This is a genomic window from Burkholderia sp. BE17 (assembly GCF_009362305.1).
GTDB lineage: Bacteria > Pseudomonadota > Gammaproteobacteria > Burkholderiales > Burkholderiaceae > Burkholderia > Burkholderia pyrrocinia_C.
In genome coordinates this window covers 1-48,676 of sequence record NZ_WHNU01000061.1, presented here as the reverse complement: position 1 = coordinate 48,676, position 48,676 = coordinate 1, and the positions used below count along the sequence as shown (strand labels likewise).

50 protein-coding genes, 1 tRNA gene and 2 pseudogenes are annotated in these 48,676 nt (G+C 67.1%); 23 read left to right on the top strand and 30 right to left on the bottom strand.

Annotated elements, in window-relative coordinates; translation table 11 throughout:
- Positions 1-122: 122 nt before the first annotated feature.
- From urtE to hemN, 9 genes are all read right to left on the bottom strand, one after another.
- On the bottom strand, positions 123-815 hold the full coding sequence (urtE, locus tag GD429_RS36920) for an urea ABC transporter ATP-binding subunit UrtE (protein WP_047900002.1): 693 nt from the start codon (positions 813-815) through the stop codon (positions 123-125).
- Between the two features lie 4 nt (positions 816-819).
- Entirely contained in the window at positions 820-1,677 is an 858-nt protein-coding gene (gene urtD / locus GD429_RS36915) for an urea ABC transporter ATP-binding protein UrtD (protein ID WP_034182914.1), read from the bottom strand.
- Entirely contained in the window at positions 1,674-2,861 is a 1,188-nt protein-coding gene (gene urtC / locus GD429_RS36910) for an urea ABC transporter permease subunit UrtC (RefSeq protein WP_321575113.1), read from the bottom strand. Before urtC ends, urtD begins: the two co-directional genes overlap by 4 nt.
- 1 nt (position 2,862) lies before the next feature.
- Complete coding sequence (gene urtB, locus GD429_RS36905; protein ID WP_152864737.1) at positions 2,863-4,482, bottom strand: urea ABC transporter permease subunit UrtB; 1,620 nt, start codon at positions 4,480-4,482, stop codon at positions 2,863-2,865.
- A 142-nt stretch (positions 4,483-4,624) separates the two neighbouring features.
- The gene (gene urtA / locus GD429_RS36900; protein ID WP_152864735.1) at positions 4,625-5,932 is read right to left on the bottom strand and encodes an urea ABC transporter substrate-binding protein; all 1,308 of its coding nucleotides are present in this window, start codon (positions 5,930-5,932) and stop codon (positions 4,625-4,627) included.
- Positions 5,933-6,402: 470 nt separating this feature from the next.
- Positions 6,403-6,726, bottom strand: coding sequence for a rhodanese-like domain-containing protein (locus GD429_RS36885; protein ID WP_006488544.1), 324 nt, complete (start codon positions 6,724-6,726; stop codon positions 6,403-6,405).
- A gap of 14 nt (positions 6,727-6,740) precedes the next feature.
- Positions 6,741-7,397 carry a protein-L-isoaspartate O-methyltransferase family protein gene (locus GD429_RS36880; protein ID WP_105393051.1) on the bottom strand — a complete coding sequence of 219 codons (657 nt, stop codon included), beginning with the start codon at positions 7,395-7,397 and terminating at the stop codon, positions 6,741-6,743.
- Between the two features lie 104 nt (positions 7,398-7,501).
- The gene (locus GD429_RS36875) at positions 7,502-7,759 is read right to left on the bottom strand and encodes a hypothetical protein (RefSeq protein WP_152864731.1); all 258 of its coding nucleotides are present in this window, start codon (positions 7,757-7,759) and stop codon (positions 7,502-7,504) included.
- 119 nt (positions 7,760-7,878) lie between these two features.
- Positions 7,879-9,270 (bottom strand): oxygen-independent coproporphyrinogen III oxidase, encoded by a 1,392-nt coding sequence (gene hemN, locus GD429_RS36870; protein ID WP_152864729.1) that lies wholly within the window; start codon positions 9,268-9,270, stop codon positions 7,879-7,881.
- A gap of 179 nt (positions 9,271-9,449) precedes the next feature.
- Between hemN and GD429_RS36865 the strand changes: the two genes are divergently transcribed.
- The 3 genes from GD429_RS36865 (at position 9,450) to GD429_RS36855 (ending at position 11,399) form a co-directional block, all read left to right on the top strand.
- Positions 9,450-9,767 carry a YkgJ family cysteine cluster protein gene (locus tag GD429_RS36865; protein WP_065500557.1) on the top strand — a complete coding sequence of 106 codons (318 nt, stop codon included), beginning with the start codon at positions 9,450-9,452 and terminating at the stop codon, positions 9,765-9,767.
- A 144-nt stretch (positions 9,768-9,911) separates the two neighbouring features.
- On the top strand, positions 9,912-10,493 hold the full coding sequence (locus GD429_RS36860) for a DUF1439 domain-containing protein (protein ID WP_152864727.1): 582 nt from the start codon (positions 9,912-9,914) through the stop codon (positions 10,491-10,493).
- Between the two features lie 75 nt (positions 10,494-10,568).
- Complete coding sequence (locus GD429_RS36855; protein ID WP_152864725.1) at positions 10,569-11,399, top strand: undecaprenyl-diphosphate phosphatase; 831 nt, start codon at positions 10,569-10,571, stop codon at positions 11,397-11,399.
- A gap of 107 nt (positions 11,400-11,506) precedes the next feature.
- On the opposite strand, the gene trmB is transcribed toward GD429_RS36855, so the two are convergent.
- Together trmB and GD429_RS36845 are read right to left on the bottom strand one after the other, a co-directional pair.
- The gene (gene trmB, locus GD429_RS36850; protein ID WP_152864723.1) at positions 11,507-12,274 is read right to left on the bottom strand and encodes a tRNA (guanosine(46)-N7)-methyltransferase TrmB; all 768 of its coding nucleotides are present in this window, start codon (positions 12,272-12,274) and stop codon (positions 11,507-11,509) included.
- 132 nt (positions 12,275-12,406) lie between these two features.
- Positions 12,407-12,481: transfer RNA gene (locus GD429_RS36845), tRNA-Gly, on the bottom strand.
- A gap of 397 nt (positions 12,482-12,878) precedes the next feature.
- Here GD429_RS36845 and GD429_RS36840 point away from each other — a divergent pair.
- The 6 genes from GD429_RS36840 to GD429_RS36815 all read left to right on the top strand — a co-directional run bounded on the left by GD429_RS36840 (position 12,879) and on the right by GD429_RS36815 (position 20,550).
- Positions 12,879-15,650, top strand: coding sequence for a type VI secretion system Vgr family protein (locus GD429_RS36840; RefSeq protein ID WP_152864721.1), 2,772 nt, complete (start codon positions 12,879-12,881; stop codon positions 15,648-15,650).
- Positions 15,647-17,104 carry a hypothetical protein gene (locus GD429_RS36835; RefSeq protein WP_152864719.1) on the top strand — a complete coding sequence of 486 codons (1,458 nt, stop codon included), beginning with the start codon at positions 15,647-15,649 and terminating at the stop codon, positions 17,102-17,104. The genes GD429_RS36840 and GD429_RS36835 overlap by 4 nt, the downstream gene beginning before the upstream one ends.
- On the top strand, positions 17,101-18,177 hold the full coding sequence (locus GD429_RS36830) for an Imm71 family immunity protein (RefSeq protein WP_152864717.1): 1,077 nt from the start codon (positions 17,101-17,103) through the stop codon (positions 18,175-18,177). Before GD429_RS36835 ends, GD429_RS36830 begins: the two co-directional genes overlap by 4 nt.
- A gap of 30 nt (positions 18,178-18,207) precedes the next feature.
- On the top strand, positions 18,208-18,459 hold the full coding sequence (locus tag GD429_RS36825; protein ID WP_152864715.1) for a hypothetical protein: 252 nt from the start codon (positions 18,208-18,210) through the stop codon (positions 18,457-18,459).
- A 182-nt stretch (positions 18,460-18,641) separates the two neighbouring features.
- On the top strand, positions 18,642-18,986 hold the full coding sequence (locus GD429_RS36820; protein ID WP_152864713.1) for a cupin domain-containing protein: 345 nt from the start codon (positions 18,642-18,644) through the stop codon (positions 18,984-18,986).
- 403 nt (positions 18,987-19,389) lie between these two features.
- Complete coding sequence (locus tag GD429_RS36815; protein WP_152864711.1) at positions 19,390-20,550, top strand: enolase C-terminal domain-like protein; 1,161 nt, start codon at positions 19,390-19,392, stop codon at positions 20,548-20,550.
- Here GD429_RS36815 and GD429_RS36810 read toward each other — a convergent pair.
- On the bottom strand, positions 20,536-20,739 hold the full coding sequence (locus GD429_RS36810) for a hypothetical protein (protein WP_227792069.1): 204 nt from the start codon (positions 20,737-20,739) through the stop codon (positions 20,536-20,538). The two genes, GD429_RS36815 and GD429_RS36810, sit on opposite strands and share 15 nt — an antisense overlap.
- A gap of 101 nt (positions 20,740-20,840) precedes the next feature.
- Positions 20,841-21,770, bottom strand: a complete 930-nt coding sequence (locus tag GD429_RS36805; RefSeq protein ID WP_152864709.1) for a LysR substrate-binding domain-containing protein — start codon at positions 21,768-21,770, stop codon at positions 20,841-20,843.
- A gap of 170 nt (positions 21,771-21,940) precedes the next feature.
- Here GD429_RS36805 and GD429_RS36800 point away from each other — a divergent pair, with 170 nt between their 5' ends.
- The 3 genes from GD429_RS36800 (at position 21,941) to scpB (ending at position 25,354) form a co-directional block, all read left to right on the top strand.
- Positions 21,941-23,263 (top strand): MFS transporter, encoded by a 1,323-nt coding sequence (locus tag GD429_RS36800; protein WP_152864707.1) that lies wholly within the window; start codon positions 21,941-21,943, stop codon positions 23,261-23,263.
- A 61-nt stretch (positions 23,264-23,324) separates the two neighbouring features.
- On the top strand, positions 23,325-24,548 hold the full coding sequence (locus GD429_RS36795; protein WP_152864705.1) for a CaiB/BaiF CoA transferase family protein: 1,224 nt from the start codon (positions 23,325-23,327) through the stop codon (positions 24,546-24,548).
- Positions 24,545-25,354 carry a methylmalonyl-CoA decarboxylase gene (gene scpB, locus GD429_RS36790; RefSeq protein WP_152864703.1) on the top strand — a complete coding sequence of 270 codons (810 nt, stop codon included), beginning with the start codon at positions 24,545-24,547 and terminating at the stop codon, positions 25,352-25,354. Before GD429_RS36795 ends, scpB begins: the two co-directional genes overlap by 4 nt.
- Before the next feature lie 52 nt (positions 25,355-25,406).
- Here scpB and GD429_RS36785 read toward each other — a convergent pair whose 3' ends face one another.
- From GD429_RS36785 to GD429_RS36775, 3 genes are all read right to left on the bottom strand, one after another.
- Positions 25,407-25,949 carry a chromate transporter gene (locus GD429_RS36785; protein ID WP_152864701.1) on the bottom strand — a complete coding sequence of 181 codons (543 nt, stop codon included), beginning with the start codon at positions 25,947-25,949 and terminating at the stop codon, positions 25,407-25,409.
- Positions 25,946-26,557 (bottom strand): chromate transporter, encoded by a 612-nt coding sequence (locus GD429_RS36780; RefSeq protein WP_152864699.1) that lies wholly within the window; start codon positions 26,555-26,557, stop codon positions 25,946-25,948. The genes GD429_RS36785 and GD429_RS36780 overlap by 4 nt, the downstream gene beginning before the upstream one ends.
- A 167-nt stretch (positions 26,558-26,724) precedes the next feature.
- On the bottom strand, positions 26,725-27,480 hold the full coding sequence (locus tag GD429_RS36775; protein WP_152864697.1) for a DeoR/GlpR family DNA-binding transcription regulator: 756 nt from the start codon (positions 27,478-27,480) through the stop codon (positions 26,725-26,727).
- An 81-nt stretch (positions 27,481-27,561) separates the two neighbouring features.
- Between GD429_RS36775 and GD429_RS41495 the strand changes: the two are divergent.
- From GD429_RS41495 to GD429_RS36755, 5 genes and pseudogenes are all read left to right on the top strand, one after another.
- A pseudogene (locus tag GD429_RS41495) lies at positions 27,562-28,152 on the top strand (NUDIX domain-containing protein); the annotation flags it as partial.
- Positions 28,153-28,155: 3 nt separating this feature from the next.
- A complete protein-coding gene (locus GD429_RS41490; protein WP_227792071.1) occupies positions 28,156-28,536 on the top strand; it encodes a DUF4406 domain-containing protein in 381 nt (126 codons plus the stop codon).
- 216 nt (positions 28,537-28,752) lie between these two features.
- Entirely contained in the window at positions 28,753-29,619 is an 867-nt protein-coding gene (locus GD429_RS36765) for an SIR2 family NAD-dependent protein deacylase (RefSeq protein WP_152864693.1), read from the top strand.
- A gap of 179 nt (positions 29,620-29,798) precedes the next feature.
- Positions 29,799-30,185: a fluoride efflux transporter CrcB gene (gene crcB / locus GD429_RS36760; RefSeq protein WP_034182940.1), complete on the top strand. Its 387-nt coding sequence runs from the start codon at positions 29,799-29,801 to the stop codon at positions 30,183-30,185.
- Positions 30,186-30,208: 23 nt separating this feature from the next.
- Complete coding sequence (locus GD429_RS36755; RefSeq protein ID WP_047900029.1) at positions 30,209-30,559, top strand: DUF190 domain-containing protein; 351 nt, start codon at positions 30,209-30,211, stop codon at positions 30,557-30,559.
- 40 nt (positions 30,560-30,599) lie between these two features.
- Here GD429_RS36755 and GD429_RS36750 read toward each other — a convergent pair whose 3' ends face one another.
- Together GD429_RS36750 and GD429_RS36745 are read right to left on the bottom strand one after the other, a co-directional pair.
- Complete coding sequence (locus GD429_RS36750; protein ID WP_152864691.1) at positions 30,600-31,163, bottom strand: YggT family protein; 564 nt, start codon at positions 31,161-31,163, stop codon at positions 30,600-30,602.
- A gap of 76 nt (positions 31,164-31,239) precedes the next feature.
- Positions 31,240-32,169, bottom strand: coding sequence for a Rossmann-like and DUF2520 domain-containing protein (locus GD429_RS36745; protein ID WP_152864689.1), 930 nt, complete (start codon positions 32,167-32,169; stop codon positions 31,240-31,242).
- Positions 32,170-32,684: 515 nt separating this feature from the next.
- Here GD429_RS36745 and GD429_RS36735 point away from each other — a divergent pair.
- Entirely contained in the window at positions 32,685-32,990 is a 306-nt protein-coding gene (locus GD429_RS36735; RefSeq protein WP_027783774.1) for a hypothetical protein, read from the top strand.
- 118 nt (positions 32,991-33,108) lie between these two features.
- On the opposite strand, the gene GD429_RS36730 is transcribed toward GD429_RS36735, so the two are convergent.
- Positions 33,109-33,777 (bottom strand): LysE family translocator, encoded by a 669-nt coding sequence (locus GD429_RS36730; protein ID WP_152864684.1) that lies wholly within the window; start codon positions 33,775-33,777, stop codon positions 33,109-33,111.
- Positions 33,778-33,835: 58 nt separating this feature from the next.
- Positions 33,836-35,392, bottom strand: a complete 1,557-nt coding sequence (locus GD429_RS36725) for a UbiD family decarboxylase (protein ID WP_152864682.1) — start codon at positions 35,390-35,392, stop codon at positions 33,836-33,838.
- A 595-nt stretch (positions 35,393-35,987) separates the two neighbouring features.
- Between GD429_RS36725 and GD429_RS36720 the strand changes: the two genes are divergently transcribed.
- A complete protein-coding gene (locus tag GD429_RS36720) occupies positions 35,988-37,100 on the top strand; it encodes a lytic transglycosylase domain-containing protein (RefSeq protein ID WP_152864680.1) in 1,113 nt (370 codons plus the stop codon).
- Positions 37,101-37,208: 108 nt separating this feature from the next.
- Here GD429_RS36720 and GD429_RS36715 read toward each other — a convergent pair whose 3' ends face one another.
- The 5 genes from GD429_RS36715 to GD429_RS36695 form a co-directional block, all read right to left on the bottom strand.
- The gene (locus GD429_RS36715; RefSeq protein WP_152864678.1) at positions 37,209-38,405 is read right to left on the bottom strand and encodes a pyridoxal phosphate-dependent aminotransferase; all 1,197 of its coding nucleotides are present in this window, start codon (positions 38,403-38,405) and stop codon (positions 37,209-37,211) included.
- Positions 38,406-38,471: 66 nt separating this feature from the next.
- Complete coding sequence (gene nusB, locus GD429_RS36710) at positions 38,472-38,909, bottom strand: transcription antitermination factor NusB (protein WP_152864676.1); 438 nt, start codon at positions 38,907-38,909, stop codon at positions 38,472-38,474.
- A complete protein-coding gene (gene ribH, locus GD429_RS36705; RefSeq protein WP_152864674.1) occupies positions 38,906-39,427 on the bottom strand; it encodes a 6,7-dimethyl-8-ribityllumazine synthase in 522 nt (173 codons plus the stop codon). The genes nusB and ribH overlap by 4 nt, the downstream gene beginning before the upstream one ends.
- Positions 39,428-39,480: 53 nt before the next feature.
- On the bottom strand, positions 39,481-40,623 hold the full coding sequence (gene ribBA, locus GD429_RS36700) for a bifunctional 3,4-dihydroxy-2-butanone-4-phosphate synthase/GTP cyclohydrolase II (RefSeq protein WP_152864672.1): 1,143 nt from the start codon (positions 40,621-40,623) through the stop codon (positions 39,481-39,483).
- A gap of 193 nt (positions 40,624-40,816) precedes the next feature.
- The gene (locus GD429_RS36695; protein ID WP_105393453.1) at positions 40,817-41,335 is read right to left on the bottom strand and encodes a DUF1993 family protein; all 519 of its coding nucleotides are present in this window, start codon (positions 41,333-41,335) and stop codon (positions 40,817-40,819) included.
- A 271-nt stretch (positions 41,336-41,606) separates the two neighbouring features.
- Here GD429_RS36695 and GD429_RS36690 point away from each other — a divergent pair, with 271 nt between their 5' ends.
- The gene (locus GD429_RS36690) at positions 41,607-42,209 is read left to right on the top strand and encodes an O-methyltransferase (RefSeq protein ID WP_152864670.1); all 603 of its coding nucleotides are present in this window, start codon (positions 41,607-41,609) and stop codon (positions 42,207-42,209) included.
- Positions 42,206-42,889, top strand: coding sequence for a GntR family transcriptional regulator (locus tag GD429_RS36685; protein WP_152864668.1), 684 nt, complete (start codon positions 42,206-42,208; stop codon positions 42,887-42,889). The genes GD429_RS36690 and GD429_RS36685 overlap by 4 nt, the downstream gene beginning before the upstream one ends.
- A 102-nt stretch (positions 42,890-42,991) precedes the next feature.
- Here the strand turns inward: GD429_RS36685 and GD429_RS36680 are convergent, their stop codons facing one another.
- The 4 genes from GD429_RS36680 to GD429_RS36665 all read right to left on the bottom strand — a co-directional run bounded on the left by GD429_RS36680 (position 42,992) and on the right by GD429_RS36665 (position 46,709).
- Complete coding sequence (locus GD429_RS36680) at positions 42,992-43,621, bottom strand: riboflavin synthase (protein ID WP_152864666.1); 630 nt, start codon at positions 43,619-43,621, stop codon at positions 42,992-42,994.
- A 14-nt stretch (positions 43,622-43,635) separates the two neighbouring features.
- Positions 43,636-44,757 (bottom strand): bifunctional diaminohydroxyphosphoribosylaminopyrimidine deaminase/5-amino-6-(5-phosphoribosylamino)uracil reductase RibD, encoded by a 1,122-nt coding sequence (gene ribD, locus GD429_RS36675; RefSeq protein ID WP_152864664.1) that lies wholly within the window; start codon positions 44,755-44,757, stop codon positions 43,636-43,638.
- Positions 44,758-44,772: 15 nt separating this feature from the next.
- Positions 44,773-46,056, bottom strand: coding sequence for a glutamate-1-semialdehyde 2,1-aminomutase (hemL, locus tag GD429_RS36670; RefSeq protein WP_014897811.1), 1,284 nt, complete (start codon positions 46,054-46,056; stop codon positions 44,773-44,775).
- A gap of 200 nt (positions 46,057-46,256) precedes the next feature.
- Positions 46,257-46,709, bottom strand: coding sequence for a hypothetical protein (locus GD429_RS36665; RefSeq protein ID WP_034182952.1), 453 nt, complete (start codon positions 46,707-46,709; stop codon positions 46,257-46,259).
- Positions 46,710-46,971: 262 nt separating this feature from the next.
- On the opposite strand from GD429_RS36665, the gene GD429_RS36660 reads away from it, so the two are divergent.
- On the top strand, positions 46,972-48,189 hold the full coding sequence (locus tag GD429_RS36660; protein ID WP_152864662.1) for a Bcr/CflA family multidrug efflux MFS transporter: 1,218 nt from the start codon (positions 46,972-46,974) through the stop codon (positions 48,187-48,189).
- 38 nt (positions 48,190-48,227) lie between these two features.
- Here GD429_RS36660 and GD429_RS36655 read toward each other — a convergent pair whose 3' ends face one another.
- Entirely contained in the window at positions 48,228-48,497 is a 270-nt protein-coding gene (locus GD429_RS36655; protein ID WP_227792067.1) for a T6SS amidase immunity protein Tai4 family protein, read from the bottom strand.
- Positions 48,498-48,544: 47 nt separating this feature from the next.
- Here GD429_RS36655 and GD429_RS36650 point away from each other — a divergent pair.
- Positions 48,545-48,676: pseudogene (locus tag GD429_RS36650) on the top strand (IS256 family transposase); the annotation flags it as partial.

Below are 48,676 nucleotides of genomic sequence, written 5' to 3'. Positions count from 1 at the left end.
CGTGGATGCTATCGGAACAATAATGCAGATACCGCGTTCAGTGGAAGCGCGGTTTTCAACCGATGCTGAAATACGCCCTTTTACTGAAATCCGGCGCCGCCCCCGCGCTTCCGCGCGGCCCGCTACACCGCGATCAGTTCGCGCACGCCGTTCGTTTCCATGTCGCGCGCGTCGCCGCCCGCGACGATCTCGCCGCGGCTCATCACCCAGTAGCGGTCCGCGATCGAGCGCGCGAAATCGTAATACTGTTCGACGAGCAGCACCGTCATGTTCGATTCGTCGACGAGCTGGCGCAGCGTGCGGCCGATGTCCTGGATGATCGACGGCTGGATGCCCTCGGTCGGCTCGTCGAGGATCAGCAGCTGCGGCTCGCTCATCAGTGCGCGGCCGATCGCGAGCTGCTGCTGCTGGCCGCCCGACAGGTCGCCGCCGCGCCGCGCGCGCATGTCCTTCAGCACCGGAAACAGGTCGTAGATGCGGTCCGGCACTTTCGACGGTGCCTTGCGGCTCGCCGCGCCGACGAGCAGGTTCTCCTCGACGGTCAGCCGCGGGAAGATGTCGCGGCCCTGCGGCACGTACGCGAGCCCGGCCGCGACGCGCGCATACGGCGGCAGCGCGCCGAGCGCCGTGCCGCGCCACGACACGGTGCCGCTTTTTGCGGCGACCACGCCCATCAGGCAGCGCAGCAGCGTGCTTTTGCCGACGCCGTTGCGGCCGAGCAGCACGGTGAGCTTGCCGTCGTCGGCGGCGAGGTTCACGTTGCGCAGGATATGGCTGCCGCCGTAGTACTGGTTCAGTGCTTCGATCTTCAGCATCGCATCATCGTCCGAGGTAAGACTCGATCACCGCGTCGTCGCGCTTGACCTGGTCGAGCGTGCCTTGCGCGAGCACCGCACCTTCGGCCATCACCGTCACGCGGCCCGTGTCGCCGGCGAGCGCCGCGACGAATTCCATGTCGTGCTCGACGACCATCATCGAGCAGGTGCCGCGCAGCGTGTTCAGCAGCTCGGCGAGTTCCATCGTCTCGTGGTCGGTCATCCCGGCCGCCGGCTCGTCGAGCAGCAGCAGCGCGGGGCGCTGCATCAGCAGCATGCCGATCTCGAGCCGCTGCTTCTGCCCGTGCGACAGCTCGCCGGCCGCGCGAAACGCATGGCTTTCGAGGCCGATCAGCGCGAGCGTCTCCTCGATCTTCGCCTGCGCCGTGCGGTCGAGCCGCGCGCGCAGCGACGCGAGCCAGCCCTTGTCGGTCTGCATCGCGAGCTCGAGGTTTTCCCACACCGGGTGCTGCTCGAACACGGTGGGTTTCTGGAACTTGCGGCCGATCCCCGCGCGTGCGATTTCCGGCTCGCTCATCCGCGCGAGGTCGAGCGTCTGGCCGAGAAACACGTTGCCGGCGTCGGGGCGCGTCTTGCCGGTGATCACGTCCATCATCGTCGTCTTGCCGGCGCCGTTCGGGCCGATCACGCAGCGCAGCTCGCCCGCGTCGATCGCGAGCGACAGTTTCTTCAGCGCGCGGAAGCCGTCGAAGCTCACCTCGATGTCCTCGAGGTACAGGATCGTGCCGTGCGACGTGTCGATGCCGGGCGGCACGACGCGGCCCATCGAAGCGGTGCCGCTGACGGCCAGCAGCTCGTCTTCCGGCGGCGGCGTGAATTGGTAGAGGGCCGTTCCGTTCATGCACGTTTCCCCTTCGCGAGCACGGTTTCGACGAGGCCCATGATCCCGCGCGGCAGCAGCAGCGGCACGAGCACGAAGATCAGGCCGAGGAAGAACAGCCAGTATTCGGCGAAGTAAGCGGTAAACAGGCTCTTCGCGCCGTTCACCGCGAACGCGCCGACGATCGGCCCGATCAGCGTGCCGCGCCCGCCCACGGCGACCCAGATCGCCATCTCGATCGAGTTGCTGGGCGACATCTCGCCGGGGTTGATGATGCCGACCTGCGGCACGTACAACGCGCCCGCGATGCCGCACAGCACGGCCGACACGGTCCACACGAACAGCTTGTACGCGAGCGGGCTGTAGCCGAGGAACATCAGCCGCGTCTCGCCGTCGCGCACCGCGGTGACGACGCGCCCGAGCTTGCTCGTGACGATCGCGCGCGCGGCGATGAACGCGAGCACCAGCGTCGCGAACGTCAGCAGCAACAGCACCGTGCGCGTGCCGGGCGACGTGATCGCGAAACCCGCGATGCGCTTGAAGTCGGTGAAGCCGTTGTTGCCGCCGAAGCCCGTCTCGTTGCGATAGAACAGCAGCATCGCGGCGAACGTCAGCGCCTGCGTGATGATCGACAGGTACACGCCTTTCACGCGCGAGCGGAACGTGAAGAAGCCGAACACCCACGCGAGCACGGCCGGCACGAGCACGACGAGCGCGAGCGCCCACGCGAGGTGCTGCGTGCCGCTCCAGTACCACGGCAACTGGTGCCAGTCGAGGAACACCATGAAGTCGGGCAGGTCGCTGCCGTACTTGCCGTCGCGGCCGATCTCGCGCATCAGGTACATGCCGATCGCATAGCCGCCGAGCGCGAAGAAGAGGCCATGGCCGAGGCTAAGAATCCCGCAGTAGCCCCATACGAGATCGAGCGCGAGCGCGGCGATCGCGTAGCACATCAGCTTGCCGGCGAGCGTCATCGCGTAGGCGGACAGATGGAATGCGCTCGCTTCGGGCGCGACGAGCGCGGCGAGCGGCACGCCGATGCCGATCGCGATGCACAGCGCGACGAGCGCGAGCCATGCGCGGCGCGACAGCAGCGCAGGGCGCGGCGGCAGGCCGAGCGCGAAGCCGTCGGCCGCGCGTGCGGCGGCAGCGGGCGTCGGTGCTTCGGCGACCGGGTTCGACATCGAATCGGTAATGAAAGTCACGTCAAGCCTCCGCGCTGCGGCCCTTCGGGGCGAACATGCCCTGAGGGCGTTTCTGGATGAACAGCACGATCATCACGAGCACCGCGATCTTCGCGAGCACGGCGCCCCAGAACGGCTCGATCGCCTTGCTCGCGAGGCCGAGCCCGAAGCCGCCGAGCACGGTGCCGGCAATCTGTCCGACGCCGCCGAGCACCACTGCCATGAACGAATCGATGATGTAGTTCTGGCCGAGGTCGGGCCCCACGTTGCCGATCTGCGACAGCGCGCAGCCGCCGAGGCCGGCGATGCCCGCGCCGAATGCGAACGCATACGCGTCGACGCGCGCGGTCTTCACGCCGACGCACGCGGCCATCCGGCGGTTCTGCGTGACCGCGCGCACGAACAGGCCGAGCCGCGTCTTCGTCAGCACGGTCCACGCGACGAACACCACCGCAAGCGCGAACGCGAGGATCGCGAGCCGGTTGTACGGCAGGATCAGGTTCTGCATCACGGTCACGCCGCCGCTCATCCACGACGGGTTAACGACCTGCACGTTCTGCGCGCCGAACAGCATGCGCGTCGCCTGGATCAGGATCAGGCTCACGCCGAAGGTCGCGAGCAATGTCTCGAGCGGGCGGCCGTACAGGTGCCGCAGCACGAGCCGCTCGAGCACGATGCCGACGAGCGCGGCCGTTACGAACGACACGGGCACGGCGACGAGCGGATACCAGTCGAATGCGCCGGGCGCGTAGCGCTGGATCAGCGTCTGCACGACATAGGTTGCGTACGCACCGATCATCAGGAATTCGCCGTGCGCCATGTTGATCACGCCGATCAGCCCGTACGTGATCGCGAGGCCGAGCGCGGCGAGCAGCAACACGCTGCCGAGCGACAGGCCCGCGAACAGCGTGCCGACGATCTCGCCGCGGCGCTGCAGCGAGTGCAATGCGTCGAGCCCTTGCTGCGCGGCATCGCGCACGCGCGCGTCGGGCTCCGCGTAGCTGCCGTCCGCGTTCTTCGCGACGAGCGGGCGCAGTTGTTCGATCATGTCGAGGTTGCTGCGCGCGGCCACCACCTGCACGGCTTCGAGGCGCTTCGCCGGATCGGCGTCGTGCAGCGCGGCGATCGCCCACAGTGCGTCGAGCCGGCGCTTCAGTGCGGGATCGGTTTCCTTTGCGCGCGCGCGGTCGATCATCGGCTTGAGCGCCGGGTCGGGCGATTTCAGCAGCGCATCGATCGCGTCGCGTCGCGCGGCGACGTCGGGCGATGCGAGCGCGAGGCCCGACAGTGCGCCCGCGATCTTCGTGCGCAGCAGGTTGTTCAGCATCACGGGCTGCGCGTCGCCGGCCGGTGTCGCGGCCTGCGTGAGCGCGTCGTGCGCGGTGTCGCCGCTCTGGATCAGCAGGCGGCCGTCGCCGGTCGCGAGCGCGTCGCCGGTCGACAGCGCGTTGAGCACGGCAACGGCGCGCGGATCGGCATCGGCGGCGAGCCGGTCGATCGCGGCCGTCTTCGCATCGAAGTCGTCGCCGGCAAGCGCGGCGGTATCGGCGGCCGTCAGCGCGAACGCGGCGCGCGGCAGTGCACCCGCGAGGGCGGCGCACGCGACGATCGCGACGGCGGCTCGGCGAAAGCGGATAGGCATCGGGAGATCCTGTCTGGCGTGGGAAAGCGGATTCATGCGGCGAGGCGCCGGCGCGTGAGGTTCGTCACCGCAGGCGCGGCCGGCGCGTCGGCACCGGCATGCGAGCGGCACGTCACGCCGATGCGCGACGCGCCGCACCGCGTCAGGCCAGCGCCGCGCGCTGCCGGCGCAGGAATGCGGGGATCGACGAGACGATGTCCGGCTTGCCCTGGTTGCCCGCGATGAACGGGCTCCACGGCTGCGCGCGCACCGCGGTCTTCGTCTTCCACACGACGTTGAACTGCCCGTCGCCGCGGATCTCGCCGATCATCACCGGCTTGTGCAGGTGATGGTTGCCGTCCATCGCGAGTGTGAAGCCCGACGGCGCGGCGACGGTCTGGCCGATCATCGCGACGCGCACCTTGTCGACGTCGGTGCTCTTCGCCTTCTCGACGGCCTGCTTCCACATGTGGATGCCCACGTAGGTCGCTTCCATCGGGTCGTTGGTCACGCGCTTCGCGCCGCCCGGCAGGTTGTTCGCCTTCACCCATGCGGCGAACTGGTCCTTGAACTTCGTGTTGGTCGGATTCTTTACCGACATGAAGTAGTTCCACGCGGCGAGGTGGCCGACGAGCGGCTTCGTGTCGATCCCGCGCAGTTCCTCCTCGCCGACCGAGAACGCGACGACCGGCACGTCGGTCGCCTTGATGCCCTGGTTGCCGAGCTCCTTGTAGAACGGCACGTTCGAATCGCCGTTGATCGTCGAGATCACGGTCGTCTTGCCGCCCTGCGAGAAGGTCTTGATGTTCGCGACGATGGTCTGGTAATCGCTGTGGCCGAACGGCGTGTAGACCTCCTGAATGTCGGCGTCCTTCACACCCTTCGATTTCAGGAACGCGCGCAGGATCTTGTTGGTCGTGCGCGGATACACGTAGTCGGTGCCGAGCAGGAAGAAGCGCTTCGCGCCGCCGCCTTCCACGCTCATCAGGTACTCGACGGCCGGAATCGCCTGCTGGTTCGGCGCGGCGCCCGTGTAGAACACGTTGCGCGACATTTCCTCGCCTTCGTACTGCACCGGGTAGTACAGCAGCCCGTTCAGTTCCTCGAACACCGGCAGCACGGACTTGCGCGACACCGACGTCCAGCAGCCGAACACGCACGCGACCTTGTCCTGCGTGAGCAGCTGGCGCGCCTTCTCGGCGAACAGCGGCCAGTTCGACGCGGGATCGACCACCACGGGCTCGAGCTTGCGGCCCATCACGCCGCCGCTCTTGTTGATGTCGGCGATCGTCATCAGCGCGGTGTCCTTCAGCGACGTCTCCGAGATCGCCATCGTGCCCGACAGCGAGTGCAGGATGCCGATCTTGATCGGGCCGGTGCCCGCATCCGCCGCATGCGCGAACGGGCTCTTGCCCGCCAGCGCGAGCGCGCCGGCCATCGAACCGAACTTCAACAGACTGCGACGTTTCATCTGTTTCCCCTTGACGTGTTGGATGTGCGTGCGCCGTGGCGGCGCCGGCCATCGGGTAACGCAAGGCATGTGCCAGTCGCGCGGATGCACGCCCGGCGTGCCTGTGCGGCGCGGTGCAGGGCGTTGCTGCGGTGCGGATGACGCGTCGTGCAGCACGCGCGGTCCGTTGCGGTGCAGGTTCGCGGGCGCAAATGGTGCACGGTTGCGGTTCATCGTTCCGGTGCCTGCGTGCGCTTCCGGAAGGGCGCGATGATCCACTATGCGGGCGACATCCTCGCGTTTTCGCCGCTGCTCGTCATCGACGACGCTCGGATTGCCGGGGTGTTCGCGATCGTTGCCGACGCGTTGAAGGAAACGGAGTAGGGCGGGGAAAGCGAAACGGGCCCGCCATGCGCGCCCGTTCGACGGATCGTGTGGCCGGCGCGGTGCCGGTCACCGGTATGGCGGCGCGCGATGCGCCGCCGGAGAGATCAGTAACGCGGCACGGACGGATCGACGTCGCGCGACCACGCGTCGATTCCGCCCTGCAGGTTGTACAGCTTCGTGAAGCCGCGCGATTCGAGGAACATCGCGACCTGTGCGCTGCGCATCCCGTGATGGCACACGCAGACGATTTCCGCTTCGTCGTCGAGCTCTTCGCTGCGCGCGGGGATCTGCTGCATCGGGATCGATACGCTGCCGGCGATCTGCGCGGTCGCGATTTCCCACGGCTCGCGCACGTCGAGCACGACCGGCGCGGGGCGCGCCGTATCGCCGAGCCATTCCGCGAGCATCGCGGGCGTCAGGATCTGCATGGAGGCTCCGCCGCTCAGAACTTGAAACGCGACGGCTCGATCGCGTTGACGAGGTGGTCGATGTAGGTTTCGAACACGTCGGCGACGCGATACTGCTTGTCGTCGATGCGCGTGATGATCTGCGCCTTCATCACCGGACGGCCGCCGACGAATGCCGACAGGCGGCCGCCGACCTTCAGCTGTTCGAGCATTTCCTGCGGCACGACGGGCAGGCCGCCCGCGACGCAGATCACGTCATACGGCGCCTTGCCGGCCCAGCCGCGCGAACCGTCGCCGAGCACGACTTCCACGTTGGTCACGCCGTCGTTGCGGAGGTTGTCTTCCGCGAACTTCGCGATCGCCGGATCGATCTCGACGGCCGTCACGTGCTGCGCGCGGTGCGCGAACAGCGCGGCCAGGTAGCCCGAGCCCGCGCCGATCAGCAGCACGTTCTCGTGCTTCTTGACCGTCAGCTCCTGCAGCACGCGCGCTTCGACGCGCGGGAACAGCATCTTGCTGGTGCCGCCGGGCAGCGGCAGTTCGAGATCGGCGAACGCGAGATCGCGATATTCGGGCTGAACGTAGTTTTCACGCTTGACGATCGACAGCAGGCCCAGGACGTCCAGATCCAGCACGTCCCACGGCCGGATCTGCTGTTCGATCATGTTGAAACGCGCGTTTTCGATATTCATGGTGTGGTCATGCAGCCTGGTCGGCCATCAGCGGGGGTAGATAAACTCCGCGATTGTATCAAACAGGGCGGAGGTCAAGCCTTCAGGCGGCCTGCAACAGACCTTTATCCTTTGCTCTTCTTGATCTGCGCCTCGAATGCGAGGTCGAGCTTGCTCGCCTTGCGCGGCTTTTTGGGGCCGAATTCGTCGACGAACTTGACGAACTCGTCGAGCGGCAGCGGCTCGCAGCACTTCTCGGCGGTGCCGCCCGAGCGGTCGACGAGATAGAACAGGCCGCCCGCCATCGCGACGGCCGCGAATTGCGGGTTGCCGGAGCGGGTCTTCAGGCGTTCGACCGCGTAGGTCGCTTTGGTGGTGCGCATCGTGCGGGTTCTGGCGGAGCGGAAGCCCCACACTGTATCAAACCGGCCGGGCCGCGTGCGGCCGCCGGTTTGCCGGCGGCAACGCACGTTCGCAAGCCCGTTATCGGCGGGAACTGACCCTAGACCGTGCGCGAGTAGCGTTGCCGCGGCGCCTGCCCGAGATACGCGTCGAACGCCATCGCGATGTTGCGCACGACCATCCGGCCGGCCGGATGGATCGTCAGGCGGTCGCCCGCGATCGTCAGCAGCCCGTCGCGCTCGAACGGGCGCAGCGCGTCGAGCTCGCGCGCGAAATGATCGGCGAAGCGGATGCCGTGCGCGGCCTCGACGTGCGAGAACGGCAGTTCGAGGTTGCACATCAGTTGCGTGATCACGTCGCGGCGCAGCCGGTCGTCGGGCGTGAGCCGTACGCCGCGCGCGATCGGCAGCCGGCCCGCGTCGAGCGCGGCGCCGTACGCGGGCAGATCCTTCGCGTTCTGCGCGTAGACGTCGCCGACCTTGCCGATCGACGACACGCCGAAGCCGACGAGGTCGGTATCCGCGCGCGTGCTGTAGCCCTGGAAATTGCGCTGCAGCGTGCCGTTGCGCTGCGCGCGCACGAGCTCGTCGGACGGCCGCGCGAAGTGGTCCATCCCGATGTACACGTAGCCGGCCGACGTCAGCATGTCGATCGCGAGGCCGAGCAGCGCGATGCGCGTTTCGGGCGGCGGCAGCGTCGTATCGTCGATCTGCCGCTGCATCTTGAACAGGTGCGGCATGTGCGCGTAGCCGAACACCGACAGCCGGTCGGGCGCGAGTTCGATGATCGTCTCGAGCGTGCGCGCGAACACGGCGACCGTCTGGTGCGGCAGCCCGTAGATCAGGTCGACGCTGACCGAATGGAAGCCCGTCGCGCGCGCGGCAGCGAGCAGGTCGGCCGTCATCGCGAGCGGCTGGATGCGGTTGATCGCCTGCTGCACGACCGGATCGAAATCCTGCACGCCGAGGCTCAGCCGGTTGAAGCCGATCGTGCGCAGGTGCACGAGCGTCGCGGGCGTGACCGTGCGCGGGTCGATCTCGATCGAGAACTCGGCTTCGGCGTCCGGCGCGAGCGCGAAGTGCTCGCGGGTGGCCGCCATCAGCTCGGCCGTTTCGTCGTCGGAAAGAAAGGTCGGCGTGCCGCCGCCCCAGTGCAGTTGCGTGACGGGGCGTGACGGATCGAACAGCGTGGCCTGCAGCGCCATCTCGCGCTTGAGCTGGTCGAGATACGGGCGCGCGCGGCGGCGGTTGTTGGTCGCGATCTTGTTGCAGCCGCAGTAGAAGCACGCGGTGTTGCAGAACGGGATGTGGAAGTACAGCGACAGCTCGCTCGACGACGCGCCCGGGTCGCCGGCCGCGCGCACGTAGTCGGCCGGATCGAAATCGTCGCGGAACTGCAGCGCGGTGGGGTACGACGTATAGCGCGGCCCGTTCGCGCCGTATTTCGTGAGCAAATCGGGACGGAACATTATGTCGGCAGAACCGGAGCTCATGATGGTCTCGCGCTTTTCACTTTTCAGATGTTTTCGAGTATATAAACGCGCGATTCGGCTGCATTGCGTAATAACGTCGCAGCCGGCGATGGCACAATGCGGGGTGGGCTGCCGGACACCGCGTCCGGTTGTCGCACCGTTTTTTGTTGTTCGTTCGAGAGAGCCGAGTGTCCGTCGAAATGCCTGTCCGCCCGGCGCCCGCCGATGTCCCGCCGCCGCATGCGTGCCGCGAGGGCTGCGGCGCGTGCTGCATCGCGCCGTCGATTTCCAGCCCCATTCCGGGCATGCCCGACGGCAAGCCGGCCGGCGTGCGCTGCGTGCAGCTCGGCGACGACCTGCGCTGCCGGATCTTCGGCCGGCCCGAGCGCCCCGCGTGCTGCTCGGGGCTGCAACCGTCAGCCGACATGTGCGGCGCATCGCGCGACGACGCGCTCGCGTGGCTCACGCGCCTCGAGGCCGCGACGCAGCCGTCGCCGCGTGGCGGCATGGGGCGGTAGCGGGTTGCCGACCGCGTTCGGGACGAATGCGACGCATGGAACCCGCGGCGCGGGTTGAAGCACTAACTCCGGTCGTTTGCCCGGCATGGGCGCAGCGCCGATAGCCCGATCGCCGCTGCGCCGGATACAGGAGATTGTTCAAGCATGACCGCACCTCGCGCGCCCGGCCGGCGCCGTTTTCTCGCCGCAACCGTCGGCGCCATCGGCGTGTGTGTATCGCTCGCCGCCTGCGCATCGACGTTCCCGTTCATCCCCGATCACTACACGTTCTCGCGCGGCGACGTGCAGAAAGCCGTCGCGCGCAAGTTCCCGTACCAGAAGACGGTCGCGCAGGTCGTCGACGTGTCGCTCGCGAACCCGGCCGTCAACCTGCTGCCCGACCAGAACCGCGTCGCCGTGCAGCTCGACGCGAATTTCGCGAGCCCGTTCCTGCGCGCGCCCGTCAGCGGCAAGTTCACCGTGTCGGGCCAGCTCGCGTACGACGCGCCGAGCCGCTCGGTCGTGCTGAAGGCGCCGTCCGTCGACAGCCTCGTGCTCGACGGCGACGCGCAGATGTACGGGCAACAGGTCGGCGCTGCCGCCGGCCTGCTCGCGACGCAGTTGCTGACCAACTATCCGATCTACACGTTCAAGCCCGAGCAACTGCAATTTGCCGGGGTGAACTACGAACCCGGTACAATTACGATTCTTACAAACGGCATACGCGTGGCGATCGTCGAAAAATGACGACGGACCGCGCGGCCGAGCGGGCCGCGCGGCAACCTGGCCCTTCCTTTCGACCATTTCGGAGTTGGGCCACGGATGGACTGGATCCTGATCTGCAAGGCATTGATCCTCGGCGTCGTCGAGGGGCTGACGGAATTCCTGCCGGTGTCGAGCACCGGTCACCTGATCGTCGCGGGCAGCTTCCTGAATTTCAACGATTCGCACGCGAAAACCTTCGACGTCGTGATCCAGTTCGGCGCGATCCTCGCGGTCTGCTGGGAGTACCGGCAACGGATCGTGTCGATCGTGTCCGGGCTGCCGAGCCGGCCCGACGCGCGGCGCTTCACGCTGAACGTCGTGATCGCGACGATTCCCGCGATCGCGCTCGGCCTGCTGTTCGAGAAGAAGATCAAGGCCGTGCTGTTCTCGCCGGTGCCCGTCGCGTTCGCGCTCGTCGTCGGCGGCGCGATCATCCTGTGGGCCGAGGCGCGGCAGCGCGAGCGCGGCGAGCCGCCGCGCGTGATGTCGGTCGATGCGCTGACGCCGCTCGATGCGCTGAAGGTCGGCATTGCGCAGTGCTTCGCGTTGATTCCCGGCATGTCGCGGTCGGGCTCGACGATCATCGGCGGGATGCTGTTCGGCCTCGACCGGCGCGTCGCCACCGAATTCTCGTTCTTCCTCGCGATTCCGATCATCTTCGGCGCGACGCTCTACGAAACCGTCAAGGACTGGCAGGCGTTCACCGTCGATTCGCTCGGCCTGTTCGCACTCGGGCTCGTCGCCGCGTTCGTCAGCGCGTTCGTGTGCGTGCGCTGGCTGTTGCGCTACGTCGCGACGCACGATTTCACGGTGTTCGCGTGGTACCGGATTGCGTTCGGGCTGTTCGTGCTATTGGTGGGGTACAGCGGCTGGTTGAACTGGGCGTGATGCGGGAGCCGGTGCCCGGCGTGCTTTCATAAGCCAACGGCCCGATCGGCAGATGCCGGTCGGGCCGTTTTGTCGTCCGGGGCAGTGCTCCGCCTCAGCGCAATGGCTTAGCCTGCGCGCTTGCGGAACACCAGATCCCATACGCCGTGGCCGAGCCGCAGCCCGCGCCGTTCGAACTTCGTCACCGGGCGATAGTCGGGGCGCGGCGCGTAGTCGGCAGCTGTGTTTTCGAGCGTCGGTTCCGCGCCGAGCACTTCCAGCATCTGTTCCGCGTAGTTCTGCCAGTCGGTCGCGCAGTGAATGTACGCACCGGGCTTCAGGCGCGACGCGAGATGCGCGACGAGCGGCGGCTGGATCAGCCGGCGTTTGTGGTGGCGCGCCTTGTGCCACGGATCGGGGAAGAAGATATGCACGCCGTCGAGGCTTTCCGGCGCGAGCATGTGCTCGAGCACTTCGACCGCGTCGTGCTGGATGATGCGGATGTTCGACAGGTTCTGCTCGCCGATCAGCTTCAGCAGCGCGCCGACGCCCGGCTCGTGCACTTCGACGCCGAGGAAGTCGTCGCCGGGGCGGTTCGCGGCGATTTCCGCGGTCGATGCGCCCATTCCGAAGCCGATCTCGAGGATGCGCGGCGCGCTGCGGCCGAACACCGCATTCCAGTCGGGCATCTCCGGCGTATACGGGACGACGAAGCGCGGGCCGAGTTCGTCGAGCGCGCGGCGCTGGCCGGTCGACACGCGGCCGGCGCGCGTGACGAAGCTGCGGATGCGGCGGTGGTGCAGCGGATTGACTTCGTCGGCGCCGTCGGCGGCTTCGTCGGGAATGGCGTCGTCGTGCGGCGGCAGGCCGGCTTCGTTCGGATCGTCGTGCATCATCGGTACAAAGAAAGGCGTTGTTGCGGGCGAGGGCCCGTTGCGCGCAGCAGTGCGCCGGGGAACCGGCACATGGTACAAAAAAGCCGCCTTCGACGAGGCGGCTTTTGCGCAGGCTGCCGTGCAGCCGGAAAGTGGAGCGGGCGATGGGAATCGAACCCACGTCATCAGCTTGGGAAGCTGAGGTAATGGCCATTATACGACGCCCGCAGAACGCGCAATTCTACAGGGGTTCGGGTGGGGATGGCAAGCGTCGGATTCTGGCTGCTGGCATCGAAACTGGCATGGCTCGATGCTGGAGCGGTGGCGTCGCTGGCAGTGTCGGGTGAGCCCCCGCTATTCACGGGATCTACTGTCCATGCTGAAGGCACATCCCTTCGGCGCGCTGTAGCATCGGAGCCGAATTTCAGCGGCCCAACGGATGTGCAGCATACGCTCCTTGGGCGATTCGTGTTTAAGCTCCCCATTCGATATATTGCTGGCCTCAGCGGGCTACATTCTCATGACTTGTCGGCTCCGCTACAATTCCGGCGGCATAACCGGGGAGCCGTCCCCGTGAGAGCGCGAGCCACCGAGGGCTTGCAACAAATAAGAAGATGGATAACGCATGAACATGACTGAATTAGCTCAGGCAATTCGTGGTGGCCTGATCCAACAAGATCGCTTGCTCAAGACAGACATCCCGTCGTTGCCGGACAATGCGCTCATACCGTGCCGGGCCGTGACCTATTCCGAACTCGGTCGCGACTTCAGCGTCATGCTCGACATGGTATCCACGGCAGGCGACATCGAACTCAAGGCGTTGATCACTCAACCGATGACGCTGTGGATTCAGCAGGCGAACAAGTCTTATCTGCCAGTCAACGGTTATATCCACACGGCGCGCAGGCTGGGCGACGACGGTAGCCTTTCTAGCTATCAACTTGTCGTCGCGTCATGGATGTACTTCCTCAAATTCCGGCGCGATATGAGGTACTGGCAGGACAATAGCGCCGACCGCATCATCGCTGACGTATTCGATGTCCATCCGCAGGCTCGTGGACAGTATCAGTTTGCGTTGTCGAAGCCTCTGCCCTCGCGCTCGTACTGCCGTCAGAGCGAAACCGACTGGAATTTTGTCCATCGACTGATGGAAGAGGAGGGCCTGTACGGCTTCTGGCGCCAAGGCAAGGACGGCAAGTCGCATATGCTGGTCGTGACCGACGACATTTACGCGCTGGACGAGATGTCGCCTAAGCCGGTCGGATTCAACAGGTCGGGCACAGGCAGCGATACGGATGCGTTTACACAGTGGGCGGGTTCGCGGACGTTGCAAAGCACGGTCCATACGACGCGCACGTTCGACTACAAGGCGCCGTCGTCCGCCGACAGTCCGAACGGAACGACGTTGCCGACGAAGGCCGGCCAGGGAAATTTGCCGGAACGGGCCGAAGTCTACGAATACACGGGCGCCTATACCTATGGACGTCAGGACCGAGGTGAGCAGCTCTCGAAAATCCATCTGGAAGAATGGGAGTCGCGCGCCAAGCGGTTCGTCGGGATGGGAGGGGTGCGAGGTATCGACGCTGGCCTGCGCTTCGGATTGACTGGCCATCCGGAACACGATCGCGATTCCGGCGAGCAGCGAGAGTTTGCTGCGATCAAGGTCCGGCGCTACATCGAGAACAACCTACCGCTGTCGAATCACGAAACCAGCTTTCCACATAGCGTGCAATCCGACCTGAAGCGGGCGAAAGAGGGGTACGCGGGCGTGCCCGTCCACCACGATGACGGTTCGGCAGGCTTCTATTTGGTCGAAGTCGAGGCGCAACGCACCACGGTTCCGTATCGCAGCCCGTTCGAACACCTGAAGCCGGAGATGCATCTCGAGACGGCGATCGTTGTCGGGCCGCAGGGGGAAGAGGTCCATACCGACGAACTGAACCGTGTGAAGGTGATGTTCGTCTGGGACCGGCAGAACCCGGGAGATGCCGGTGCCTCGTGCTGGGTCAGAGTTGCGCAATCGGATACCGGCGGCGGCTACGGCAGTGTGCATATTCCGCGAGTCGGCGAGGAAGTCATCGTTGGTTATGTCGGCGGCGACTGCGACCGGCCGATCGTGCTGCATCGCGTCTACAACGGTGCGGTCAACCAGCACTGGCATAGCAACGGAATCCTTTCGGGCTATCGCTCGAAAGAGTACGGCGGCAGCGGCTACAACCAGATGGTAATGGACGACGCGACGGGCCAGAACCGCGTCCAGTTGATGAGCAGCAGTGCGAATAGTTTGCTGCATCTGGGCTACCTCATCGATCAGAGCGGAAATACTCGCGGTACGTATCTTGGATCGGGTTTCGATCTGAGGACGGATGCGTACGGCGCCGTGCGTGCTTCGCAGGGGCTGTATGTTTCGACGTATCCAAAGTCGGCGAATAGTCAGCCGCTCGACGTTCGCGAAGCGCAACAGCAGCTCGTCAATGCCGAGAGCATGATTGAGGCAATGTCGCAGGTAAGCCAGACGCATCAGGCGGAAAGCCTGGGAGAGGGGCATGACGCGCTGAAGACGTTTACCGATGCGACGCAAAGCAGCGTGCAAGGCTCGCAGTCGGGAGGACGGACGGCGGGAGGCGGTGCCGGGAGTGTGAACGCGTTCAAGACGCCAGTCATGCTGGTGGCGAGTCCTTCCGGTATCGCGCTGTCGACGCAGGCATCCGTGCATGTTTCGAGCGATCAGCAAACAAATCTGGTGAGCGGTCAGAGCACGTTCATCGCCAGCGGGAAGTCGTTGGTAGCGAGTGTGGCGGAGAAGATCAGCCTGTTTGTGCAAAACGCCGGGATGAAGCTGTTTGCGGCCAAGGGAAAGGTGGAGGTTCAGGCGCACTCGGACAATATCGAAATAACGGCCCAGAAAACGGTCAAGGTCCTGTCGGCCACCGAGAATATCGAGGTGGCGGCGCAGCAGGAGATTTTGCTTACCTCGGGTGGCGCCTATATCCGGCTCAAGGGCGGCGACATCGAGATTCACGCGCCTGGAAAGATCGATGTGAAAGGGGCGCAGCATGCATTCAGCGGGCCGACGCGGATCGATTATCCGCTGTCGCCCGCGCCGACGTCCCGCGGTGCTGCAGCGCTGCAATACCATTACCACGACGACACGCCCGTGCAGGGTGCCAAGTTCACCATCCACTACGACAGCGGCGCTACCTTTTCCGGCACCGTCGACAGCAAAGGCATGGCTGATCTGACAGGTGCTCCGCAAGGACCGGGGCGCATCGAGTTGGGTGAGGACAGCCGACCCTACGAAATCAAGGCCACCGAGAAAAATCCCAGCTACAAGGCTCATTGGGACGAGTTCGACATGCAAGCCTCCCTGGACCGGATGCAAGGAGGTCGGGCATGAGTAGCAGTTGGGTCAGCCAGGCGGCATCCGAGGTCGGCGACTATCTGTGGAGCGGCGCCACTACAGTCGGCGATACTGTCGTCGGCGCCGTCGCAGGGGAGTTCTCGCAAAAGCGCAATACGGGCGCCATCATCATCGATGCCGTCATCAGCATGTTCCCTGTCGCCGGAGAAATTACGGCCGCTCGCGACGCGATCGCCATCACGCTTCGCATGTGCGACGACCCGAAGGTTCGGGACGACGGGTGGGAGTGGGTGGCGCTCGTGCTTTGTCTTGTCGCTGTCGTTCCGGTGGTCGGAGGTTTGCTCAAGGGCATAGGCAAGTTGTTGATGCGAGCGGTCAGCAAATCCGAAGATCTGGTCAAGCTATGCCAGGAAATCCTGGCCTTGATCCGCAAGGCTGGCTTCGGCAATGCTGTGGAGTGGCTCAGGCAACTGGACTTCAACAAGTATCAGTTTGTCGTGAGAAACGCGTTCGGCATGATGCTGGATCGCATCGGCAAGGCGCTGAATTTCATTCTGAACCGGCTCGGGTCTGTTATCCCGGCGCGGGTGGCGAGTTATATCCGGAAGCTGCTGCCGATGCTGGAGGAACTGCGCAAGCTGGGGGACACGCAAATCGCGCTGGCCTTCAAGGATCTGATGCGCTTGCTTGAGCGCGTGCGAGGCCATCTGGTGGAGGGCACCTGGGCGGATGTGAAGGTGGGGGGCGGGACCACTCGGACGATGACCGAGGAGGCGCGCTTGGCTCATCTGGCCGAGGAGACGAAGAGCCTGGGGCATAAGCCGATGACCAAGGAGGACTATGTACACAAGGAGGGATGGCCGGACCTCAGGGAGTTCAAGGTGGGCGAAGCCATTGGCACCTTCAGTGTAAAGACGCCGATCAAGGCAATTACACGGACGCCAGGCGAAGTAATGATACGTGTTGTCGATAGCCGAAGATTGGATAAACCATGGACGATTCCCGGCAAGTTCTGGGCTGACAAACTGGCTCCAAACGGATTCTGGTGGCGTATCCGGAGCGCGATCAAGCATGCTTGGAGCATGAATGGCAGCTATGCGAAGATGAAGGTGCCAACGCGCGAAGCCATGGAAAAGCTCGGTATCAAGGTGCCTGATGATTGGGATGGGATGCGTCTATGGGAGGGGCGCATTGCCGAGCAATGGGACGATGAGGGGGCGGAGGCGACCATGCGCTTGCTGGTCGGAGGCGATCTTCAGTATTTCGTGGACTTTATGCATGAGTCCAACGCTCCTGTGGCAGAGTGGATAAAAACGCAGGTCAAGGCGCAGCGGACGAATTGGACCGACGTGAGGCTGCCCGATCAAGCAGAAGCTCGGGCACTCTTCCTGGCAGAGCGTGAAAGATCGGACAAGATCAGACAGGAAGGCTATGCGCGGCGAGCCCTCGCCGATGGCGGAAAACAATCGACGGAAGAACAGAACCAATGATGCTGAATACTCTGACCATGACTCCTGAGCAGGAGCTGGATGCGCGCGCCAAAGCGTTTTACCTTCTCAAGAAATGGACAAGCGTTACGTTCCTGGATCATGCAGTTAGTTTGTTCAGGGATTTTCTGCACGCGTACGCCAAGCAATTGGACACGCCGAGCCCAAATCAGCAGGAATTGGAGGCAGCGTATGTCAGCGATTTCCTGAATGCGTTGGTGAGGATGGATCAAGGCATTGAGACATTGCGACAAGGTGCCGACAAGCGATCGGCTTACGATGCGCTCATAACGGGTAGCGAGAAGGGGGGCGAGCTTTTGTTCGGGCGGAGTGCGCACGAGGTCGGTCGAACATATGACCCGTTTTTCCACGCGCTTGGCGTGAGGGATACGAGATTTTCGGATTTCGAATATGCAACGGGGTATGCGGAAGGGGCGTGGATTGAAGAGTTGAGCTGTCAGGCGCTCAAGTGCACTGTCGGGCTCGATTTTTCCGAATACCTTACCTACGGCAAGCGTGCCGACGGCGGCACTCGTGTGTTCAAGCATTGGACGTATGAATCGTTGTTCCAGGATCCGTTATTTCCTGCATGGCGGTATTGGCCACCCGGTCGCACCTATCCCGCATCGCTTCCTCCCTGTCCGTCCAAGAACGAATCCGCAAGCGGCGAGGTTTGCAGCGATCAGGAGATTCCTGTCGAGGGTATCTGGGAGCCATGGTTTCCTTCCGGCAAGGTGGGCTGTCCGAGCTACTTCCTCAAAGGCAGTGTTGCTCACAAGTACCTGTTGGAAGGGGCCAACGACGAACATGCGGTGCGCTGGCGGCTGCTGTGGGAAGACAAGCGTTACCGGGATGGCAGCATTCCGGCGGAGGAGGAAACTTACTTCCCCAAGCCTGTCGCACAACCGAGGCTACGGGTCCTGCCCGGAGAGCCTTGTCCGCGCACCGGCTACTGGCAAAGCCCTGCCGTGAAAGATTCGGTTCATGTCGAGGCAGGAGCGCCAATGCCGGGGCCGCAGCGCACAACGTGGGGGATGGTCATTTGGCATTATGGAGATCCTCAACCGGACAATTGAAGAACTGCTGAGCCACGAGGGTATTCGCACATGCAGTCGTCTACCCTGAAGTACGCGCGGCACAAGTGCTTCGAGAAGATGCGCCACTACGTTCGTCAGGCGAAACAGGTTGTGCGGTGTGACGCGGATCTTCGATGGCTGACATTCAATGTCACCTCGTTGCTGCGTGACGACGAGGGGCCGGGGTATTTCTACGTCAATCGGTTCCGCAAGAACCAAGGTTCAGCATTGCCTAAGCACGTGGTGCACCTCAAGATGATCACGTTGGATAGGGAAGACTAGCCACCGAGCAGATTCGCGAACTGGCCGCAGCTGTGCAGGAGGAGTCCACCCGAGCCAGGGGGAAGCGCGCTTACAGCCGCGCCGGTGTCGAAAATAGACGAGTCGGTGTCGGAAGCATACAAGCCCCGGGAACGCTTCCGAACTAACGTGACGGATCACTTACCTGATCGTTTGGAGCTGACATGTCCGATTTCATCACCGTTTTGCGCGAAACCTGCCCGACTCCGGTCCTTGACGCGACCAAGTGGAAGCGCATCGGCGGCGATCCGCACACCGTGAACCTCAACGCTTACGTCTCCAAGGACGGCAGCAAGATCATGGGCACCTGGATCTGCACCCCGGGCAAGTTCGAGGTGAACTACGAGAAATGGGAGTACTGCCACTTCCTCGACGGCTACTGCATCATCACGCCGGAAGGCGAGGAGTCGGTGCACCTGAAAGCCGGCGATGTGTTCGTGATTGAACCCGGCATGAAAGGAACCTGGGAAGTGGTGGAGACGGTGCGCAAGTACTTCGTCTTCGCCTGAGCGGGCCCGTAGATTCGACCACGCATATCGTCGTCGTCCGGTACCTTCCCGGTTCGCGGCCTCTGTTATCGCGGCCCTTGCATGTTGCAAGGGCCCTTACACATTAAGAACAAGACGACGCCCGCAGAACGCGTGGTTTTACATGGAATCACACCGGAATGGCAACGGTGCGATTCGGGCCAGTTGAACGGCTGTCGTGCCCGCGGTGTCGGTCCGCGGCATCTTCGTCGCGATCAAGGCCGCCTTCTCTGTGATCGAGCAGCCGCGGCGGCGCGATAGCCGACACCGGTAACGAACGCCTGCACCCGGCCGCGCCAGCGCCTATGATGCAGCGGTCTGCTTATCGTTCCGGCCGCACCGCTTGAACCATCGCATGCGCCGGACATCCCACCGGAACCCGACCATGCGCATCACCGCCATCCGCGAACACGCGATTCCCGTTTCCCGTTATGCCGATCCGGCCATTCCATCCGGCGGGCTGACGACGAGTGTCGTCGCGGTCGTCACCGACGTCGTGCGCGACGGCCGCCCCGTGACGGGCTACGGCTACGCATCGGTCGGCCGTTTCGCGCAGGGCGGCCTGATCCGCGAGCGTTTCGCGCCCCGTTTGCTGGCCGCGGCCGACACGCTTGCCGACGATGCGGGCACGAACCTCGACCCGTTTCGCGCATGGCGCGCGATGATGGCCGGCGAAAAGCCAGGCGGACACGGCGAACGATGCGTCGCAGTCGGCACGCTCGACATGGCGATCTGGGATGCCGCCGCGAAGATCGCCAACCTGCCGCTCCGTCGCTTTCTCGCCGACCGGCTTGAACGCGTCGCGGCACCACGCGTACGCGTGTACGCGGGCGGCGGGTACCGCTATCCGCATGACGATCTCGCACGCCTGTCGGACGAGATGCGCCGCATCGCCGATCTCGGCTATACGCATGCGAAGATCAAGATCGGCGGCGCGGATCTCGATCAGGACCGACGACGCATCGAAGCCGCCGCTGCCCAACTCGCCGACAGCACGCATCTCGCGGTCGATGCGATGAACACATACGACGCGACGACCGTGCAGGCCGCCGCGACGATGCTCGCACCGTTCGATCTCTGGTGGTTCGAGGACATCTGCGACCCGCTCGACCTGCCGCTCCAAGCAGACCTTGCCGCGCGATACTCACCGCCGATCGCAGCAGGCGAAGCGCTGTTCTCGCTCGCGGAAGCGAAGCTGCTCGACCGCTACGGCGGCCTGCGCAGCGACCGCGACGTGCTCGTGTTCGATCCGGTGCATTGCTACGGACTGCCGGGCTATCTGCAGATCGTCGACCACTTCGTTTCGCGCGGCTGGCGGCGCGACGCGTTCTGGCCGCACGGCGGCCACCTGTTCTCGCTGCACGTCGTTGCCGCGCTCGGGCTCGGCGGCGTGGAAGTCAATCCGTTCGCGTTCCATCCGTTCAGCGGACTCGCCGATGGCGAAACTGTCGACGCAGGCTACGCATGCGTACCGCAGGCGCCAGGCATCGGCTTCGACCTGCATGTCGACGCGCACAACGCGTGTCGCAAGCTATCGGGTCGCTGACGCCTGAAGCGCGCCGAGCGCGCCGAGCGCGATCAGCAGCGCGTCGCTGCCTGCGCAGGCGAGGGCGATGGAGAGCAGATAGGGGCTCGAGATCGAGCGCTTGATGACGAAGGCGTCCTTGGGGCCGACCGACGTGAACAGGCCGGCGCCAAGAAGCAGGCCTTCGATGAAGGCAGAGGTGTCGAGCACGAGCGGGCCGACAACCTCTTAAGCTGAACCGGTGATGGTTACGATGAGGGAAACGTTAAGGGCTGCCGGGGAGCGTTGTCAATGCCGCCGCGCCGCGCAGGTCACGCGCGACCGGCATCGCCGGCCGCCCATTCCGGCCGCTGCCCGAGCGTGTCGAACAGCCGCACGATCTCGGCCTTCACCTTCTGCACCGCATTGCTGACGAGCGCCGTATCGTGCCAGCACAGCGACAGGTCGCGCGCGAACAGCCGGTGCGCGACCGTCGACAGCTTGAGCTTGCGTTCCTCGATCTCGACGTGCGCGGCCGTCCACGGCAGGATCGTCACGCCGAGCTGCGCCATCACGGCCGCGAACAGCAGCCCGGTCGAGCTCGCCTCGAAGCTGATCTCGTACGACAGCCCGGCCTCGCGCATCGCCCAGTCGACACGGTTGCGGATCGTGTTCGGCGCGCTCGGCAGCACGAGCGGCATCCGCGCGATCGCGTCGAGCGGCACGGGATCGTCCGGCACCGGAAACCCGGGCCACGTGATCAGGTACAGCGTTTCCGTCAGCAGCCGGTGGATCGCGATACCGCGCGTGTCGACCGCGTCGACGACGATCGCGAGATCGAGTCGTGCGCGTTCGAGCAGCGTGTCGAGATCGGCGCTCGGCGCCTCGATCAGCTCCAGCATGATGCCCGGATAGCGGTCGCGCACCGCCCGTGCGAGCGGTATCGCCAGCACGCGCGCGGTGCTCGACGGCATCCCGACCGTCACGCGGCCCTGCGGCGTATCGGCGTCGCGGCGCAGCAGCTCGCGCGTGCCGTCGGCCTGGCGCAGCAGTTCGAGCGCATGCCGGTACAGCGTGCGGCCGGCGGCGGTCGGCGCAACGCCGCGCACGCTCCGTTCGAGCAACTGCATCCCGAGATCCTGTTCGAGATTGCGCATCTGCTGGCTCACCGCGGGTTGCGCGACATGCAGCGCCTCGCTCGCATGCGTGACGTTGCCGCATTCGACGACCTTCACGAAATAGCGCAACTGTCTCAAGTCCATCGCCGCCGTCTCCCGATTCAAGCCATAAGCCAATCCGATCGATTGAGATGAATATCATATTTTTCGGCGATCGAAGGTATTTCTATACTCGTCTCACAAAAGAGCCAGCCCGCCGGCCATCCCGGACCGGACGCGGCAACAGTGCCGGCCGCGCCGGCAAGGAGACGAAGATGTTGAAGGCGATCGACGCGCCGGCGGCCGGCGCGAAGCCGCGGCGCACGCCGCTCACGCGCGAGCAGGTCAAGGGCTTCTGGGCCGTGTACGCGGGCTGGGTGCTCGACGGCGTGGATTCGGTGATCTACGCGCTCGTGCTGATTCCCGCACTGACCGAACTGCTGCCGGCATCCGGCATCGCGGCGACACCCGCGAATCTCGGCATGTACGGCTCGATCCTGTTCGCGCTGTTCCTGATCGGCTGGGGGCTGTCGTTCGTCTGGGGGCCGCTCGCCGACCGCTTCGGCCGCGTGCGCACGCTCGCCGCGAGCATCCTGATCTATTCGGTGTTCACCGGCGCGGCCGCGTTCGTGCACGACGTGTGGGCGCTGGCCGCTTGCCGGCTGATCGCCGGGATCGGCGTCGGCGGCGAATGGGCGCTCGCGGGCACCTACGTCGCCGAGAGCTGGCCCGAGGACCGCCGCAAGATGGGCGCCGGCTACCTGCAGACGGGCTACTACTTCGGCTTCTTCATCGCGGCCTGCCTGAACTACACGATCGGTGCGACCTACGGCTGGCGCGCGATGTTCCTGTGCGGGCTGGCTCCCGCGCTGCTCGCGGTGTTCACCGTGATGCGCGTGAAGGAGCCGGGGCAGTGGCGGCGGCACGACGCGCGCGACGGCGACGCGGCCGACGCGCGGCGCGCGCATCCGCTGCGCGAGATTTTCGCGCCGGTGTTCCTGCGTCGCACGCTGACGAGCGCGAGCCTCGTCGGCGTCGCGATCGTCGGGCTGTGGGCCGGCTCGGTCTACGAGGCGAGCGCGGTCAGTACGCTGGCGGCGCGCGCGGGCATCGATCACATCGGCGCAATGCGGCTCGCGTCGGTCGGCGCGGCGATCCTGTCGTGCGCGACGATCGTCGGCTGCCTGGTCGCGCCGTGGCTGTCGGAACGGCTCGGCCGCCGCGCGGCGCTCGGCGTGTATTTCGCGGGCATGGCCGGTTCGATCGTGTTCGCGTTCGGCTGGGCGTTCTACCAGCCGAACGGGCTCACGGCGTTCATGGTGTCGCTCGCGTTCCTCGGTTTCTTCGGCGGCAACTTCGCGATCTTCTCGCTGTGGCTGCCCGAGCAGTATCCGACGCGCGTGCGGGCCACCGCGTTCGCGTTCAACGCGTCGGTCGGCCGGTTCATCGGCGCGGGCGTGAACTTTCTGCTCGGCGCGGCGATTCACGGCTACGGGTCGCTCGGCGTGCCGGTCGCATGGACCGCGGCCGTGTTCGTGCTCGGCATCCTGATCCTGCCGTTCGCGGTCGAAACGCGCCACCAGGCGCTGCCCGAATGAGCGGCACGCCGCGATCGTACGGAAACACGCAACATCCCGTCATCAATATCAGGAGTCCGGAATGCAGGCATTACAAGGAATCAGGGTCGTCGATCTGAGTCGCGCGCTGTCGGGGCCGTTCTGCTCGATGGTGCTCGCCGATCTCGGCGCCGACGTGATCAAGGTCGAGTCGGGGCCGAACGGCGACATGAGCCGCACATGGGGCCCGTTCGATCGCGGCGTGAGCACCTACTACCTGTCCTGCAACCGCAACAAGCGCGGCGTCTGCGTGGATTTCCGGCAGCCGGCAGGCCTCGACGTCGTGCGGCGGCTGATCGCGCAGGCCGACGTCGTGATCGAGAATTTCAAGGCCGGCACGATGGACGCGATGGGGCTCGGTTACGCCGCGCTGAGCGCGCGCGATCCGCGGCTCGTGATGGGCAGCGTCACCGCGTTCGGCCCGCGCGGCCCGTTGCGTGACTGGCCGGGCTTCGACCAGATCGCGCAGGGCTACGCGGGGCTGATGAGCCTTACCGGCTTCCCGGATGGCGAGCCGACCCGCACGGGCACCGCGATCGGCGATCTCAGCTCGGGGATGTGGGTCGCGACCGGCGTGATGGCCGCGCTGTTCGAACGCGAACGCACGGGGCGCGGACAGCATGTCGGCACGTCGCTGCTCGAGAGCCTCGTCGCGCTGCTGAGCGTGCACGGGCAACGCTACCTGAGCCTCGGCGACGTGCCGCGCCGCACCGGCAATGCGCATGCGGTGATCGCGCCGTACGGCGTGTTCGAGACGGCCGACGGGCCGCTCAACCTCGCGCCGATCACGACCGACATGTGGCTGCGGCTGTGCCGGTTGCTGGACCTGCCCGAGCTGCCGAACGATCCGCGCTTCGCGACCAACGATGCGCGCGTCGAGCACCGCGTCGCGCTGAAGGCGCTGCTCGAAGGCCGGCTGCGCACGCGCGGCAAGCGCGAATGGACGCAGCGCTTCGTCGAGGCGGGGCTGCCGGCCGGTCCGATCAATACGCTCGACGAAGTGTTCGGCGATCCGCAGCTCGCGCACTGCGGGCTGGTCGAACCGGTCGTGCATCCGACGCTCGGGACGCTTCGCCAGGTCGTCACGCCGCTCGGCGGGATGGGCGACGAGGTGCCCGCGCCGCGCACGCGCCATGCGCCGCCGCTGCTCGGCGAGCATACGGTCGACGTGCTGCGCGAAGCGGGCTACGGCGACGACGCGATCGACGCGCTGCTGGCGGAGCGTGCGATCTTCCAGGCGGAAGCGGTGGCGGAGGCCCTGCAATGATCGACACGATGAAACACGACATGCCGTCGAACGTGACGGTCGACATGATCGGCGAGCGGATCGCACGCGTGCGGTTCGCGAATCCGGCGCGGCGGCATGCGCTCGACGCACCGTTGCTCGATGCGCTCGTCGCGCGCCTCGATGCGCTTGCCGAGCGCTGTCCGCCGCCCGTCGTGATCCTGTCGAACGACGGCAGCGGCGACGTGTGGAGCGCGGGGCACGACCTGCGCGAACTGGCCGACGACCGCGATCCGCTCGCGTACGACAAGCCGCTCGAACGGGCGCTGCGGCGCGTGCGGACCTATCCGGGCGCGGTGATCGCGGCGGTGGCGGGATCGGCATGGGGCGGGGCGGTCGATCTCGTGATGAGCTGCGACCTCGTCGTCGCGGCGCGCGATGCGCGTTTCGCGATGACGCCCGCGAACATCGGCCTGCCGTATTCGACGAGCGGCCTGCTGCGCTTCTACGACAACCTGCCGATCCACGTGCTGAAGGAAATGTTCTTCTGCGCGCAGCCGCTCGATGCGGAGCGCGCCGCGCATCACGGGCTCGTGAACCGGTTGGCGGAAGCGGGTGGCGTCGACGATGCGGCGCTCGACGTCGCGCGCACGATTGCCGCGAAGGCGCCGCTCGCGGTGCACGCCGTGAAGGAGCAATTGCGCGTGCTGCAGGACGCGCGGCCGTTGCCGGTCGATGCGTTCGAGCGGATTGCCGAGCTGCGTCGGCACGCGTGCGAAGGCGCGGATTTCGACGAAGGGCTGCGTGCGTTTGCGGAGCGGCGCGCGCCGGTGTTTCGCGGCGTCTAGGCGTTGAGGGGGCCGCGCGGCGTTGCGGCGCGACGGCGGTAGGCTTTAAACGCTACACGCCGCCGATCGCGTGCGCGCCGACGAGCAGCAGCGCGCCCACCACGATCAGCAGCAGCGCGTGAATGCGCGAAACCATCACGCACAGCGTCGACGCGACCGCGATCGCGCGCGCGGGCCAGCCGCCGTCGAGCGCCTGCAGCAGTACCCACACCGACGCGAGGATCATGCCGGCCGCGACCGGGCGCAGCCCGGCTTCGAGCGCGATCTGCCAGCGCGCGCCCTGGTGCCGCCGCCACAGGTGCGCGACGCCGTAGATCAGGAACGCGGTCGGGCCGAACAGCGCGAGCGTCGCGATCACCGCGCCCCAGAAGCCGGCCACCTGCCAGCCGATCAGCGTCGCAAGCAGCGAGCCGGGGCCTGGCGCCATCCGCGCGATCGCGAAGTCGTTCACGAATTGCGTGGCGGTCATCCAGTGATGCACGTCGACGACCTGTCGCTGGATGTCGGCGATGATCGCCTGCCCGCCGCCGATCGTCGCGATCGACAGCGGCGCGAACACGCCGAACAGCGCGGTGTAGCGTTGCGATGCGGTCATGGCTTGCCGCTCCCGGCGGGCGCGGTGGCCGCACGGCGGTATTCGAGCGCGACGCTCAGCGTGCCGCCGATCAGCACGGTCCATACGAGCGGCCAGTGGAGCACCGCAACCGACACGAAGGTGAGCGTCATTACCGCGAACGGCAAAGCGCGGCGCGGCAGCCGGCGCACGGCCGTGATCGCCATCGAGATCGACAGTCCGATCGCCGCGGCCGCCGCGCCGGCGAGTGCGACATGCGTGAGCGGGAAGCGCGTGAGGGTCGAGAACGCGACGCCAAACAGCACGATCAGCACGGCCGGCGGCGCGATGATGCCGGTGAAGCCGGCCACCGCGCCGCGCCATCCGGCGAGCCGGTAGCCGATCCAGATCGCGAGGTTCTTCACGTTGACGCCCGGCAACGCCTGCGACAGCGCGAGGCCGTTGAGGAACGCCTCTTCGTCGAGCCAGCGCCGCTCGTGCACGAAGTCGCGCAGCATCCGCCCGCTGAGCCCGCCGCCGAAACTGGTCAGGCCGATCTGCGCGAACGCGACGAACAGCGCGAGGGTGCCGGGCGGCGGCGCATCGCCTGTGGGCGGCGCCGGCGGAATCGTGGCGGAGGGCGGGGGCATCGTGCGTGCGGCGCGTGGCGATTGGGCGGGCGCCCATGTTAGCAAGCGGCGCCTGTCAGCACGCTGACATCGGCTCGGCGTTGGCGTGATGAAAGCCCGCTGCCGATTCGATCGGTGCGATCCGGTGCGTACGCACGGATACGCCGCGCGGATGCGCCCCGGCGCCGCTACGCGCGCACGACCGTCACGCCCGCCGCCTCGATCGGCTTCGTCAGCGCGGCTTCGGTTTCCTTCTCGACCACGACCGTCTGCGCAAGCGTGATGTCGCCGATCACGAACTGCGACGCCGCGCGCAGTTTCGACTGCGACGCGAGCACGACCGTCTCGGCCGCGCGTTCGGCCAGCGCGCGCTTGATTGCCGCTTCCTCGAAATCGCCGGTGCTGAGCCCCGCGACCGGATGGACGCCCGTGACGCCCATGAAGTACAGGTCCGCATGGATGCGCGCGATGCTTTCCATCGCCGCGGCGCCGACGGCAACGATCGAATGCTTGTAGAGCCGCCCGCCGATCAGGATCACGTCGATCGACGGATGCGCGGCCAGCGCGACGGCGACGCTCGGGCTGTGCGTGACGATCGTCGCGCGCAGGTCGGCCGGCAGCTGGCTGACGAGCAGCGCCGACGTCGTGCCGCCGTCGACGATCGCCACTTGCCCGGGCGCGATCATCTGCGCGGCCCGCCTTGCGATGCGCCGCTTTTCCGCTGTTTCGAGCGCCTCGCGCTGCGCGAACGGCGCGACGGCCGGCGACGCCGGCAGCGCGCCGCCATGTACGCGCTGCAGCAGACCTTCGGCCGCGAGTTCGCGCAGGTCGCGGCGGATCGTGTCTTCGGAAACGCCGAATTGCGCGCTCAGTTCGACCGCCAGCACCTGGCCGTCGCGTGCGAGCGCATCGAGGATCGCTTTCTTGCGTTGCGTCGTCAGCATCGTGTTTGCACGAAATTTCTTGAAATTGCACGAATATGCACGTTACCATGGGCGCCGTCTTTTGTCGAATGGGAGGCTGCGATGGCTGCAACGCGGGACCGCGTGCGCATCGTCGATACGACGGTGCTGTCCGATGACTGGTATGTGCTGAAGAAGGTGACGTTCGATTTCCTGCGCCGCGACGGAACGTGGCAGCGCCTGAGCCGCGAGACCTACGACCGCGGCAACGGCGCGACCATCCTGCTGCGCAATGCCGGCACGGGCGACGTGCTGCTGACGCGGCAGTTCCGGATGCCGGCGTTCGTCAGCGGGCACGACGGGATGTTGCTCGAAGCCGCGGCCGGCCTGCTCGACGACGCGACGCCCGAAGCACGCATCCGCGCGGAGGCCGAGGAGGAGACCGGCTATCGCGTGCGCGGCGTGCGCAAGGTGTTCGAGGCGTTCATGAGCCCGGGCTCCGTGACGGAGAAGCTGCATTTCTTCGTCGGCGAATACGATGCGTCGCTGCGCACCGGCGACGGCGGCGGCGTCGCGGAAGAGGGCGAGGATCTCGAGGTCGTCGAGATGCCGCTGCAGGCCGCGCTGGACGCGGTCGAGCGCGGCGAGATCGTCGACGCCAAGACGATCATGCTGCTGCAATACGTCGCGCTGCGGGAAACCGCCGGCGCGCGCGGCATGACGCCGCTGCTCGTGCTGGTCGCCGGCCCCTATCGCAGCGGCACGGACGGCGACCCGGCGCGCATCGCTGCGAACCTGCACCGTCTGGAAGCGGCCGCGCTCGCCGTGTATCGCTGCGGGCATGTGCCGATGATCGGCGAGTGGGTGTCGCTGCCGCTCGCGGTCGCGGCCGGGTCGCGGCAGGTCGGCGATGAGATCGGCGAGGCGTTCCTGTATCCGGCCGCGCACCGGCTGCTGCGGCGCTGCGATGCCGTATTGCGGATCGATGGCGCGTCGCGCGGGGCCGATGCGGACGTCAGCCTCGCGCGGCAGCTCGGTAAGCCGGTCTATTTCGCGATCGACGAGATTCCGGTCGCGCAAGACGATTCGGGTAGCTGAGCAGGTGGGGAGGTGCCGGGTCGCGGCATCGCCGGGGCCTCCCTGCGTCGGCTGCCGCGGGAAAAGCCCGGCGCCATCCGGATTCGCGATGTTGCGATCGCGTCATGCCGCTGCATCGCGCATGCGGCGCGGCACCCGAACCGGCGTATGATCGCGACGCGACCCGCGACCCGCGACCCGCGACCCGCGACCCGTTCGACGTTACCGCCGCCCATCATGCCGTTCCCCGATCCCGACGATTCCACCGCTGCCGCCGCGCAGCTTCCCGCCGATCTCGTCGCTGCCGCCGTTGACGTGCTCGCGCGCGCCGACGCGTTGCTCGTGACGGCCGGCGCAGGCATCGGCGTCGATTCCGGGCTGCCCGATTTCCGCGGCACGGACGGTTTCTGGCGCGCGTATCCGGCGCTGCGCCACGAGCGTTTCGAATTCCACGAGATCGCGTCGCCGCACGCGTTCCGCGCGCGTGCACAGCTCGCGTGGGGCTTCTACGGACACCGTCTCGCGCTTTACCGCGCGACGGTGCCGCATGCGGGTTTCGAAATCCTGCGCCGCTGGATCGACGCGATGCCGAACGGCGGCTTCGTGCTGACGAGCAACGTCGACGGCCAGTTCCAGAAAGCCGGCTTCGATCCGGCGCGGATCGTCGAGATCCACGGCTCGATTCACGCGATGCAGTGCCTGCGGCCCTGTTCGGACGACGCGTGGGACGCGGCGCCGTTCGTGCCGGACGTCGACGAAGCCACCTGCCGGCTGGTCGGCGAAGCGCCGCGCTGCCCGCATTGCGGCGGCCTCGCGCGGCCGAACATCCTGATGTTCGGCGACACCGGCTGGCTCGGGGCGCGCTACGACGCGCAGGAACGTGCGCTGGAAGACTGGATCGTGCGGGCCGGGCGCGTCGCCGTGGTCGAGATCGGCGCGGGCACCGCGATTCCGACCGTGCGCCTGCTGAGCGAGCGGCTCGGTGCCGACGTGATCCGCATCAACGCGCGCGAAGCGCATGCGCGCCGTGCGGACGTGATCGGGTTGAAGGGCGGCGCGCTGGCGACGCTGACCGCGCTCGACGCAGCCTGGCAGCACGCGTGAGCGTACCGGCGGCCGTGCGGGCGTCGTGCCTGCCGCCGTCGTTGCAGCGGCGCGGCGAATCCGCATACAGTTCAGCTTGTACCGTCCGTGCACGCGCCGCGCGCGCCCCGGAACGGGCATTGCCCCGGGCAACCGGGGCCGGCGGCTGAATCCGGCCGCATCATCGACCGGGAGCGCCCTTGTTCTATTCGATCGTCGCGATCTTCGTCGGCGCCGGGCTCGGCGCGTTGCTGCGCTGGTTCCTGAGCCTCGCGCTCAACGAATTCTTTCCCGAGGTGCCGCTCGGCACGCTCGCCGCGAACCTGATCGGCGGCTACGTGATCGGCATTGCCGCCGTCGTGTTCACGACCCGCGTCGGGCTGCCGCCCGAATGGCGGCTGTTCGTGATCACGGGCTTCCTCGGCGGCCTCACGACGTTCTCGACCTACTCGGTCGAAGTGATGACGCATGCGTTGCAGGGCGAATTCGGATGGGCGTTTGCGGTGGCTGCCCTACACTTGACTGGATCGTTCGCGCTGACGGCGCTCGGCATGTGGACCGCGCGCGCGTGGCTCGCGGCGGCCTGAACGCGCCGCCACCGGAGGGAGCGATGGACAGGATCTTCTTGCGCTTCTACCTGCACGAGCAGCACCGGCTGCACTGGAAGCCGTTGTGGGAATGGCTGCTGGAGGAGGCGAACCGGATGGGCGTCGCGGGCGGTTCCGCGTTTCGCGCGATGGCCGGCTTCGGCCAGCATCGCGTGCTGCACGAGGACCGCTTCTTCGAACTGCAGGGTTCGCTCGCGATCGAGGTCGAATTCATCGTCACCGAGGACGAAGCGCAGCGTTTGCTCGAACGGCTGTCGCACGAAAAAGTGCGCGTGTGCTACGCGATGATTCCGGCGCGCTTCGGCGTGATCGACACGCTCGGCGCGCCGCCGGCGCAGGGGCCGGCGGCGTAGGGCCTGTGTCCGTTATTGGCGTGACCAGCCCCCAAGGGAATCAGATGCCGAACATCGTCAGCGACACGGCGGCGCGCGTGACGATCATCAGCAGCACCTGCACGATCACGAACAGCAGGATCGGCGACAGGTCGATGCCGCCGAGGTTCGGGATGACGCGGCGCAGCGGGTTCAGGAACGGCGCGGTGAGTTGGTAGAGGATCGGCATCGCCGGCGAGCGCGGGTTGAGCCACGACAGCAGCGCCATCAGGATCGTCATCCAGATCACGAGATTGAGTGCCCATTTCACGACGGTGAGCAGCGCGACCACGACGAGCGTCGCGATCACCGCGGCCGGGTCGAAGCCGGCCATCACGACCATCAGCACGACGTAGACGAGCGCGGTGAGCAGCGCGGCGACGATGCTGGCCCAGTCGATGCCGCGTACGCCCGCGATCACGCGGCGCAGCGGCAGCACGAGCCAGTTGGTCGCCTGCAGCACGGCCTGCGTGACGGGGTTGTACGGCGGCACGCGGACGGCCTGCATCCAGACGCGCAGGATCAGCGCGGCGCCGAACAGCGTGAAGATGGTATTGAGCAGAAAACGGGCGATCTCGCCGAACATCGTTGGCATCCTTTTTATACAGTCGAGTAGCGTGCGGCCGCCAACGCCGGATGGCGGCGCATCGGCCGACACCTTATCACGCCTCGTCGCGCGACGGGGAGGGGTGCGCGGCGGTGCGCGCGAGCGACGTTTCGACGGCTTCGGCGAGCGCCGGCAGCGACGCCGGCGGCGCGGCGCGCTTCGCCGCGAGCGCGACCGCACGGCGCGTCATCAGCGCGTACAGCATCGCGTGATCGCCGCCGCGCGCTTCGAGCAGCGCGAGCTGGCGTTCGACGATGCCCGTATCGCCGCGCGACACGGGGCCGGCGAGCGCGTTCGCGAGCCCCTTGTCGCGCGCGGTTTCGATCGTGCCGGCGAGCATCGGCAGCAGCGCGCGCAGCGCGGCTTCCTCGTCGAAACCGAGGCCGCGCCACAGCTCGACCGCTTCCGACAGCCCGCACAGCGCGAAGCTCGCCGCGTAGTGCGCGGCCGCGTGATAGAGCATCCGGCCGCCGGCCGGAATCGACAGCGGATGGCAGCCGAGTGCGGCAGCAAGTCGCATCAGCGTCGCGTGCAGCGCGCCGTCGGCTTCGATCGTGACCGAGCAACCGTCGATGCGCGCGAGGTCGGCGTCGGTGCCGCCGAACAGGTAGAGCGGATGAAAGCCGCCGGTGGCCGCGCCTTGCCGTTTCGCCGGATCGAGCAGCGCGACCGCCGACGCGCCACTGCAGTGGACGATTGCCTGGCTGGCGGCGCGCGACGCGTCGAAGCGAAGTGCCGCGGCGGTCGACGCGAGATGGTCGTCGGGGACCGTCAGGAAGATCAGGTCGGCGGCGTCGGCGACCTGCTGCGGCGTGTCGACGGCCCGGCAGCCGGCGATGCGCGCGGCGAGCGCCGCTGCCGATTCGGGCGTGCGGCTCGCGATCGCGGCGACGGGAAAGCCGGCCTGCGCGAAGCGCTGCGCGACGCAGCGCGCGAGGCGGCCGGCACCGATGAAACCGAGACGGGGTGTGTCGGGGAGGGGCATGGCAGCGGACGTGAGCGAAAACGAAGCAGCCGCCAGTATCGCAGGAATAAAGGCACGGTCGCGGAAGGTCGATTGCCGTGCGGACGCATGTAGTCGTTACCGGTATGCGATGCGATCCACATGCGCATCTGCGTCCGGCTTTGCGGCCGAATCGCGATCTTCGAATCCGACCCCGAAACGCGTCGCGCGGGCGTCCCGCTTGAATTGTCGGCGTCTTGTCTCAAATTTGTAATCGTTCATTACGTACGCGTGCCCGCCGCGCGCGCCGTATCCGGTAAGACTGACCGGCCGTCGCGTTGCGCCCCGACTCGTCGGACGGAATCGCGCGATCTGCAAGGGCCGCCGCAGGCTGCGGAAGCTACGCCGCACGGCGGCTGCGGCCGCGTGCAATTGCAATTTGCAACAAATGCGCAACGCGTGAGAAGCGGGTTTTCGCTACATTGCTTCCATGCGACGTGCATGCCCGCCGTTGCCGACAGGAGCGCATAAAATACCGCTCCAGCAGGAGAATCGAAGTGAAAAAGCTCATTCCGTTCATCGCCGCCGCCGCGCTGGGCCTGGGTGCCGCAAGCGCCGCGCAGGCTCACGTGTCGATCGGGGTCGGCATCGGTATCCCGGTCGCGCCCGCGTATCCGGTCTATGCACCACCGCCGCCCGTGTACTACGCGCCGCCGCCGCCGCCCGTCTATTACGCGCCGGCACCGGCCTACTATGCACCGCCGCCCGCCGTGGTCGTCGGCGGCTACGGTGGTTACTACGGTCGTCCGTACTGGCGTCATGGTTACGGTGGCTGGGGCCATCACGGCTACTGGCGTCGCTGATTCGTCCCGCGCGGCCTGACCGCGCGTGGCAAAACGGCGCAACGTCCCGGGAGGGGCGCTGCGCCGTTTTTTTATTGGTGCCGCCGCTCGACGCGCGGCTCGTGCCGGCCGGCTGCGCTTACGCCGCGTGCGCGATCAGGTCGCGGTAGCCGCCGACGATCACGCTGTACGAGAAATAGGCGAACAGCAGCGCCGACGCGATGTGGCACGCGCGCATCAGCCCGGCGCCCGCGCGCTTGCGGCCCTGGCTCGCGAGCGTGCACATGAAGAGCGTCCACGCGAGGCCGCCGAGGAAAAAGCCCGACAGGAACACCGACGCGGTGGCCGGTGTGGTCGCGCCGGCTTTCGCGATCAGCGCGCCGCCGACCGCCGCGAACCACAGGATCGCGCTCGGCGACGACATCGCCAGCAGCATGCCGCGCAGGAAACTGCGCCGCGCGCTCGCCCGCGGCGGCGGCGCCTCGTCCGCGTCGTCGTCGGCCGCGCTGGCCGGCGCCAGCGCTTCGCGCGTCATCTTCCACGTGAGGAACAGCAGCACGGCGCCGCCGCCGATCCACACGATCCAGCGCACGGCCTCGAACTGCAGCAGAACGGCCATCCCCGCAAGCGCGAGCGCCGCGTAGAGGAGATCGCCGACGCACGAGCCGACGCCGAGCCAGAAGCCCGGCCGGAAGCCGTGCGATAGCGTCAGCGACAGCATCGCGACGTTCACGAGGCCGATGTCGAGACACAGCGACAGCGACAGGAAGAAACCGTCGGACAGCATCGAGGCGGGAGGAAAGCTCATCTTCGTCGTTCTGGTGGTGGGTGCGATGCACGGGCCGGCGGGCGCCGGCCGTACGGCCTCAGAGCCCGATCTCCTGCCAGAGCCGGTCGACGCGCGCCTTCACGGCCGCGTCCATCTCGATCGGACGGCCCCATTCGCGGTTCGTCTCGCCGGGCCACTTGTTGGTCGCGTCGAGCCCCATCTTCGAGCCGAGACCGGCAACCGGCGACGCGAAATCGAGATAGTCGATCGGCGTGCTGTCGACCATCACCGTGTCGCGCACGGGGTCGACGCGCGTCGTGATCGCCCAGATCACTTCCTTCCAGTCGCGGATGTTCACGTCCTCGTCGACGACCACGATGAACTTCGTGTACATGAACTGCCGCAGGAAGCTCCACACGCCGAACATCACGCGCTTCGCGTGGCCCGCGTAGCTCTTCTTCATCTGGACGATGGCCATCCGGTAGCTGCAGCCTTCGGGCGGCAGGTAGAAGTCGGTGATCTCCGCGAACTGCTTCTGCAGCAGCGGCACGAACACCTCGTTGAGCGCGACGCCGAGCACCGCGGGCTCGTCGGGCGGTTTGCCCGTGTAGGTCGAATGGTAGATCGCGTCGCGGCGCATCGTGATGCGCTCGACGGTGAATACCGGGAACCACTCCTGCTCGTTGTAATAACCGGTGTGGTCGCCGTACGGCCCTTCGAGCGCGTGCTCGTACGCGGCGGACGCGTTGCCGGCTGGCCGCGGCGGCGCGCCGGCCGGAGCGGGGGCAGGGGTGCCGTCCTGCGGATGGATGAAGCCTTCGAGCACGATCTCCGCGCGCGCGGGCACCTGCAGCGTGTCGACGCCGGGCGTCAGGCACTTCGCGAGCTCGGTGCGGCTGCCGCGCAGCAGGCCGGCGAACTGATACTCGGACAGCGAATCGGGCACGGGCGTCACCGCGCCGAGCGTCGTGGCCGGATCGGCGCCGAGCACGACCGCGACCGGATACGGCTTGCCGGGGTTCTGCAGCGCGAATTCGCGGAAGTCGAGCGCGCCGCCGCGATGCGCGAGCCAGCGCATGATCAGCTTGTTGTGGCCGATCAGTTGCTGGCGGTAGATGCCGAGGTTCTGGCGCGACTTGTTCGGCCCGCGCGTGACCGTCAGGCCCCACGTGACGAGCGGCCCCGCGTCGCCGGGCCAGCAGGTCTGGATCGGCAGCTTGTGCAGGTCGACGTCGGCGCCTTCCCAGACGATCTCCTGGCACGGCGGCGACGACACCGACTTCGGCGCCATGTCCCACACGGCCTTCGCGAGCGACAGCAGCTTGCCGGCGTCCTTCAGGCTCTTCGGCGGGTCGGGCTCCTTCAGCGCGGACAACAGGCGCCCGAGATCGCGCAGCGAATCGAGCGCGGCGTCGTCGCCCGCATCGACGCCCATCCCGAGCGCGACGCGGCGCGGCGTGCCGAACAGGTTGCCGAGCACGGGAAACGCATGGCCGGGCGGCGCGTTGAACAGCAGCGCAGGGCCGCCGGCACGCAGCACGCGGTCGCACAGCTCGGTCATTTCGAGCACGGGCGACACGGGTTGCGTGACGCGCCGCAGTTCGCCGAGCGCCTCGAGGCGCTGGATGAAATCGCGTAAGTCTTTGTATTTCATGAAGAAGGTCCGGGCCGCCCGCATGGCGGGCGACGGTGGGCGGGCGCAGCGGCCGGCTGCGGCCCCGAATCGACCGACGATTTTACCCGGCCCGCCGCGCGGACGCCCGGCCGCGAAAAAAGTCGATCGCGCGCAAACCCCCTACGGCATGGGGCTCCCGATCTGAAGAGTGGTTTTAAATTACTTTTTGTTATGATTTTGGGATTTTATAGTGTTGACGATCTATAAAACCCTGCTAGAATCCGCTCACATTGGTTGCAGGGTAAAAGGCTTCGAGCCGCCAATCACCGATCTTTGACGCAGCGCGTCACCGTCCGCCGAACCCTGCACGGCGTATTCGACGGCCTTAGTCGTAGTCCCAGCCAGCGCTACCAGACGCTGGTTTTTTGCGTGGGTGCCACCGCGTATGCCCGTCTCGCCCAGTGTGCGAAGGCGCCGGCCTTCTTACACCGTGGCCTCGAACGGTACTTATACCGTTTCCCCGATGCTTGCACGTCCCAACCAAGGCGTGCGGCGTCGTGATTCCGCGGCGCGTTTCTGTCTCGCCATCGAGCTGAGCGAGCCGCACGAGTCATGTTCATGGGAGATGATCTGAATGAACGCTTGGTTATCGTGGCGTCCCACTGAGCAGCATGCGCAAATCGTGCGCAACATGCTGCGTCGCGGGACGCGTGTCAGTCACCATCTATTCAGCGTTGTCGGCTGTCTCGCTGTCGCGGTTGCGCTTGCACTGTGGCTGCTGCCAACCGTACGCGGCACGCTTGCCGCGAAGCTGATGCCGGTCGTATCCGCGGCCGTGCAGGCCGGGCCTGCCCGTTTGCTGTCCGGCCATCCGCTGCCGAACTTCGCGCCTGCCGGCGCGCAGCCGCAGCAGGAAGAGAGTCCCGAAACGGACGCGCTTGCGGTCGGCCTCGATGTCGCACCGGAAGCCGCCGCGCAGGGCGATGCGTCCGATCCGGCCCGCAACGGCCCGTCGCCCGTCGCGCTCGCGAAACTGATCCCGACCCAGCGGGTGCCGGCCGATGCGCGCGACGATCGTGCGCTCGCGTCGAACCGCGAACAGGCGCTCGTCGCGACCTATCTGTCGCGCCGTTACCGCATCGCCCAGGAGCCGCTCGGCCAGCTCGTCAAGGCTGCGTTCCAGACCGGCCGTGACGTCGGCCTCGATCCGCTGCTGCTGCTGTCCGTGATGGCGATCGAATCGGGCTTCAACCCGTATGCCGAAAGCGGCGTCGGCGCGAAGGGCCTGATGCAGGTCATGTCGAAGGTCCATTCCGACAAGTTCGAGTATTTCGGCGGCACCGATACCGCACTGCAGCCGCTCGCGAACCTCCAGGTCGGCGCGCTCGTGCTGAAGGACTGCATCGCCCGCGGCGGCTCGCTCGCGAACGGCCTGCGGCTGTACAACGGCTCGACGAACCCCGACGACAACGCATACGGCGCGAAGGTGATGGCCGAGCGCGGCCGGCTGCGCGACGTGTCGCACGGCCGCAGCGTGCCGGTCAATGCACCGCAGGCGCCGGCGAAGCCGATCGTCACGGCCGCTGCCGTGACGGCATCGGCAGGCGGCGCGAAGCGCGTGCGTGCGACGCTCGAAACCGCGACGTCGGCGAAGACGACGGCGTCGAAGGAAACGTCGCCGCAGGATGACGCGAGCGTCGATACCGCGAAGCAGGCGCACGGCGGCCATTCGGAGCTCGGCGCGTAACCTGACGCGTACCGCGCGGTTCCGGCCGGCAGGAAATGAAAAAGGCACCCGATCCGGGTGCCTTTTCCTTTTGTGGCGTGTGGAACGGCCGGTGTGCCGGCCGCGGCGTCAGTGCTGCCCGAACAGCGTTGCAAGCCGATCGACCGCCTCTTCGAGCCGCGTATAGGCGGTCGCATAGGACAGGCGGATATAGTCGCGCGGCGCGTGGACGCCGAAGTCCATGCCGGGCACCAGCACGACGCCCGCGTCGTGCAGCATCGCCTGCGTGAGCGCGGCGCTGTCGCCGGCCGCCGGGTGGGCAACGCCGCCGCAATGCGCATACACGTAGAACGCGCCGTCGGGCATCACCGGAACGGTGAAGCCGAGCCGTTCGAGCGCCGGTGCGATGAAGTCGCGGCGGCGCTTGAATTCGAGCCGGCGCGCTTCGTAGATGTCGAGCGTGGCCGGCTCGAAGCACGCGAGCGCTGCATGCTGCGCGAGTGCGGACGGGCAGATGAACAGGTTCTGCGCAAGCTTTTCGAACGTACCGACCAGCGCGGGCGGCACGACGAGCCAGCCGAGCCGCCAGCCGGTCATGCTGAAATACTTCGAGAAGCTGTTCACGGTGACGACATCGTCGCCGAACGACAGCGCCGATACGGGCGCCGCGTCGTAGCTGAGCCCCTGGTAGATCTCGTCGACGATCGTGAAACCGCCGCGTGCGCGCACGGCTTCGACGATCCGCCTCAGTTCGTCCGGTTCGAGCGACGTGCCGGTCGGGTTCGACGGCGACGCGAGCAGCACGCCGCGCGTGCGGTTGCCCCAGCGCGTGCGGACGTCGTCCTCGGTGAGCTGGAAGCGTGCGTCCGGGCCGCTCGGCACGAGCACCGCGCGGCCTTCGGCCGCCGCGACGAAGTGCCGGTTGCACGGATACGACGGGTCGGGCATCAGCACCTCGTCGTCGCGGCCGACGAGCGCGAGGCACGCGAGCAGCAGCGCGGCCGACGCGCCGGCCGTCACGACGATCCGTTCGGGGCTGATCGTGAGGCCGTACGCGCGCGCGTAGTGCGCGGCGATCGCCTCGCGCAGCGGCGCAATGCCGAGTGCGCTCGTGTACTGCGTGACGCCGCGGCGCAGCGCGGCCGCGGCCGCTTCGACGACAGGCTCCGGCGCGGTGAAATCCGGTTCGCCGATGCCCATGTGGATAACATCGCGCCCCGAGGACTCGAGCCGCTGTGCCTCCTTCATCAGTTCCATCACATAGAAAGGCTGGATCGCGTCGACGCGTGCGGCGAGCGTGACGAGCGAATCGGCGGTGGTATTCATCGGTCGGGCGGGGCGGGGAGAGAATGAAAAACGGGCGCTTGCGCGCCCGTGGACAAACAAACGGTATCAGCCGTTGCGGCGCGCCTGCGTTTCGGCGGGGCGCAGCTTCGCGGCGAGCTTGTCGAGCACGCCGTTCACGTACTTGTAGCCGTCGGAGCCGCCGAACGTCTTCGCGAGTTCGACGGCTTCGTTGATGATCACGCGATACGGCGTTTCGACGTGGTGCGTGAGCTCGAACGTCGCGATCAGCAGCACGGCGCGCTCGACCGGCGACAACTGCTCGATCGGGCGGTCCAGCGACGGCGTCAGCGCTTCGACGAGCGTCGCGTGCTCGCGGATCACGCCGTGCAGGATGGCTTCGAGCAGATCCTTGTCAGCCTTGTCGTAACCGAGTGCGCCGCGCAGCTGCGCGTCGATCTCGCCGGAGGCCGCGTTCGACAGCAGCCACTGATACAGGCCCTGCGTCGCCAGCTCGCGCGATTGTCGGCGGGCGCTCTTCTTCATGCGCGCTCCTCTTCGTCGCCTTCGTCTTCTTCTTCGTCTTCGTCCTCGTCGTCGCCGAGCTGGTCGAGCGCCATCGTCAGGTTGGCCATCTCGACGGCGACGCGCGCGGCGTCACGACCCTTTTCGGTCATGCGAGCGACGGCCTGCTCGTCGTTTTCGGTCGTCAGGACCGCGTTCGCGATCGGCAGGTTGAAGTCGAGGCCGATGCGGGTGATGCCCGCGCCGCTCTCGTTCGACACGAGTTCGAAGTGGTAGGTCTCGCCGCGGATCACCGCGCCGAGCGCGATCAGCGCGTCGAACTGGCCGCTTTCAGCAAGCTTCTGCAGCGCGAGCGGGATTTCCAGCGCGCCGGGCACCGACACGAGCAGCACGTCTTCACCGGTGACGCCGAGGCGCTCCAGTTCTTCGACGCACGCGTCGGCGAGACCGTTGCACACGGGTTCGTTGAAGCGCGATTGCACGATGCCGATACGCAGGCCGTCGCCTTCGAGATTCGGTTGGTATTGTCCGATTTCCATGATCTTGTCCGTGGTGTGGATGAACGGTTATAAGGCGAAAGCGCCGTGGCGGGTTACGCGTTGGACGCCGGGCAGGACTTGGCTTCGCCGCCGGGCATCGGAATGAAGCCCGTGACTTCGAGGCCGTAGCCGGACATGCTGCCCAGCTTGCGCGGATTCGACAGCACCTGCATCTTGCCGACGCCGACATCGCGCAGGATCTGCGCGCCGATGCCGAACGTCTTGAAATCGACCGGCCGGCGCTTCAGCGCAGCGGCCTTTTCTTCCTCGTCGAACGCCTTGAAGACGTCGATCAGGTGTTCCTTCGTGTCGCCGCAGTTGAGCAGCACGATCACGCCGAGGTCGCGTTCCGCGATGTCGCGCATCGCGGCGTCGAGCGTCCACGAGTGCGTCGACACGCCTGTTTCGAGCAGGTCGAGCACCGACAGCGGCTCGTGCACGCGCACCGGCGTATCGACGTCGGGCGACGGCGCGCCGCGCACCAGCGCGATGTGCGGCGAACCGCTCGGCTGGTCGCGGTACAGCACCGCGCGGAACGTGCCGTGCGCGGTCTGCATCGTGCGCTCGGCGATTCGCTCGATGATCGATTCGGTGCGGCTGCGATAGTGGATCAGGTCGGCGATCGTGCCGATCTTCAGACCGTGTTCCTTCGCGAATTCGATCAGGTCGGGCAGGCGCGCCATCGTGCCGTCGTCCTTGATGATCTCGCAGATCACCGCGGCCGGCGTGAGGCCCGCGAGCGCGGTGAAGTCGCAGCCGGCCTCGGTGTGGCCTGCACGCACGAGCACGCCGCCCGGCTGCGCCATGATCGGGAACACGTGGCCCGGCTGCACGATGTGCTCGGGACGCACGTCGTGCGCGACCGCGGTTGCGATCGTATGCGCACGGTCGGCGGCCGAGATGCCGGTCGTCACGCCTTCGGCCGCTTCGATGCTGACCGTGAACGCGGTGCCGTACTGCGTGCCGTTGCGGTAGGTCATCAGCGGCAGGTGCAGCTGCTTGCAGCGTTCCTGCGTCAACGTCAGACAAACCAGGCCGCGGCCGTACCTGGCCATGAAGTTGATCGCTTCCGGCGTGACGAATTCGGCGGCGATCACGAGGTCGCCCTCGTTTTCGCGGTCTTCTTCGTCGACCAGGATCACCATCCGGCCGGCTTTCAGCTCGGCGATGATGTCGAGCGTGGAGGCGAGCGTCATAAGGGGGCGAGAAAGAGGAAAGTGCGTATTTTACGCCAGCCGGACGACGTTTCGGCTGGCGCGGGTTGCGCTCGGCCGGCAAGCGCTCCGGAAGGCGGTGCGACCGGCCTGCGCGGCAGGCCCGGCCGGGCCGCCGCGCGTTGCCTGCACGCGGGTGCGAGCGATTGCGGGCCAGGCCTTGCCCGGCCGCGCGTCAGGCGTGCTCGTTGCGCCCGCCGAGGTAGTCGAGCTTGCCGAGTTCGACCCCGCTGTGGCGCAGGATGTCGTACGCGGTCGTCACGTGGAAGAAGAAATTGGGCAGCACGAAGTTCAGCAGGTACGACTGGCCGGTGAACTCGATCGGGCCGACGCGCATCTTCAGCACGATCTGGCGCGCCTCGCTGCCGTCGATCTGCGCGGCGTCGAAGCTTTTCAGGTAGTCGATCGTCTTCTGGATGCGCGCGTGCAGTTCGTCGAAGGTCTGCTCGACGTCCGGGTAGCTCGGGATCTCGGCGCCGGCGAGCCTCGCCGCGCAGCCCTTGGCCGTGTCGGTCGCGATGTAGACCTGGCGGACGAGCGGCAGCATGTCCGGGTAGAGGCGCGCGCCGACGAACACCGACGGGTCGATCTGCTTCTCGGCAGCGTGCGCCTGCGCCTTGCCGAGGATGTGCTGCAGGTTGGTCAGGCCGCGGATCAGGACGGGCAGCGAAGCCTGGTACATCGAGATGGACATGGGAACGACTCCTGTGGGAAGAGGGCGACCGGTACGCGGCGCGTCGTGCGTTGCGGCGTTGAAACCGCTGTCGACGCATCTTAGCGCGACGGCATGACCCGTGCGCGTCGTTGGCCGTTCGGCCGGCTCTCGTTAGAGCGACCGGCCGGCGAGCGCGATGCAGCCGCCCTGATTGCGCGGGAATACCGAACCTCGCCGGCATCGCGCGTCGATCCGTAAAAGGTCGTATCATGAAACACGAAACACGAAATATGAAGCGACGGAGACTGACATGATCGAACTCGACGGCGCCGCGTCGGCCGTACTTGCCCGGCTGGAATCCTTCGGCCAGGAAAACGATGCGCAGATGGCCGACCGCAGCCGCAAGATGCTGAACCTCGAACCGCCCACGGCCGAACTGCTGTACCTCCTCGTCACCGGCGCGCGGCGCCGGCGCGTGCTCGAGATCGGCACGTCCAACGGCTACAGCGCGATCTGGCTCGCCCATGCGCTGCGCGAAACGGACGGGCAGCCGCTCGTCACCGTCGAGTTTTCGCCCGACAAGGCCGAGCAGGCGAGGGCCAACCTGCGTGCGGCGGCGCTGCAGGACTGGGCACAGGTGATCGAAGGCGATGCGACGCAGGTCTGCGCGGCCGTGACCGGCCCGTTCGACTGCGTGTTCTTCGATGCCGACCGCGTGAGCGCGCCGCAGCAGCTCGCGCACCTGTTGCCGAAGCTGACGCCCGACGCGCTGCTCGTCGCGGACAATGCGCTGTCCCATCCGGACGAGATCGCCGGCTATCTCGCCGCGGTCGACGCGCTACGGCAGTTCGACACGACGATCGTGCCGGTCGGCAAGGGGCTCCACATCGCACGTCGCCGGAGGCCGGCATGACGCGCGCGACGCTCGAGCGCACGACACTGGGGCGCGACGCATACGGGGCGATCAGGGAGATGCTGGTCGACGAGGCGCGCTTCGCGGCGGGCGAGAAGATCAGCATCGAAGCGCTGTCGCGCGATCTCGGCATCAGCCGCTCGCCCGTGTGGGCGGCGGTGTCGCGCCTCGAAGCCGAGGGGCTGCTGCAGGTCGTGCCGCGCCAGGGCGTCTTCGTGATCGCATTCGACCGCGCGCGGATCGCGGCCATCTTCGAGGCGCGGGAGGCGCTCGAGGGCATGGCCGCGCGCCTGGCTGCGCTGCGCATGACGCCCGACGATCATGCGGCGCTGGACGAAGCGTTGACGCGGCAGGCGCGTGCGGTCGCCACGCGCGACGGCGACGCATACCGCATCGCCAACCTCGACTTTCACCACGGACTGCTCGCGACGGCGCGCAACGCGACGATCGAGACGTCGCTCATGGCGTTGTATGCGCAGGTGCAGACGATGTGTGCGGGCGGCGCGAGTCCGATGGACGACTGGGATCGATTGGGCGGGAATGTCGCCGAACACCGGCAGGTGTTCGACATGATCGCGAAGCGCGATGCGGATGCCGCGGAGCGTGCGGCGCGCGAGCATGTCCGGCAGTTGCTCGACACGATTCTGGCGCGGGCAGGCGGAGAGGGTGCGGATGCCTGATCGCCTGCGGAACGCGGGCGGGCGACGGCAACGAGGATAAAGGAAAGCGGCGGCGGTCCGGGCTCGGGCCGTTGGCCGCCGCGTCGGGGATCGCGAGCGCGATCAGTCCTGATGCACGCCCTGCGATGTCGACAGCATCCGCTCCACATACCGCGCGATCATGTCGACTTCCAGATTGACCTTGTCGCCGGCCTTCAGGTGACGCAGCGTCGTGACCTCGACCGTATGCGGAATCAGGTTGATCGAGAATTCGCATCCGTCCGCGCGATCGTCGACCGTGTTGACGGTCAGGCTTACGCCGTTGACCGTGATCGACCCCTTGTACGCGAGATAGCGGCCGAGCTCGCGCGGCGCGACGATCCGCAGCTCATGCGACTCGCCGACCGGCGCGAAGCGCGACACGGTGCCGAGGCCGTCGACGTGGCCCGACACGATGTGCCCGCCGAGGCGGTCGTGCGCGCGCAGTGCCTTCTCGAGGTTCACTTCGCCGGGCTGGGCGAGGCCGACCGTGCGGTTCAGGCTTTCGCGCGACACGTCGACATCGAACGCGGCGTCGGTCTTTTCGATCACCGTCATGCACGCGCCCTGGATCGCGATGCTGTCGCCCAGCGCGACATCGGCGAGGTCGAGCCCGCCGGCCAGTACGGTCAGGCGCACACCGGCATCGGCCGACGTGCCGAGCGGATCGATCGATTCGATGCGGCCGACGGCCGCGACAATTCCCGTAAACATCGTGACGATCCCGTTCAGTGAGTGGCGTCGGGCTGCGTGAAGCGCGCCAGGATCCGCAGATCGTCGCCAATCCGCTCGACACCGTGGAACGACAGCCGCGTGCGGGCATCGAGATTCGCCGGCGCGGCGAGGTCGAACATGCCGGCCGCGTCGGCGCCCAGCAGGCTCGGCGCGAGATAGACGAGCAATTCGTCGACGCATTGCTCGCGCAGCAGCGAGCCGTTCAGCTTGTGGCCGGCCTCGACGTGCAACTCGTTGACGCCGCGCGCGCCGAGCGCCGCCAGCATCGCGGGCAGGTCGACCTTGCCGTGCGCATTCGCGAGCGGCACGATTTCCGCGCCGCGCGCCTTCAGCACGTTCGCGCGCATTTCGCCGCTCGCGTCGAGCCGGCCGCAGAAGATCAGCAGCGGCGGGCCTTCGAGCAGCCGCGCGTCGAGCGGCAGGTCGAGGCGGCTGTCGACCAGGATGCGCTGCGGCTGGCGCGGCGTGTCGATGCCGCGCACGGTCAGCAGCGGGTTGTCCTCGCGCACGGTGCCGATGCCGGTGAGGATCGCGCAGGCGCGCGCACGCCACGCGTGCCCGTCGAGGCGCGCGGCCTCGCCGGTGATCCACTGGCTTTCGCCGGACGGCAGCGCGGTGCGGCCGTCGAGCGACGCGGCGGTCTTCATCCGCACCCACGGGCGGCCGCGCGTCATCCGCGACACGAAGCCGATGTTCAGTTCGCCGGCTTCGTGCGCGAGCAGCCCGCAGCGCACGTCGATGCCCGCGTCGCGCAGCATGCCGAGGCCGCGCCCCGACACCTGCGGATTCGGGTCTTCCATCGCCGCGACGACCTTCGCGACGCGCGCTTCGCTCAGCGCGTTCGCGCACGGCGGCGTGCGGCCGAAATGGCTGCACGGCTCGAGCGTCACGTAGACGGTCGAGCCCGCGACGTCGTGGCCGCGCGAGCGCGCGTCCTTCAGCGCCTGCACTTCCGCGTGGTCCTGGCCGGCCGGCTGCGTGAAGCCTTCGCCGATCACGTCGCCGTCCTTGACGATCACGCAGCCGACGCGCGGATTCGGCGCCGTCGTATACATGCCGCGCGCGGCGAGCGCGAGCGCGCGCTCCATATGGGCGAAATCGGTATCCGAGAACATGCGCGCGGCCCCGGGTCAGGCGGCGAGTGCCGCGAACGCGCGGCGCGCGGCCGCGAGCGTCGCGTCGATCACCGCGTCGTCGTGCGTGCTCGACACGAAACCTGCCTCGTACGCGGACGGCGCGAAGTACACGCCCTCGTCGAGCATCAGGTGGAAGAAGCGGTTGAAGCGCTCGGTGTCGCTCTTCGTGACTTCCGCGAAGCTGGTCGGCACGCGCTCCGCGAAGTAGAGGCCGAACATCGCGCCGATCGAGTCGGCCGCGAACGGCACGCCGGCCGCGCGCGCTTCGGCCGCGAGGCCGTCGGCGAGACGCTTCGTCTGCGCGGTGAGCGCATCGTAGAAGCCGGGCGCCTGGATCAGTTGGAGTGTCTTCAGGCCCGCGGCGACCGCGATCGGGTTGCCCGACAGCGTGCCGGCCTGGTAGACGCCGCCGAGCGGCGCGAGGTGGGCCATGATGTCGCGGCGGCCGCCGAACGCGGCGGCCGGCATCCCGCCGCCGATCACCTTGCCGAGGCAGGTGAGGTCGGCCGTGATCCCGTAGTACGCCTGTGCGCCGCCGAGCGCGACGCGGAACCCGCACATCACCTCGTCGAAGATCAGCACGGCGCCGTGCTTCGTGCACAGCGCGCGCAGCGCGTTCAGGAATTCGGGCGTGCCGCGCACGAGGTTCATGTTGCCCGCGACGGGCTCGACGATCACCGCGGCGATCTCGTCGCCGAACGCGCCGAACGCTTCCTCGAGCGCGGCGACGTTGTTGTATTCGAGGACGGTCGTGTGCTTCGCGATGTCGGCGGGCACGCCGGCCGACGTCGGGTTGCCGAACGTCAGCAGGCCGGAGCCGGCCTTCACGAGCAGGCTGTCCGCGTGGCCGTGGTAGCAGCCCTCGAACTTGACGATGCGGCTGCGGCCCGTGAAGCCGCGCGCGAGGCGCAGCGCGCTCATCGTGGCCTCGGTGCCGCTCGACACCATCCGCACCTGCTCGATCGACGGTACGAGCTTGCAGATTTCCTCGGCGATCTCGATCTCGGCCTCGGTCGGCGCGCCGAACGAGAAGCCGTCGGCGAGTACGTTCTGCACGGCCGACAGCACTTCCGGATGGACGTGGCCGACGATCATCGGGCCCCACGAGCCGATGTAGTCGATGTACTGCTTGCCGTCGGCATCCCAGAAATACGGGCCTTGTGCGCGCGCGACGAAACGCGGCGTGCCGCCGACCGAACGGAATGCGCGCACCGGCGAGTTGACGCCGCCGGGAATGGTCTTCTGGGCGCGTTCGAAGAGGATCTGATTGTTGGACATGGGCGAAACCTGCGAGAGAAGGGCGCGGGGGCCTGTGCACGGGCCGCGGCGCCTGGGCGGAACGATCGTCTGATTGTACCGGAGACGCGCGCGGGCGGGCCGGCAGGCCGGTCTGCGGCCTTTCGGCGCGTCGGGAGATGCGCGGGGGCCGGAAACGACGGGCCGATTCGATCTGGCCGTCGATCCGGCCATCGGTCCGGCTATCGCGGCGGCTTGCGCTTGCCGGTCAGCTCCGCCCAGCGCTTCTCGAGCGGGCCTTCGACCATCGGCTTGATCGACGTGCCGGAGCTCTGCGCATCCCAGGTCTGCACCGAATACGGGTGGACGCGCAGTGCGTCGCGCGCGATCACGACGTCCTGGTGCGCGTCGACCAGCCAGTCGTACACGAAGTCGATGCACAGCCGGTAACCGCGCTTCGTCGACGGATCGGGCACCTCGTACGGCGCGCGCGTCACGTAGCCGGAGCCGAACACCCCCTTGGGCTCCTTCGCGACGCGGTGCAGGAACACGCGGTCGCCCGGCAGGATGCCGCGCGCGAAGCCGCAGCCCCACACGTCATGCACGGCCTCGCCGGCCTTCACGCGCGCGGCGACGTCGGGCAGCTCGGGCCATGGCCATTTCTTGGGGCTCCAGATCAGCAGGAAAGCGGTCATCGGTTCGGTCGTGCGTCGAATTGGTCAGACAAGAGAAGCAGGCAGCTGCAAGCTTAATCGAATCCGCCAGCGATCCCACGATCCCACGATCCCGCGCAACGGGCGCCGCGCCGGTGTTTCCCGGTCTGCCGCCGCATGCGGCCCGCAGCACGTAAAAAAGTTGCGCGTACAATCATGGGCCTGAACGCGCCGTCCGCGGCGCGGCCTCCCGTCTTCACCGCCACGCGCGCCCCGATGCGCGCGGGCTCCATTCCGGATACCCATGTCTCACGTCGTCCGGCGCCGGCCCGATGCCCGGCTGATCCTGTTGCTCGGCGCGCTTGCCGCCTGCGGGCCGATCGCCACCGACATGTACCTGCCGAGCCTGCCGTCGATCGCCGACGGCTTCTCCGTTAGCCCCGGCGCCGCGCAGCGCACGCTGACGAGCTTCATGGCCGGCTTCTCGGTCGGCATGCTGCTGTACGGCCCGCTGTCCGACACGTGGGGCCGCCGCCCCGTGCTGCTTGGCGGCATCGCGCTGTTCACGCTCGCGAGCATCGGCTGCTTCGTGTCGGGCTCGATCGACATGCTGATCGTCGTGCGCTTCCTGCAGGCGCTCGGCGCCGGCGCCGCGTCGGTGCTGGCCCGTGCGATTGCGCGCGACGCGCACGAGCCGAGCGACGCGGCGAAGGTGCTGTCGATGGTCGCGATCGTCACCGCGGTCGGGCCGCTGCTCGCGCCGCTGATCGGCGGCCAGATCCTGCGCTTCTCGGGCTGGCGCGGCGTGTTCGTCGTGCTGGCCGTGTTCGGCGCGGTGTGCGCGGCGACCGCGTACCTGCGCGTGCCCGAAACCTGGCCGAAGGAACGGCGCAAGAGCACGGCCGTGCTCGCGTCGTTCGCGTCGTACGGGCGCATCCTGTCCGACCCCGTCGCATGGGGGCACATGCTGTGCGGCGGGATGGCATTCGCGTCGATGTTCTCGTACATCACCGCGACGCCGTTCGTGTACATCGAGTATTTCCACGTGTCGCCGCAGCACTACGGGCTGCTGTTCGGCCTGAACGTCGTCGGGATCATGATCGGCAACTTCGCGAACACGCGGCTCGTCGGCCGCGTCGGCTCGCTGCGCATCATCGCGGCCGCGTCGCTCGTAAGCTGCATCGCGTCGCTCGCGGTCGCGCTCGTCGCGCTGACCGGGTGGGGCGGGCTGTGGTCGATCGTCGTGTGCCTGTTCTTCGTCGTCGGCGTGGTCGGGATCCTGTCCGCGAACTGCACGACCGACCTCATGCACCGCTATCCGCACAACGCGGGCGCGTCGGCGGCCGTGTTCGGCGCGATGCAGCTCGCGCTCGGCGCGCTCGCGAGCGTCGCGATCGGCGCACTCGCGGACGGCACGCCGTTCGCGATGGGCGTGACGATCGGCGTCACGGGCGTGCTGTGCTTCGTCGGGCGCTATCTGGTGCTGCGCTGGCACGGACGGGCCGTGCCAGCCGGGGCTTGAGCAGCGCGGCGGAACTGGCGGAGGAGGGGGCGACGGCTTCAAACTTCCCCCCTCTGCATCGCTTTGAACGTTCTGACGAGCGATTGTCGAGTCGATAGCTGCGCTTCGGGTTGATCACGAACCGTTTGACCTGGGCATCGAGTTCCTGGCTGTGATACAGATCCAGGCATTTCAAAAAAATGAAATTTCACGCCTTTGATTTCGGACTCGACGACCGGATTGCGATAGTCGCGAGCAAGAAAACGATTGACCAGCGATTTGCCCGCGTCGGGGTTCCGTTCGAGATCGAAGTCGGACCTATCCGTCATTTCGTGGGCGGGGCATATCATGAGGTATAAAAGTCATGGATATGCCGATGAAGAAGAAGAGGCAAACCGTAGCGCGTCAGGCAGCGGCCCGCGGGCCGCTGCCTGAGTTGCCCAAGGAACTGCTGGACCAGTTGGTCAAGGGGCCGATGACGCCGACCGAGGTTCAGGATCTGATGCTG

Excerpts from the sequence above, each read along its gene's own strand:
- urtE (WP_047900002.1), bottom strand. The coding sequence starts at position 815 with ATGCTGAAGATCGAAGCACTGAACCAGTACTACGGCGGCAGCCATATC.
- urtD (WP_034182914.1), bottom strand. The coding sequence starts at position 1,677 with ATGAACGGAACGGCCCTCTACCAATTCACGCCGCCGCCGGAAGACGAG.
- urtB (WP_152864737.1), bottom strand. The coding sequence starts at position 4,482 with ATGCCTATCCGCTTTCGCCGAGCCGCCGTCGCGATCGTCGCGTGCGCC.
- urtA (WP_152864735.1), bottom strand. The coding sequence starts at position 5,932 with ATGAAACGTCGCAGTCTGTTGAAGTTCGGTTCGATGGCCGGCGCGCTC.
- GD429_RS36885 (WP_006488544.1), bottom strand. The coding sequence starts at position 6,726 with ATGCAGATCCTGACGCCCGCGATGCTCGCGGAATGGCTCGGCGATACG.
- GD429_RS36880 (WP_105393051.1), bottom strand. The coding sequence starts at position 7,397 with ATGAATATCGAAAACGCGCGTTTCAACATGATCGAACAGCAGATCCGG.
- GD429_RS36875 (WP_152864731.1), bottom strand. The coding sequence starts at position 7,759 with ATGCGCACCACCAAAGCGACCTACGCGGTCGAACGCCTGAAGACCCGC.
- hemN (WP_152864729.1), bottom strand. The coding sequence starts at position 9,270 with ATGAGCTCCGGTTCTGCCGACATAATGTTCCGTCCCGATTTGCTCACG.
- GD429_RS36865 (WP_065500557.1), top strand. The coding sequence starts at position 9,450 with ATGCCTGTCCGCCCGGCGCCCGCCGATGTCCCGCCGCCGCATGCGTGC.
- GD429_RS36860 (WP_152864727.1), top strand. The coding sequence starts at position 9,912 with ATGACCGCACCTCGCGCGCCCGGCCGGCGCCGTTTTCTCGCCGCAACC.
- GD429_RS36855 (WP_152864725.1), top strand. The coding sequence starts at position 10,569 with ATGGACTGGATCCTGATCTGCAAGGCATTGATCCTCGGCGTCGTCGAG.
- trmB (WP_152864723.1), bottom strand. The coding sequence starts at position 12,274 with ATGATGCACGACGATCCGAACGAAGCCGGCCTGCCGCCGCACGACGAC.
- GD429_RS36840 (WP_152864721.1), top strand. The coding sequence starts at position 12,879 with ATGAACATGACTGAATTAGCTCAGGCAATTCGTGGTGGCCTGATCCAA.
- GD429_RS36835 (WP_152864719.1), top strand. The coding sequence starts at position 15,647 with ATGAGTAGCAGTTGGGTCAGCCAGGCGGCATCCGAGGTCGGCGACTAT.
- GD429_RS36830 (WP_152864717.1), top strand. The coding sequence starts at position 17,101 with ATGATGCTGAATACTCTGACCATGACTCCTGAGCAGGAGCTGGATGCG.
- GD429_RS36825 (WP_152864715.1), top strand. The coding sequence starts at position 18,208 with ATGCAGTCGTCTACCCTGAAGTACGCGCGGCACAAGTGCTTCGAGAAG.
- GD429_RS36820 (WP_152864713.1), top strand. The coding sequence starts at position 18,642 with ATGTCCGATTTCATCACCGTTTTGCGCGAAACCTGCCCGACTCCGGTC.
- GD429_RS36815 (WP_152864711.1), top strand. The coding sequence starts at position 19,390 with ATGCGCATCACCGCCATCCGCGAACACGCGATTCCCGTTTCCCGTTAT.
- GD429_RS36805 (WP_152864709.1), bottom strand. The coding sequence starts at position 21,770 with ATGGACTTGAGACAGTTGCGCTATTTCGTGAAGGTCGTCGAATGCGGC.
- GD429_RS36800 (WP_152864707.1), top strand. The coding sequence starts at position 21,941 with ATGTTGAAGGCGATCGACGCGCCGGCGGCCGGCGCGAAGCCGCGGCGC.
- GD429_RS36795 (WP_152864705.1), top strand. The coding sequence starts at position 23,325 with ATGCAGGCATTACAAGGAATCAGGGTCGTCGATCTGAGTCGCGCGCTG.
- scpB (WP_152864703.1), top strand. The coding sequence starts at position 24,545 with ATGATCGACACGATGAAACACGACATGCCGTCGAACGTGACGGTCGAC.
- GD429_RS36785 (WP_152864701.1), bottom strand. The coding sequence starts at position 25,949 with ATGACCGCATCGCAACGCTACACCGCGCTGTTCGGCGTGTTCGCGCCG.
- GD429_RS36780 (WP_152864699.1), bottom strand. The coding sequence starts at position 26,557 with ATGCCCCCGCCCTCCGCCACGATTCCGCCGGCGCCGCCCACAGGCGAT.
- GD429_RS36775 (WP_152864697.1), bottom strand. The coding sequence starts at position 27,480 with ATGCTGACGACGCAACGCAAGAAAGCGATCCTCGATGCGCTCGCACGC.
- GD429_RS41490 (WP_227792071.1), top strand. The coding sequence starts at position 28,156 with ATGACGCCGCTGCTCGTGCTGGTCGCCGGCCCCTATCGCAGCGGCACG.
- GD429_RS36765 (WP_152864693.1), top strand. The coding sequence starts at position 28,753 with ATGCCGTTCCCCGATCCCGACGATTCCACCGCTGCCGCCGCGCAGCTT.
- GD429_RS36755 (WP_047900029.1), top strand. The coding sequence starts at position 30,209 with ATGGACAGGATCTTCTTGCGCTTCTACCTGCACGAGCAGCACCGGCTG.
- GD429_RS36750 (WP_152864691.1), bottom strand. The coding sequence starts at position 31,163 with ATGTTCGGCGAGATCGCCCGTTTTCTGCTCAATACCATCTTCACGCTG.
- GD429_RS36745 (WP_152864689.1), bottom strand. The coding sequence starts at position 32,169 with ATGCCCCTCCCCGACACACCCCGTCTCGGTTTCATCGGTGCCGGCCGC.
- GD429_RS36730 (WP_152864684.1), bottom strand. The coding sequence starts at position 33,777 with ATGAGCTTTCCTCCCGCCTCGATGCTGTCCGACGGTTTCTTCCTGTCG.
- GD429_RS36725 (WP_152864682.1), bottom strand. The coding sequence starts at position 35,392 with ATGAAATACAAAGACTTACGCGATTTCATCCAGCGCCTCGAGGCGCTC.
- GD429_RS36720 (WP_152864680.1), top strand. The coding sequence starts at position 35,988 with ATGAACGCTTGGTTATCGTGGCGTCCCACTGAGCAGCATGCGCAAATC.
- GD429_RS36715 (WP_152864678.1), bottom strand. The coding sequence starts at position 38,405 with ATGAATACCACCGCCGATTCGCTCGTCACGCTCGCCGCACGCGTCGAC.
- nusB (WP_152864676.1), bottom strand. The coding sequence starts at position 38,909 with ATGAAGAAGAGCGCCCGCCGACAATCGCGCGAGCTGGCGACGCAGGGC.
- ribH (WP_152864674.1), bottom strand. The coding sequence starts at position 39,427 with ATGGAAATCGGACAATACCAACCGAATCTCGAAGGCGACGGCCTGCGT.
- ribBA (WP_152864672.1), bottom strand. The coding sequence starts at position 40,623 with ATGACGCTCGCCTCCACGCTCGACATCATCGCCGAGCTGAAAGCCGGC.
- GD429_RS36695 (WP_105393453.1), bottom strand. The coding sequence starts at position 41,335 with ATGTCCATCTCGATGTACCAGGCTTCGCTGCCCGTCCTGATCCGCGGC.
- GD429_RS36690 (WP_152864670.1), top strand. The coding sequence starts at position 41,607 with ATGATCGAACTCGACGGCGCCGCGTCGGCCGTACTTGCCCGGCTGGAA.
- GD429_RS36685 (WP_152864668.1), top strand. The coding sequence starts at position 42,206 with ATGACGCGCGCGACGCTCGAGCGCACGACACTGGGGCGCGACGCATAC.
- GD429_RS36680 (WP_152864666.1), bottom strand. The coding sequence starts at position 43,621 with ATGTTTACGGGAATTGTCGCGGCCGTCGGCCGCATCGAATCGATCGAT.
- ribD (WP_152864664.1), bottom strand. The coding sequence starts at position 44,757 with ATGTTCTCGGATACCGATTTCGCCCATATGGAGCGCGCGCTCGCGCTC.
- hemL (WP_014897811.1), bottom strand. The coding sequence starts at position 46,056 with ATGTCCAACAATCAGATCCTCTTCGAACGCGCCCAGAAGACCATTCCC.
- GD429_RS36665 (WP_034182952.1), bottom strand. The coding sequence starts at position 46,709 with ATGACCGCTTTCCTGCTGATCTGGAGCCCCAAGAAATGGCCATGGCCC.
- GD429_RS36660 (WP_152864662.1), top strand. The coding sequence starts at position 46,972 with ATGTCTCACGTCGTCCGGCGCCGGCCCGATGCCCGGCTGATCCTGTTG.
- GD429_RS36655 (WP_227792067.1), bottom strand. The coding sequence starts at position 48,497 with ATGACGGATAGGTCCGACTTCGATCTCGAACGGAACCCCGACGCGGGC.